Source organism: Rhizobium sp. Pop5 (genome assembly GCF_024721175.1).
Taxonomy (GTDB): Bacteria; Pseudomonadota; Alphaproteobacteria; order Rhizobiales; family Rhizobiaceae; genus Rhizobium.
Genome location: NZ_CP099399.1, coordinates 1,583,589 through 1,640,383, shown reverse-complemented (window position 1 = coordinate 1,640,383; position 56,795 = coordinate 1,583,589). Strand labels below are relative to the sequence as shown.

At 61.0% G+C, this 56,795-nt stretch carries 52 protein-coding genes; 14 read left to right on the top strand and 38 right to left on the bottom strand.

Annotation, left to right across the window (positions count from 1 at the left end; all coding sequences use genetic code 11):
• Window positions 1-51: 51 nt before the first annotated feature.
• From NE852_RS10305 to NE852_RS10285, 5 genes are all read left to right on the top strand, one after another.
• On the top strand, window positions 52-1,854 hold the full coding sequence (locus tag NE852_RS10305) for an extracellular solute-binding protein (protein WP_258156482.1): 1,803 nt from the start codon (window positions 52-54) through the stop codon (window positions 1,852-1,854).
• A gap of 63 nt (window positions 1,855-1,917) precedes the next feature.
• Window positions 1,918-2,589: a DsbA family oxidoreductase gene (locus NE852_RS10300; RefSeq protein ID WP_008526571.1), complete on the top strand. Its 672-nt coding sequence runs from the start codon at window positions 1,918-1,920 to the stop codon at window positions 2,587-2,589.
• Between the two features lie 7 nt (window positions 2,590-2,596).
• The gene (locus NE852_RS10295; protein ID WP_008526573.1) at window positions 2,597-3,013 is read left to right on the top strand and encodes a GrpB family protein; all 417 of its coding nucleotides are present in this window, start codon (window positions 2,597-2,599) and stop codon (window positions 3,011-3,013) included.
• A complete protein-coding gene (locus tag NE852_RS10290) occupies window positions 3,010-3,153 on the top strand; it encodes a hypothetical protein (RefSeq protein WP_008526576.1) in 144 nt (47 codons plus the stop codon). Before NE852_RS10295 ends, NE852_RS10290 begins: the two co-directional genes overlap by 4 nt.
• Window positions 3,154-3,340: 187 nt before the next feature.
• Window positions 3,341-4,141, top strand: a complete 801-nt coding sequence (locus NE852_RS10285) for a DUF4261 domain-containing protein (protein ID WP_008526578.1) — start codon at window positions 3,341-3,343, stop codon at window positions 4,139-4,141.
• Here NE852_RS10285 and NE852_RS10280 read toward each other — a convergent pair whose 3' ends face one another.
• The 3 genes from NE852_RS10280 to NE852_RS10270 are packed head-to-tail and all read right to left on the bottom strand — an operon-like array spanning window position 4,142 to window position 8,428.
• Entirely contained in the window at window positions 4,142-4,609 is a 468-nt protein-coding gene (locus tag NE852_RS10280; RefSeq protein ID WP_008526580.1) for an OsmC family protein, read from the bottom strand.
• A 16-nt stretch (window positions 4,610-4,625) separates the two neighbouring features.
• Window positions 4,626-8,126: a transcription-repair coupling factor gene (gene mfd, locus NE852_RS10275; RefSeq protein WP_008526582.1), complete on the bottom strand. Its 3,501-nt coding sequence runs from the start codon at window positions 8,124-8,126 to the stop codon at window positions 4,626-4,628.
• The gene (locus NE852_RS10270; protein ID WP_008526583.1) at window positions 8,123-8,428 is read right to left on the bottom strand and encodes a succinate dehydrogenase assembly factor 2; all 306 of its coding nucleotides are present in this window, start codon (window positions 8,426-8,428) and stop codon (window positions 8,123-8,125) included. Before NE852_RS10270 ends, mfd begins: the two co-directional genes overlap by 4 nt.
• A 92-nt stretch (window positions 8,429-8,520) precedes the next feature.
• Between NE852_RS10270 and recG the strand changes: the two genes are divergently transcribed.
• The gene (recG, locus tag NE852_RS10265; RefSeq protein ID WP_258156481.1) at window positions 8,521-10,626 is read left to right on the top strand and encodes an ATP-dependent DNA helicase RecG; all 2,106 of its coding nucleotides are present in this window, start codon (window positions 8,521-8,523) and stop codon (window positions 10,624-10,626) included.
• Window positions 10,627-10,706: 80 nt separating this feature from the next.
• On the opposite strand, the gene NE852_RS10260 is transcribed toward recG, so the two are convergent.
• The 14 genes from NE852_RS10260 to pcsA form a co-directional block, all read right to left on the bottom strand.
• A complete protein-coding gene (locus NE852_RS10260; protein WP_258156480.1) occupies window positions 10,707-11,414 on the bottom strand; it encodes a DUF502 domain-containing protein in 708 nt (235 codons plus the stop codon).
• A gap of 136 nt (window positions 11,415-11,550) precedes the next feature.
• A complete protein-coding gene (glmS, locus tag NE852_RS10255; protein ID WP_008526595.1) occupies window positions 11,551-13,377 on the bottom strand; it encodes a glutamine--fructose-6-phosphate transaminase (isomerizing) in 1,827 nt (608 codons plus the stop codon).
• Window positions 13,378-13,486: 109 nt separating this feature from the next.
• Window positions 13,487-14,848, bottom strand: a complete 1,362-nt coding sequence (glmU, locus tag NE852_RS10250) for a bifunctional UDP-N-acetylglucosamine diphosphorylase/glucosamine-1-phosphate N-acetyltransferase GlmU (protein ID WP_258156479.1) — start codon at window positions 14,846-14,848, stop codon at window positions 13,487-13,489.
• Window positions 14,849-14,975: 127 nt separating this feature from the next.
• Complete coding sequence (locus NE852_RS10245) at window positions 14,976-15,752, bottom strand: FadR/GntR family transcriptional regulator (RefSeq protein WP_008526612.1); 777 nt, start codon at window positions 15,750-15,752, stop codon at window positions 14,976-14,978.
• Window positions 15,753-15,765: 13 nt separating this feature from the next.
• Window positions 15,766-16,734, bottom strand: coding sequence for a galactofuranose ABC transporter, permease protein YjfF (yjfF, locus tag NE852_RS10240; protein WP_008526614.1), 969 nt, complete (start codon window positions 16,732-16,734; stop codon window positions 15,766-15,768).
• Window positions 16,735-16,739: 5 nt separating this feature from the next.
• Complete coding sequence (locus tag NE852_RS10235) at window positions 16,740-17,744, bottom strand: ABC transporter permease (protein WP_258156478.1); 1,005 nt, start codon at window positions 17,742-17,744, stop codon at window positions 16,740-16,742.
• Window positions 17,741-19,264 carry a galactofuranose ABC transporter, ATP-binding protein YtfR gene (gene ytfR, locus NE852_RS10230; protein WP_258156477.1) on the bottom strand — a complete coding sequence of 508 codons (1,524 nt, stop codon included), beginning with the start codon at window positions 19,262-19,264 and terminating at the stop codon, window positions 17,741-17,743. The genes NE852_RS10235 and ytfR overlap by 4 nt, the downstream gene beginning before the upstream one ends.
• A gap of 120 nt (window positions 19,265-19,384) precedes the next feature.
• On the bottom strand, window positions 19,385-20,347 hold the full coding sequence (gene ytfQ, locus NE852_RS10225; RefSeq protein WP_008526629.1) for a galactofuranose ABC transporter, galactofuranose-binding protein YtfQ: 963 nt from the start codon (window positions 20,345-20,347) through the stop codon (window positions 19,385-19,387).
• Between the two features lie 144 nt (window positions 20,348-20,491).
• Window positions 20,492-21,568 (bottom strand): BMP family ABC transporter substrate-binding protein, encoded by a 1,077-nt coding sequence (locus NE852_RS10220; protein WP_008526630.1) that lies wholly within the window; start codon window positions 21,566-21,568, stop codon window positions 20,492-20,494.
• Between the two features lie 53 nt (window positions 21,569-21,621).
• Window positions 21,622-22,542, bottom strand: coding sequence for an ABC transporter permease (locus tag NE852_RS10215; protein ID WP_008526631.1), 921 nt, complete (start codon window positions 22,540-22,542; stop codon window positions 21,622-21,624).
• On the bottom strand, window positions 22,539-23,624 hold the full coding sequence (locus NE852_RS10210; protein ID WP_258156476.1) for an ABC transporter permease: 1,086 nt from the start codon (window positions 23,622-23,624) through the stop codon (window positions 22,539-22,541). Before NE852_RS10210 ends, NE852_RS10215 begins: the two co-directional genes overlap by 4 nt.
• The gene (locus tag NE852_RS10205) at window positions 23,614-25,182 is read right to left on the bottom strand and encodes an ABC transporter ATP-binding protein (protein WP_008526636.1); all 1,569 of its coding nucleotides are present in this window, start codon (window positions 25,180-25,182) and stop codon (window positions 23,614-23,616) included. The genes NE852_RS10210 and NE852_RS10205 overlap by 11 nt, the downstream gene beginning before the upstream one ends.
• A 40-nt stretch (window positions 25,183-25,222) precedes the next feature.
• Window positions 25,223-26,203: a quinone oxidoreductase gene (locus NE852_RS10200; RefSeq protein WP_258156475.1), complete on the bottom strand. Its 981-nt coding sequence runs from the start codon at window positions 26,201-26,203 to the stop codon at window positions 25,223-25,225.
• Between the two features lie 10 nt (window positions 26,204-26,213).
• Entirely contained in the window at window positions 26,214-26,942 is a 729-nt protein-coding gene (gene pcsA / locus NE852_RS10195; RefSeq protein WP_008526642.1) for a phosphatidylcholine synthase, read from the bottom strand.
• Between the two features lie 348 nt (window positions 26,943-27,290).
• Here pcsA and NE852_RS10190 point away from each other — a divergent pair, with 348 nt between their 5' ends.
• Window positions 27,291-28,103 carry a ferredoxin--NADP reductase gene (locus NE852_RS10190; RefSeq protein ID WP_008526644.1) on the top strand — a complete coding sequence of 271 codons (813 nt, stop codon included), beginning with the start codon at window positions 27,291-27,293 and terminating at the stop codon, window positions 28,101-28,103.
• Window positions 28,104-28,155: 52 nt separating this feature from the next.
• Here NE852_RS10190 and NE852_RS10185 read toward each other — a convergent pair whose 3' ends face one another.
• The 7 genes from NE852_RS10185 to NE852_RS10155 all read right to left on the bottom strand — a co-directional run bounded on the left by NE852_RS10185 (window position 28,156) and on the right by NE852_RS10155 (window position 33,392).
• Window positions 28,156-28,770: a GntR family transcriptional regulator gene (locus NE852_RS10185; RefSeq protein ID WP_008526645.1), complete on the bottom strand. Its 615-nt coding sequence runs from the start codon at window positions 28,768-28,770 to the stop codon at window positions 28,156-28,158.
• 107 nt (window positions 28,771-28,877) lie between these two features.
• Window positions 28,878-29,246, bottom strand: a complete 369-nt coding sequence (locus NE852_RS10180; RefSeq protein WP_008526646.1) for a VOC family protein — start codon at window positions 29,244-29,246, stop codon at window positions 28,878-28,880.
• Between the two features lie 79 nt (window positions 29,247-29,325).
• On the bottom strand, window positions 29,326-30,528 hold the full coding sequence (locus tag NE852_RS10175) for an ABC transporter permease (protein WP_258156474.1): 1,203 nt from the start codon (window positions 30,526-30,528) through the stop codon (window positions 29,326-29,328).
• Complete coding sequence (locus NE852_RS10170; protein WP_008526649.1) at window positions 30,518-31,234, bottom strand: ABC transporter ATP-binding protein; 717 nt, start codon at window positions 31,232-31,234, stop codon at window positions 30,518-30,520. Before NE852_RS10170 ends, NE852_RS10175 begins: the two co-directional genes overlap by 11 nt.
• Window positions 31,235-31,246: 12 nt before the next feature.
• Entirely contained in the window at window positions 31,247-32,539 is a 1,293-nt protein-coding gene (locus tag NE852_RS10165) for an efflux RND transporter periplasmic adaptor subunit (protein WP_008526651.1), read from the bottom strand.
• A 259-nt stretch (window positions 32,540-32,798) separates the two neighbouring features.
• On the bottom strand, window positions 32,799-33,173 hold the full coding sequence (locus NE852_RS10160; RefSeq protein WP_008526688.1) for a GFA family protein: 375 nt from the start codon (window positions 33,171-33,173) through the stop codon (window positions 32,799-32,801).
• A gap of 9 nt (window positions 33,174-33,182) precedes the next feature.
• Entirely contained in the window at window positions 33,183-33,392 is a 210-nt protein-coding gene (locus tag NE852_RS10155) for a hypothetical protein (RefSeq protein WP_008526691.1), read from the bottom strand.
• A 380-nt stretch (window positions 33,393-33,772) separates the two neighbouring features.
• Here NE852_RS10155 and NE852_RS10150 point away from each other — a divergent pair, with 380 nt between their 5' ends.
• On the top strand, window positions 33,773-33,952 hold the full coding sequence (locus tag NE852_RS10150; RefSeq protein WP_008526692.1) for a hypothetical protein: 180 nt from the start codon (window positions 33,773-33,775) through the stop codon (window positions 33,950-33,952).
• 56 nt (window positions 33,953-34,008) lie between these two features.
• Here the strand turns inward: NE852_RS10150 and NE852_RS10145 are convergent, their stop codons facing one another.
• From NE852_RS10145 to NE852_RS10125, 5 genes are all read right to left on the bottom strand, one after another.
• Entirely contained in the window at window positions 34,009-35,088 is a 1,080-nt protein-coding gene (locus NE852_RS10145; RefSeq protein WP_258156473.1) for an ABC transporter ATP-binding protein, read from the bottom strand.
• Between the two features lie 18 nt (window positions 35,089-35,106).
• Window positions 35,107-36,156, bottom strand: coding sequence for a carbohydrate ABC transporter permease (locus tag NE852_RS10140; protein ID WP_008526695.1), 1,050 nt, complete (start codon window positions 36,154-36,156; stop codon window positions 35,107-35,109).
• Window positions 36,153-37,190, bottom strand: a complete 1,038-nt coding sequence (locus tag NE852_RS10135; RefSeq protein ID WP_008526697.1) for a carbohydrate ABC transporter permease — start codon at window positions 37,188-37,190, stop codon at window positions 36,153-36,155. The genes NE852_RS10140 and NE852_RS10135 overlap by 4 nt, the downstream gene beginning before the upstream one ends.
• An 11-nt stretch (window positions 37,191-37,201) precedes the next feature.
• Complete coding sequence (locus NE852_RS10130) at window positions 37,202-38,461, bottom strand: ABC transporter substrate-binding protein (RefSeq protein ID WP_008526699.1); 1,260 nt, start codon at window positions 38,459-38,461, stop codon at window positions 37,202-37,204.
• Window positions 38,462-38,526: 65 nt separating this feature from the next.
• A complete protein-coding gene (locus NE852_RS10125) occupies window positions 38,527-41,043 on the bottom strand; it encodes a hypothetical protein (RefSeq protein WP_258156472.1) in 2,517 nt (838 codons plus the stop codon).
• A gap of 238 nt (window positions 41,044-41,281) precedes the next feature.
• Here NE852_RS10125 and NE852_RS10120 point away from each other — a divergent pair, with 238 nt between their 5' ends.
• Together NE852_RS10120 and NE852_RS10115 are read left to right on the top strand one after the other, a co-directional pair.
• Window positions 41,282-42,340: a LacI family DNA-binding transcriptional regulator gene (locus tag NE852_RS10120; protein WP_258156471.1), complete on the top strand. Its 1,059-nt coding sequence runs from the start codon at window positions 41,282-41,284 to the stop codon at window positions 42,338-42,340.
• On the top strand, window positions 42,337-42,864 hold the full coding sequence (locus NE852_RS10115; RefSeq protein WP_037171449.1) for an NADPH-dependent FMN reductase: 528 nt from the start codon (window positions 42,337-42,339) through the stop codon (window positions 42,862-42,864). Before NE852_RS10120 ends, NE852_RS10115 begins: the two co-directional genes overlap by 4 nt.
• A gap of 17 nt (window positions 42,865-42,881) precedes the next feature.
• Here NE852_RS10115 and NE852_RS10110 read toward each other — a convergent pair whose 3' ends face one another.
• From NE852_RS10110 to NE852_RS10090, 5 genes are read right to left on the bottom strand one after another with little or no spacing between them, the layout of a single operon-like run.
• Window positions 42,882-43,625, bottom strand: a complete 744-nt coding sequence (locus tag NE852_RS10110; protein ID WP_008526716.1) for an ABC transporter ATP-binding protein — start codon at window positions 43,623-43,625, stop codon at window positions 42,882-42,884.
• Entirely contained in the window at window positions 43,622-44,467 is an 846-nt protein-coding gene (locus NE852_RS10105; protein ID WP_037171454.1) for an ABC transporter ATP-binding protein, read from the bottom strand. Before NE852_RS10105 ends, NE852_RS10110 begins: the two co-directional genes overlap by 4 nt.
• 1 nt (window position 44,468) lies before the next feature.
• Window positions 44,469-45,371, bottom strand: a complete 903-nt coding sequence (locus tag NE852_RS10100; protein ID WP_008526718.1) for an ABC transporter permease — start codon at window positions 45,369-45,371, stop codon at window positions 44,469-44,471.
• On the bottom strand, window positions 45,368-46,396 hold the full coding sequence (locus NE852_RS10095; protein WP_258156470.1) for an ABC transporter permease: 1,029 nt from the start codon (window positions 46,394-46,396) through the stop codon (window positions 45,368-45,370). The genes NE852_RS10100 and NE852_RS10095 overlap by 4 nt, the downstream gene beginning before the upstream one ends.
• 20 nt (window positions 46,397-46,416) lie before the next feature.
• Entirely contained in the window at window positions 46,417-48,012 is a 1,596-nt protein-coding gene (locus tag NE852_RS10090; protein ID WP_008526724.1) for an ABC transporter substrate-binding protein, read from the bottom strand.
• A 132-nt stretch (window positions 48,013-48,144) separates the two neighbouring features.
• Here NE852_RS10090 and NE852_RS10085 point away from each other — a divergent pair, with 132 nt between their 5' ends.
• The 3 genes from NE852_RS10085 (at window position 48,145) to kdgD (ending at window position 50,857) form a co-directional block, all read left to right on the top strand.
• The gene (locus tag NE852_RS10085; protein WP_008526725.1) at window positions 48,145-48,855 is read left to right on the top strand and encodes a FadR/GntR family transcriptional regulator; all 711 of its coding nucleotides are present in this window, start codon (window positions 48,145-48,147) and stop codon (window positions 48,853-48,855) included.
• A gap of 65 nt (window positions 48,856-48,920) precedes the next feature.
• Window positions 48,921-49,895, top strand: a complete 975-nt coding sequence (locus NE852_RS10080; protein ID WP_008526727.1) for a mannonate dehydratase — start codon at window positions 48,921-48,923, stop codon at window positions 49,893-49,895.
• A gap of 35 nt (window positions 49,896-49,930) precedes the next feature.
• Window positions 49,931-50,857: a 5-dehydro-4-deoxyglucarate dehydratase gene (gene kdgD, locus NE852_RS10075; RefSeq protein WP_008526729.1), complete on the top strand. Its 927-nt coding sequence runs from the start codon at window positions 49,931-49,933 to the stop codon at window positions 50,855-50,857.
• Window positions 50,858-51,103: 246 nt separating this feature from the next.
• Here the strand turns inward: kdgD and NE852_RS10070 are convergent, their stop codons facing one another.
• The 4 genes from NE852_RS10070 to NE852_RS10055 all read right to left on the bottom strand — a co-directional run bounded on the left by NE852_RS10070 (window position 51,104) and on the right by NE852_RS10055 (window position 55,369).
• Entirely contained in the window at window positions 51,104-52,177 is a 1,074-nt protein-coding gene (locus NE852_RS10070; protein ID WP_258156469.1) for an ABC transporter ATP-binding protein, read from the bottom strand.
• A 23-nt stretch (window positions 52,178-52,200) separates the two neighbouring features.
• Window positions 52,201-53,049 carry a carbohydrate ABC transporter permease gene (locus tag NE852_RS10065; RefSeq protein WP_008526732.1) on the bottom strand — a complete coding sequence of 283 codons (849 nt, stop codon included), beginning with the start codon at window positions 53,047-53,049 and terminating at the stop codon, window positions 52,201-52,203.
• Window positions 53,042-53,980 (bottom strand): carbohydrate ABC transporter permease, encoded by a 939-nt coding sequence (locus NE852_RS10060; protein ID WP_008526734.1) that lies wholly within the window; start codon window positions 53,978-53,980, stop codon window positions 53,042-53,044. The genes NE852_RS10065 and NE852_RS10060 overlap by 8 nt, the downstream gene beginning before the upstream one ends.
• A gap of 84 nt (window positions 53,981-54,064) precedes the next feature.
• Window positions 54,065-55,369: an ABC transporter substrate-binding protein gene (locus tag NE852_RS10055; RefSeq protein ID WP_008526735.1), complete on the bottom strand. Its 1,305-nt coding sequence runs from the start codon at window positions 55,367-55,369 to the stop codon at window positions 54,065-54,067.
• A gap of 200 nt (window positions 55,370-55,569) precedes the next feature.
• Between NE852_RS10055 and NE852_RS10050 the strand changes: the two genes are divergently transcribed.
• Complete coding sequence (locus tag NE852_RS10050) at window positions 55,570-56,769, top strand: ROK family transcriptional regulator (protein WP_258156468.1); 1,200 nt, start codon at window positions 55,570-55,572, stop codon at window positions 56,767-56,769.
• Window positions 56,770-56,795: the final 26 nt, after the last annotated feature.

Here is a 56,795-nt window from a genome sequence, read left to right as displayed (position 1 = left end):
TGATAATCTCGCCCGTGAATCATGCCCGTTTCGCGGATCAAGGATTGCCGAATGCTCCGGATCGTCGTCCCCCTCGTCCTCTCGCTGCTTTGCGGCACCGTTGCCGCCGAGCCGTTGCATGGCATTGCGATGCATGGCGAGCCGGCCTTGCCGCCGGATTACAAACACTTCCCTTACGTCAATCCCGACGTGAAGAAAGGCGGTAAGATCATCTATGGCGTCGTCGGCACCTTCGACAGCCTCAATCCATTCATCTTGAAGAGCATGCGCACGACGGCGCGCGGCATGTGGGATCCGGAATATGGCAATCTCGTCTACGAATCTCTGATGCAGCGCTCCCGGGACGAGCCCTTCACGCTCTACGGCCTGCTTGCCGAGACCGTGGAATGGGACGACGACAGGAGCTTCGTCCAGTTCAACCTCAATCCGAAGGCGAAATGGTCCGATGGGCAGCCGGTTACGCCTGAAGACGTGATGTTCACCTTCGAACTGATGCGCGACAAGGGCCGCGTACCCTTCTCCAACCGCCTAAATGTCGTCGCCAAGATGGAGAAGGTCGGCGAACACGGCGTGCGCTTCACCTTCAACGACAAGGCCGATCGCGAGACGCCGCTGATCTTCGGCCTTTTCCCAGTGCTGCCAAAACATGCGATCGACCCTGATAACTTTGACCGCACGTCGCTGACGCCTCCGGTCGGCTCCGGTCCCTACAAGGTGAAGACGGTGAAGCCCGGCGAGAGCATCACCTACGAGCGCGATCCGAATTACTGGGGCAAGGATATTCCCTCCAAGGTCGGCACCGACAACTACGACCAGATCACCGTGCAATATTTCCTGCAGGACACGACGCTGTTCGAGGCCTTCAAGAAGGGCGATGTCGATATCTACCCGGACGGCAATCCCGGCCATTGGGCCAATGCCTACGATTTTCCCGCCGTCGCCTCGGGCGCTGCGGTGAAGGACACGTTCACGCCGAAACTGCCGAGCGGCATGCTCGGCTTCGTCTTCAACACACGGCGGCCGATCTTTACCGATCCGAAAGTGCGTGAAGGCTTGTCGCTGGTGTTCGATTTCGAATGGGCGAACAAGAACCTCTATTCCGGCGCCTATAAGCGCACCCAGAGCTTCTGGCAGAATTCCGAGCTCTCGAGTTTCGGTGTTCCCGCCAATGCTGCCGAGCTTGCCCTGCTGGGGCCGATCAAGGATAAAATCGCGCCCGATATTCTCGACGGCACCTATAAACTGCCTGTTACCGACGGGTCCGGCCGCGACCGCAATGTGCTGAAGCAGGCGGTCGGGCTGCTAAAGCAGGGCGGCTATACGATACAAGGCGGAAAGATGGCAGATGCTTCCGGTCGCCAGCTCGGCTTCGAAATCATGACGCAGAATGCCGACCAGGAGAAGCTTGCCGTCGCCTACCAGCGTTCGCTGCAGGCGATCGGCATCGCCGCCTCGATTCGCACCGTCGATGATTCCCAATATCAGAGCCGGACGAACAGCTTCGACTACGATATGATCATGAAGTCCTACACGTCCTCGCTTTCTCCGGGGAATGAGCAGCTTGGCCGCTGGTCTTCGGCTGCGCGCACGCGCGAAGGGACTGACAGCTTTGCTGGCGCCAACGATCCCGACCTCGACACGCTGATCGATCACGTACTGCGGGCGCGTTCGGCGGACGATTTCACCGCGGCGGTGCGCTCCTACGACCGGCTGCTGCTTTCCAGCCACTACGTGCTGCCGCTCTATCATATGGACCAGCAATGGGTTGCCCGCAGCAAACGCATCGGCCATCCCGATACAGTGCCGCTTTACGGCTACCAGCTGCCGGTATGGTGGGATACGAGCGTGCAGTAGGAAGAAGCCGAACCACCACGGCACAATGTCTCTTCGGAGACGCGTAAAATAAGGAAGACCCTCATGGAGCGTATCACCATCGACGTCGTCTCGGATGTCGTCTGCCCCTGGTGCTATCTCGGCAAGGCGCGGCTGGAACTCGCCATTGCGGAAGTGCAGGACGAGATCGGCGTCGACATCAACTGGCGGCCTTATCGCCTCAATCCCGATTACCCCAAGGAAGGCGTCGACCAGAAGAAAGCGCTGGCGCAGAAGCTCGGCGGCGAGGAGCGCGTGGCGCAGGCGCACAAGATGCTTACCGACCTCGGCCGCGAGGTCGGCATCGCCTTCGATTTCGAGGCGATCAAGATCGGCCCGAACACGCTCGATGCTCATCGGTTGGTCCACTGGGCGATGATCGAGGGCCGCGAGAAGCAGGACAAGGTCGTCGCCGCCTTGTTCAAGGCGAATTTCGAAGAAGGCCGCAATGTCGGCGACCACGCGGTGCTGCTCGATATCGCCGAAAAGGCCGGCCTCGACCGCTCGGTCATCGCCTCGCTGCTGACCTCCGATGCCGATAGCAATCTCATCACCAGTGAAATCATGGCGGCACAGGAGATGGGCGTCAACGGCGTGCCCTTCTTCATCTTCGACCAGCAATATGCCGTCAGCGGCGCACAGACGCCCGACGTGCTGGCGAATGCCTTGCGCGATATCGCCAAGGCGAAGGCCGAGGCGCGGTCGGGGCTAAACTGAGAGGCCGATGCGAATCGAGATCGAAGAGCCGCGACAAAGTTGGGGCGAGGATTTCGCTGCGCTCAAGCGCGTCATCATGCGCGTGGCGCCTGCCGGAGCCTATCTGCATCACATCGGCTCGACGGCCATTCCCGGCCTTCCCGCCAAGGATATCATCGATCTTCAGCTGACAGTGAATGATCTGGTTGACGTCGATGCCGACGCGTTGGAACAGGCGGGCTTTGAGCGCAGGCCGATCGTCACCGATCATTGCCCTCCGGGCTTTGATCTGCCGGAAGGCGACCTGCGAAAGGCTTTCTATCGCAGCAAGGGGCGTCCGGCCAATCTTCACGTCCGCGAAAGAGGCCGTTTCAATCAGCGTTACTCTCTTTTTTGCCGCGATTTCCTGCGCGCCCACCCAACGCGGCAAGCGCCCATGCGATGATCAAGCAAAGGCTCGCTCAACGCTTTCCCGATGACGTCGATTTCTACTACGACATCAAGGATCCGGTGTTCGACATCATCATGGACGGCGCCAATGAATGGGTAAAGCTGATCGGCTGGTCGGAACCGCCGTGTGACTAAATCTTTCCTCTAAGATTGGATACTGGATAACGCATCAAGGAACTTCCACAGTTTCCATTATACGCGTGACAACCAATTTATTTCATCTATCCAATTACTTCCAGTATCAGATAGTGACAATTAGCAGGACCTTCGATTGAACTCTCCAGTGTTTTCTCCAAATGAACCTGCTCCTAATTCGGACTCGATGATCGCGATCATATTTATGGAAGACGGCGATCCAGATTGTCTGTCGTCCATTTCCCATGCGTTACCGCAAACCTGGCCCGACTCGAGCATAGATATATCTCACAACAGCGAGAGTAAGCCACTCTTCGTCTTTCACGACAGCACCTTGGGCGGCAGCGTGATGTTCATGGATGTCAAAGCTCCTTTGGCCGAAACCGACCCGGAAATAAGAAACGCATGGTTTTGGCCGACCGCTTGGAAAGAGATCAGCCGGCACCAGTCCCATATCATTGTAGCTATTTTCGGCGGGGATGGCGCAAAACAAAAAGCTTCAGCCCTTCAAAGGATGCTGCAGTTGATCCTGACAAGCATTCCCTCCGCAATCGGCGTCGGCTATCCGTCCTCAGGGACGTTGCTGCCGACGTCAATGGCCCTGTCGGTGCTTGAGAAGAATGACGAGGTCGCCGTTCCGCTTTTTGTTTCCTGCTTTTTTGCGAAAGAAAACGCATCGCGTTTTTCGGTGCCTTCAATCTTTTGCTCGACGGAAGGTTTGGGCAACTTCGGTTTAAAGGAGATCGAAGCACGAGGCTACCCTGACACGATTCAGAGCTTGCATGAATTCATGTTTGGCTTCGCAACGTATTTGATCGAGTGCCGACCAAATATCGCGGATGGTGATACAGTTGGATCAGATCAGCAGAAAATTCTTGTCAGAATTGAGAAATCTCTAATCCGCAAGAAACAGGTTTACAGTCTATATTTCCAAAGAATGACTCGGAGAGCGAAACTGTGGAGTCTCCTGTTCGGCAAGCGGCCTTAGTCAGCCTAGAACCGGAACGCAGCGCACTTCAGTCTTCACCGAATTGGCAATGAAGCATTCGTCGTGCGCGAGATGGTGCAGGGCTTCGATCTCGCTCAGCGAGGGCTGCTTTTCGCCAGTGAAAACGGCATGCGGACGAAGCGTCACGACAGTCATGGCGAGGCGGCCTTCGGCATTCTTTTCCATGACACCTTCGGCGGCATCGGTGTAGCTGTCGACGCAAAAGCCCTGTTTCGCGGCGATCGACAGGAACCAGAGCATGTGGCAGCTGGAGAGCGAGGCGACGAAGGCCTCTTCTGGATCGACGGCATCCTCCGCGGAATAGGGCAGCGGAACGACATGGGAGGATGAGGATGCCCTCACCTCGATGCCGCCGTCGAATGTCCAGCGGTGGACGCGGCTGTAGCGATTGTCGGTGAAGGTTTCGCCGTTTCGCTGCCAGGCGATCGTTGCGCCGTATGTCGCCATGCCCGTCTCCTCCGGTTTACTTCGCCATCTCGGCCAGTTGCGTCATGATCACGGCGGCACCCTGCAGGCGCTTTTCCGGCGTCGGCAGGTCGCGGGTCAGGAAGAGGCTGTGATCGGGGCGGATCTTTGCCATCGTGCCCTGCTTGCCGATATAGCCGACGAGATTTGCCGGGTTGGGGAATTCCTTGTTGCGGAACTGCACGACGACGCCCTTCGGGCCGGCGTCGAGCTTTTCGACATTGGCGGTACGGCAGAGCGACTTGATATAGACGATCTTTAAGAGATGCTGGACTTCGATCGGCATCGGGCCGAAGCGGTCGATCATCTCGGCGCCGAAGCCATCGATTTCCTTGAGTTCGGTAATTTCACCGAGGCGACGGTAGAGCGCCATGCGGAGATGCAGGTCCGGCACGTAACCGTCCGGGATCATCACCGTCGTGCCGACGGATATTTGCGGCGACCAGCCGGTGTCGTGGATCTCGTCGACGCCCTTCACCTCGGCGACGGCCTCTTCCAGCATCTGCTGGTAGAGTTCGAAGCCGACCTCCTTGATATGGCCGGACTGCTCCTCGCCGAGCAGATTGCCGGCGCCGCGGATGTCGAGGTCGTGGCTCGCCAGCTGGAAGCCGGCGCCGAGCGTATCGAGCGACTGCAGCACCTTGAGCCGGCGTTCGGCCGTCGCCGTCAGCACCTTGTTGACAGGCAGGGTGAAGAGCGCGAAGGCGCGCACCTTTGAGCGGCCGACGCGGCCGCGCAGCTGATAGAGCTGGGCAAGGCCGAACATATCGGCGCGGTGGACGATCAGCGTATTGGCTGTGGGCACATCGAGGCCGGATTCGACGATGGTGGTCGAGAGCAGCACGTCGTAGCGGCCCTCATAGAAGGCGTTCATGATGTCTTCGAGTTCGCCGGCCGGCATCTGGCCGTGAGCGACGGCAACCTTTAGCTCCGGCACATCCGATTGCAGGAAGGCGTGTACATCCTCGAGATCAGCAAGCCTGGGGCAGACATAGAAGCTCTGGCCGCCGCGATAGTGCTCGCGCATTAGCGTCTCGCGAATGACCAGGCTGTCGAACGGCGATATGAAGGTGCGGACCGCCATGCGATCGACCGGCGGGGTGGTGATCAGCGACAGTTCGCGCACCCCGGTCATCGCGAGCTGCAGTGTGCGCGGAATCGGCGTCGCCGACAGCGTCAGCACGTGCACGTCGCTCTTCAGCTCCTTCAGCCGCTCCTTATGCTTGACGCCGAAATGCTGTTCTTCGTCGATGATGAGCAGGCCGAGATTGGCGAAATTAATGCCAGCGCCGAGCAGCGCATGAGTGCCGACGACGATATCGGTCTTGCCTTCAGCCACTTCCTTTTTGGTCAGCGTCAGTTCCTTCGATCCGACAAGGCGCGAGGCCTGCTGGACGCGAACCGGCAGGCCGCGGAAACGCTCGGAGAAGGTTTTGAAATGCTGGCGGGCAAGCAATGTCGTCGGCACGACGACAGCGACCTGCACGCCATTCATCGCCGCGACAAAGGCGGCGCGCAGCGCCACTTCCGTTTTGCCGAAGCCGACATCGCCGCAGATGAGGCGGTCCATCGGCCGGCCGGCGCCGAGATCGGAACGCACCGCGTCTATGGCGTTGTCCTGATCTTCGGTCTCGTCATAGGGGAAGCGGGCGGCAAACTCGTCGTAAAGGCCGTCCGGTGCCGTCAGCATCGGCGCATGGCGCGTCAGGCGCTCGGCGGCGATGCGGATCAGCGCATCGGCCATGTCGAGCAGGCGCCGCTTGAGCTTGGCCTTGCGCATCTGCCAGGCACCGCCGCCGAGCTTGTCGAGCTGGGCATCAGTACCCTCGCCGCCGTAGCGCGAGAGAAGATCGATGTTTTCGACCGGCAGGAAAAGCTTGGCCTCGTCGGCATATTGCAGTTCGAGGCAGGCATGCGGGGCGCCCGCCGCTTCGATGGTCCTGAGCCCCACGAAGCGGCCGATGCCATGCTCGGCGTGAACGACGATCGAGCCCTCGTCGAGGCCGGCGACCTCCGAAATGAAATCAGCGGCGCGCTTGCGGCGCTTGGAGCGGCGCACCATGCGGTCGCCCAATATATCCTGCTCGCCGATGACGACGAGATCACCGGATTCGAAACCGGATTCGAGGTTGAGCACGGCCGCGGCCGCCTCGCCTCTTCCCAGGGAGCCAAGATCTTTCAGCGCCTCGACAGGCTTCACCTTTTCCAGGCCGTGTTCGTTCAGCACCTGCAGCAGACGCTCCAGCGAGCCTTCGGTCCAGGCGGTGACGAGCACCTTCGCCCCGCCGGCGCGGCGGTCGGCGATATGCTTGACGACGGCGTCGAAGACGTTGACACGCTCCGCGTCGCCGCCCTCGGCATTCGAGCGAGCCCAGCGCTGGCCCTGGTGGGCTTCGACATTGATCACCCGCCTCGCCTCGCCCTCATGCTCGTTGAAGGGACTGATGCGGATCGCACCGAGCGCATCCAGGGTCTTTGCGAACAGCTTGCTGTCGAGGTAGAGCTGGCCCGGCGTCACCGGCTTGTAGGGCGTGCCCTGCGCCATCTGCCCCTTGGCGGGTTGTCCTGAATTCAGGCGGGCATCGTAGTAATCGAGGACGAGTTTGGAGCGCTCCTCAGCCGCCTCGCGCACCGTATGATCGGTGACGATACGGAAGCCGCTCAAATAATCGAAGACAGTATCGAGCTTCTCGTAGAAGAGCGGCAGCCAGTGCTCCATGCCGGGATAACGGCGGCCCTCGGAGACAGCGAGATAGAGCGCGTCGTCGCGCGTCGTCGCACCGAAAGCGGAGAGGTAGTTCTTGCGGAAGCGGCTGATCGTATCGGGCGTCAGCGTCACCTCGCTCATCGGGTTGAGATCGAGGGAGCGCACCTGTCCTGTCGTGCGCTGGCTGGCGGGGTCGAAGCTGCGGATCGATTCCAGCGTATCGCCGAAGAAATCAAGGCGGACCGGTTCTTCCGAACCCGGCACGAAGACGTCGAGAATGCCGCCGCGCACAGCATATTCGCCGACTTCTCTGACGGTCGCGACACGCTCGAAGCCGTTGCGCTCGAGACGGCCGGCGAGATCATCCATGCGCAGCTGGTTGCCAGGACGGGCCGAAAAGCTCAGGCTTTCGATGACATCCTGCGGCGCCACCTTCTGCAGCATCGCATTGGCCGTGACGAGCACGATTGCGGCATGCGGTTTCTTGCGATGGGCGATGAGGCCGCCAAGTGCGGCCAGCCGGCGTGCCGAGGTATCGGCGCTCGGCGAGACGCGGTCATAGGGCAGGCAATCCCAGGCCGGTAGGGTCAGAACCGGAATGTCGGGCGCGACGAAGCCCAGCATCTGTTCGAGATCGGCCATGCGGTGGCCATCGGACATGACATAGGCGACCGGCTCTCCCGTCCGGGCGAGCTCTGCAAGCAGCAGAGGTTCCAGACCGGCAGGCGTATTGCCGATCGTTAGCGGCTCGGCAACGGCCGCAAGCTTCTTCGCATCGAAACCAGGGATCATTCCGGCGTCCTGAGGGGCTTGTCGAAATCGGGCTTGTAGGCGGCGATGCGGGCAAACATCGGTGTCTGGAAACGTTCGGGGACCGGCCAGGTTCCCATGATCCAGCGGACGAGATCATTGTCTTCTTCCGCCATGATCGTCTCGAACTCGTCGAGTTCGGCTTCCGACAGCGTCGCGATCTCGGCTTCGGCGAACTGGCCGAAAACCAGATCCATCTCGCGGATGCCGCGATGCCAGCAGCGGAAAAGGATCCGGCGGCGGCGCGGGTCGAGACCGGCACTCGTGAGCGTGACACCTGTCATGGCAGTACCTTCCTGTTGATGCGCCTCTATAGACCCTCGAAAGCGGCTTGTCAGCCTTGCCAAGGCCGCATTGTTCATCGCATTTTGGCCGCATGCGCCCCGCCATTCTCGATCCCCTGTTTTCTCCCGTTTCGGGCCTTCCGGGCGTCGGCCCGAAGATCGCCGAACTGCTCGTCAAGCTGCTCGGACGGGAGACGCCGGAGGATTGCCGGGTCATCGATCTCATCTTCCATGCGCCTTTTTCGCTGATCGACCGCCGCAACCAGCCGGGAATCGCCCGCGCGCCACAGGGCGCGATCGTGACCATCACTGCGCGTGTCGACCGGCATCAGGCGCCGCCGCGCGGCAAAAGCAACATCCCCTATAGGGTCTTCCTGCATGACGAGACCGGCGAGCTGACGCTGGTTTTCTTCCGCGGACAGGCGGCCTGGCTGGAAAAGCAATTGCCGATCGATGCAGAAGTGACGGTCAGCGGCAAGATCGACTGGTTCAACGGCCGCGCCTCGATGGTGCATCCCGACTATATCGTCAAAGCGGAGGAGGCTGAGAGCCTGCCGCTCGTCGAGCCGATCTACCCACTGACAGCAGGGCTTTCGCCGAAAACGTTGCGCAAGATCATCGACGCCGCCCTACCGCGATTTCCGGAAATGCCGGAATGGATCGATCTGGCGCTGACACAGAAGCAGGGCCTGCCGTCTATCCGCGACAGCTTCCATATGCTTCACGAGCCGCGCGATCCTTCAGATGTCGATCCGCAGGCCCCTGCCCGGCGGCGCCTCGCCTATGACGAGTTCCTCGCCGGCCAGCTGTCGCTGAGCCTCGTGCGCCAGAGGCTGCGCAAGGTGGCGGGCCAGCCGGTGCATGCAACCGGCGCCGTCAGCGGCACGATCCTGAAGACACTGCCCTTCTCGCTCACAGCAAGCCAGAACGAGGCGATCGCCGACGTTCTGAAGGACATGGCCGGCACCGACCGCATGTTACGGCTGCTGCAGGGCGATGTCGGCTCCGGCAAGACGCTGGTGGCGCTGATGGCGATGGCAGCAGTGATCGAAAGCGGCGGCCAAGCCGTGCTGATGGCGCCGACCGAAATCCTGGCGCGACAGCACCACGCGACGATCTCGAAATTCGCTGCCTCCGCCGGGCTCGGCATCGAGGTGCTGACCGGGCGCACTAAGGGACGCGAACGGGAGGACATCCTCGAGCGTATCGCCTCCGGCGCGGCACAGATCATCATAGGCACGCATGCGCTGTTCCAGGACAGTGTTGCCTACGCCAATCTGATGCTCGCCGTCGTTGACGAGCAGCACCGTTTCGGTGTGCATCAGCGCCTGAGGCTGACGGCCAAGGGCATCTCCCCGCATATGCTCGTCATGACGGCGACGCCGATCCCGCGCACGCTGGTACTTGCCGCCTTCGGCGATATGGACGTCTCCAAGCTCACCGAGAAACCGGCCGGCCGCAAACCGATCCAGACGATCACCATCCCGATGGAGCGGACAGGAGAGATCGTCGGGCGGCTACAGGGGGCGATCGCGGAGGGCAAGAAGGCCTACTGGATCTGTCCGCTGGTCGAGGAGTCTGAAGAGCTCGACCTGATGTCGGCCGAGGAGCGGCATGCAACGCTTGTCTCCGCACTCGGCCCCGATATCGGCCTCATCCATGGTCGCATGAGCGGGCCGGAGAAGGATGCGGCGATGATGGCGTTCAAGAATGGCGAGACGCGGCTTCTCGTCGCGACCACGGTCGTCGAGGTCGGCGTCGACGTGCCGGATGCGACGATCATGGTGATCGAACATGCCGAGCGCTTCGGCCTGGCGCAATTGCATCAGCTGCGCGGCCGCGTCGGGCGCGGCGACGAGGCGTCGACCTGCATCCTGCTTTACAAGGGACCGCTGGGCGAAACCGGCCACGCCAGGCTTTCGATCATGCGGGAGACGGAGGACGGTTTCCGTATTGCCGAAGAGGACCTGAAATTGCGCGGCGAAGGCGAATTGCTCGGCACAAGGCAATCCGGCACGCCGGGCTTCCGCATTGCCAGCCTCGAGGCCCATGCGGACTTGCTGGAGATCGCCCGCAAGGATGCGGCCTACCTCATTGAACGCGATCCGGAACTGACCAGTGAAAGGGGACAGGCGATCCGCACCCTGCTCTATCTCTTCCGCCGCGACGAGGCGATCCGGTTCTTAAGAGCGGGATAAAGCGCGCTGCGGCGCGCTTCAAGTCTTTGTTTCATGCATGTCGTTATCCCAAAACCGCTGACACTTTTGGGCGACATGCATCAATCCGCCTTTGAAACCGCAACCGGTTTCGGCCGTGGCAGGTGCTTCTGCTTCGGCTCGGACGGCTTATGTTCGGGGGCGACGAGGCCGCCCGAAATCAGGAATTTGGCGGCGTCTTCCGGGCTCATGTCGAGCAGGACGATCTTCTCGCGGGGGACGAAGACAAGGAAGCCAGCCGTCGGCACGGGCGTCGGCGGCAGGAAGACGGCGACCATGTCCTGGCCCATGGCATTGAACTTCGAGGCGATCTCGCCCTTGGCGTCGGTGGCGATAAAGACCAGCGCCCAGAGGCCGGGACCCGGATATTCGATGAGGCCGACCTTCTTGAAGGAATTCGCCTGCTCCTTCAGCACTGTTTCGAAAATCTGCTTCACGCTTCTGTAGATCGTACGCACCAGCGGCATGCGCTGGACGACCGATTCGCCGAAGCGGACGATGCTCTGGCCGATCAGGTTCTTGCCGAGGAAGCCGACGACGGTGATCAGCACCACGGCGATCAGCAGGCCGAAACCGGGAATGGCGAAATTGAGATAACTTTCCGGATTCCAGCGTGCCGGAATATAGGGCCTGACCCAGCTGTCCGACCAGTGGATGAAGGTCCAGGTCAGCCAGATCGTGATCGCGATCGGCGCACAGATGATCAGGCCTGCTAGAAAATTATTCCGCAGCCGGGTCGCGACCGGCATTCGGGGGGTATTGTCGGCCATCGCTTCCAGATGAACTCCATTTCCGTCCTGGACAGGCCGGTATACCGGCCTTTCCCCCTTTGTCCGCATGGTAAAATTGCCAGAATTCGCCACGCCGCACAATACGTTTCAGCGTGAAGTCCCAGCTAACAAAGGCTTACTCCACCGTCACGGATTTCGCCAGGTTGCGCGGCTGATCGACGTCGGTGCCCATGAAGACGGCCGTGTGATAGGCGAGCAACTGGATCGGCAGCGAGAAGATCATCGGCGCGATGATTTCGTCGACCACAGGTAGGGTGATCGTTGCCACGGTCGGCAGTTTCGTGGCCGCCGCTCCCGCTTCGTCGGTGATGAAGATGATGCGGCCGCCGCGGGCTGCGACCTCCTGCATGTTCGAGACGGTCTTTTCAAAGAAGCGGTCATAGGGGGCGATGACGATGACAGGCATGTTCTCGTCGATCAATGCGATCGGCCCGTGCTTCAATTCGCCGGCGGCATAACCTTCGGCATGGATATAGGAGATTTCCTTGAGCTTCAGCGCACCTTCCATCGCAAGTGGGAAGCTGGTGCCGCGGCCAAGATAAAGCACGTCCTTGCACTTGGAGAGTTCCCGCGACAGGCTTTCCATCTGCGGTTGGATGAGGTTCAGCACCCGGCTCATGATGCGCGGCATCTCGGCGAGATGGCGCACCAGCGCCTTCTCCTCATCCGCACTCACCGTGCCACGCGCCTTGCCGGCGCCGATCGCCAGAGACGCCAGCACGGCAAGCTGGCAGGTGAATGCCTTGGTCGAGGCGACGCCGATCTCGGGGCCGGCCATGATCGGGAAGATCGCGTCGGATTCGCGGGCGATCGTCGATTCGCGGACGTTAACGATCGCGCCGATCTTCAGGCCGTTCTCCCGGCAATAGCGCAGGGATGCCAGCGTATCGGCGGTTTCGCCTGATTGTGAGATGAAGAGTGCAGCCTGCGATGGCGACAGCGGCATTTCGCGGTAGCGGAATTCGGAGGCGACGTCGATTTCAACAGGCAGGCGGGCATAACGCTCGAACCAGTATTTGCCGACAAGGCCGGCGAGATAGGCGGTGCCGCAGGCCGAGATCGCAAGGCCGCTCGCCGCCTTGAAGTCGATCGCGGCGGCATTGATGCCGATCGTGTTCTGGGCGAAGTCCACGTAATGGCTGAGCGCATGGGAGATGACCTCCGGCTGCTCATAGATTTCCTTTTCCATGAAATGGCGGTGGTTGCCCTTGTCCACGACATAGGCGGTCGCCTGCGAAATCTGGCGCGCGCGCTTGACCGGCTTGCCGGAAAAATCGACCACCGAGACGCCGTCGCGGTCGATGACGGCGCAATCGCCGTCGACGAGATAGGTGATCTCGTTGGTGAAGGGCGAAAGTGCGATCGCATCCGAGCCCAGGAACATCTCGCCGCGGCCGTAGCCGACAGCGAGCGGCGGGCCGGAACGGGCGGCCATGATCGTGCCGGGCTCGGCCTTCAGCATAACGGCGAGCGCATAGGCGCCGGTCACCCGGTTCAGCATCTTCAGCATGGCGGCGCGCGACTCTAGGCCTTCGCGCAGGTATTTCGCCATCAGTTGGGCGACGACTTCGGTGTCGGTCTGGGTCTCGAAGACCGATCCCTCCTCGGTCAGTTCGTCGCGCAACTCGGAGAAGTTCTCGATGATGCCATTATGCACGACGGCGACACCCTCGACGAAATGCGGATGGGCGTTGGTCTCATTGGGAATACCGTGCGTCGCCCAGCGTGTATGGGCGATGCCGATCGTGCCGGGCAGCGGTTCGCTGTCGAGGCGTTTCTCCAGATTGAAGAGCTTGCCCTCGGCACGGCGGCGATCCATCACGCCCTGATGGATGGTGGCGACACCAGCGGAATCATATCCGCGATATTCGAGACGCTTCAGCGCATCGACCAGGCGCCCGGCCACCGGCTGAGTTCCGACGATCCCCACAATGCCGCACATGCAATATCCCCATAAGCCTCTAATAACGAGGCCAGTCCTAACGATTTTCGCTTATTTCTCAATCGCCTCGGCGGTCACTTTGAATTTCCGCCGGTTACGCAAAGCGGCCTCAAGCCTTGGCCTTCTTCGCCGCCTTGATGGCGAGCGCACGCTCGCGCAGCAGCGTCGCGCGGCCCGGCTTGATCTCCTGGCGGGCGCGGCCGAGCGCCAGCGCATCGGCCGGCACGTTGGCGGTAATGACACTGCCGGAAGCGATATAGGCGCCGTCGCCGATCGTCACCGGCGCGACCAGCGAAGAGTTGGAACCGATGAAGGCGTTTTCGCCGATCACCGTCTCGCTCTTGTTGACGCCGTCATAATTGCAGGTGATCGTGCCCGCGCCGATATTGCTGCCGGCGCCGATGACAGCATCGCCGATATAGGTGAGGTGGTTGACCTTGGCGCCCTCGCCGATCCGGCCGTTCTTGACCTCGCAGAAATTGCCGACCTTCGAACCGTTGGCGAGATCCGCGCCCGGCCGCAGCCGCGCGAAGGGGCCGACAGTCGCGCCCTCGCTGACATGGGCGCCCTCGATGTGCGAGAAGGCATGAATGACAGCGCCGCTGTCGATCACAGCACCAGGGCCGAAGACAACGTTCGGTTCGATCAGCGCATCCTGGCCGATGACGGTGTCGTAGGAGAGAAAGACCGTTTCCGGTGCGATCATCGTAACGCCCGCCAGCATCATCTCGTGACGACGGCGTTCCTGCCAGAAGCGCTCGATGACGGCGAGTTCGGCTCGGGTGTTGCAGCCGGTCATCTCGATCTCGGGAGCATCGACGGCGGTGACGCGCCCACCGAGCGAACGGGCGATCTCGACGAGATCGGTCAGATAGAATTCGCCCTTGGCATTGGCATTGCCGATGCGCGAGAGCATATCGAGCGCCTTGCGGCCGTTGATGGCCATTAGCCCGCTGTTGCACCAAGTGACGGTGCGCTCGGCATCAGTTGCGTCCTTCTCCTCGCGAATGGCAATGAGTTCGCCGTCCTTGACGAGCAGACGGCCATAGCCGGTGGGGCGGTCGGTGTGGAAGCCGATGACGACGACATCGCTGCCATCGGCAAGACCTTGGCGGGCGGCCTTCAGCGGTCCATCAGTCTGGAGCGGCACGTCGCCATAGGTAACGAGGATGTCGTCATAGCCCTTGGCGATCGCTTCGCGCGCCGCCAGCACCGCGTGGCCAGTGCCTAGACGCTCTTTCTGCAGATAGGATTCGACGCCGACGCCGTTTATGGTTGCGGCCTTAGCGACCTCCTCGGCGTCGCGACCGACGACGAGCGCGACGGACGAGATGCCGGCGGAGGCGACCGCCTCCACGACATGGGCAATCATCGGTCGTCCGGCGACCGGATGCAGCACCTTCGATTTCGAAGATTTCATCCGCGTGCTGTCACCGGCGGCAAGGATGACGGCAAGGCAAGTACGTTCCATGATCTGCTCCGCGAATCCGCGCCATAAGGCGGCTTTGTTGCCTCATACTGCATAATTCCTGAAATCGGAATCGATTTTCGGAAAGCATGATGCGCGGATTCAAGGTGCTGTCTCGCGCTTGCGAAGGTTAAATTGCGGGAGAAATCGGCTCCATGACTGCAGGAGATCCATGGGCTGCAAAGGCTTCGTGGACGTGATGGCGGCCATCCAGGATGACGAGTTCCATCGCGCGGCGCGCGGCCGCGCTATCGCCGGAAACGATGGCATCGACGATGCGCATGTGGGTGTCGGCGATGTTGGCGAATCCGTTTTCCGAGGGCGGCGTGCTTATGCGGAACATGCCGACGAGAGCCGCTTCGATCAGGCTGCCGAGGGTGCGCATGAAAGGATTGTGCGAGGCCTCGGCGAGCGCCAGGTGAAAGCGCAGGTCGGCAAGCGCCAGGCTGTCGGCGGTGTGGCCGCTTGCCGCCATGTCGAGCGCCAGTGCGCGGAGCGTCTCGATATCCTCGGCATTGGCCCGTTCGGCGACGAGACCGGCGGCGAAAGGTTCGACGGCGAGGCGGATATCATAGAGCTGCAGCAGAAACTCCTCCGTCACACCGTTGTCGAAGTGCCATGCGATGATCTCGCTGTCGAACATGTTCCAGAGGTTCTTTTCGGTCACGCGAGTGCCGACCCGCGCCTTGGCGACGACCATGCCCTTGGCGGCGAGTGTCTTCATCGTCTCGCGCAGCACGGTGCGGGACACCTTGAAGCGTTGCGCCAGCTCCGTATCGCCCGGCAGGATCGAGCCGACCGGATAGGTGCCGGCGACGATCGCCTTGCCGAGCTCGTCGACCACTTGCGCGTGGCTCGTCCGGGTTCTGCGCCCTGTCTTGCGTGCCTCGGTCAGTTTGTTGCGCAAGCGACCCTCCCCTTCAGGCATACCTCTTGTTCAGACTGGAAAGGAACAGGATGGCCTTCTGCATCAGGATGAATGCAAATAGCAGAAGCCCGATCAGGATCTTTGTCCACCAGCTCGACAGCGTGCCGTCGAATGTGATGTAGGTCTGAATGAGCCCCTGGATCAGGATACCGATCAAGGTTCCAGCCACGAATCCCGCTCCTCCCGTCAGCAACGTCCCTCCGATAACGACTGCAGCGATGGCGTCGAGTTCGACGCCGACTGCCGCAAGCGAATATCCGGCAGAGGTGTACAGCGAAAATACGATCCCGGATAGACCCGCCAGAAAACCACAGAGCGCATAGATCTGGATCGTCGTGCGACCGACCGGCACACCCATGAGCCGCGCCGTCTGCGGGCCACCACCGAGTGCATAGACATTTGTGCCGAAACGGGTGCGGTGTGCAATGAAGATGCCGGCGGCAAAGACCAGAAGCATGATGCCGCCGATCAGTGTCAGCCGCCCGCCGCCGGGCAGACGATAACTGAGGCTCGTCAGCGTCGCATAATATTCGTGATCGATCGGGATGCTGTCGATGGAGAGCACGAAAGCCATGCCGCGCGCCAGGAACATTCCGGCGAGCGTGACGATGAAGGCCGGCATTTCGAGATAGTGGATGATCGCGCCCATGATAGCGCCGAAGGTGGTGGTAATGACGAGAACGAGCGCGAAGGCCACCAGCGGATGGATCGAGGTCTTCTGAAGGATCACTGCCAGGAAGACACCGGTGAAGGCGATAACGGAGCCGATCGACAGATCGATGCCGCCGGAAATGATGACGAAGGTCATGCCGACGGCGGCGATCCCGAGAAAAGCGTTGTCGGTCAAAAGATTGCCGATGACCCGCGTCGACAGCATGTTCGGATATTGCAGCGTGCAGCCGGCATAGGCGAGCACGAAGATGACGATGGTCGCAAGCAGCGGCAGATATTTGGAGTTCATTTCGGCTACTCCCTTCCGCCCTGCCGACGGCTGGCGAAGATGGCGAGCGATTGCACCGCCGGCGACTGGATCACGAGGATCACAATGATGATGACGGCCTTGATGATCAGGTTGAATTCGGGCGGGAAGCCGGAGGACAGGATGCCGGTATTCACCGCCTGGATGATCATTGCGCCAATCAGCGATCCGAGAATGCTGAAGCGACCGCCGAGCAGCGAATTGCCGCCGACGACGACGGCAAGGATGGCGTCGAGTTCAAGCCAGAGGCCGGCATTGTTGGCGTCGGCGCCCTTGATATCGGCGGCGACGATGATGCCCGCGATCGAAGCACAGAGACCGCTCAGCATATAGACGGCCATCAGCAGCACCGGCGTTTGAATGCCTGACAGCGTGCTGGCGCGGCGATTGATGCCGACGGCCTCGATCAACATGCCGAGCGCCGTGCGGCGCACGAGCAGCATGACGAGCAGGCCGACGAGCAGCCAGATAACGACGGGCATCGGCAGGAGGGCCATGGAGCCGCTGCCGAAGAAAATCAGGCCGTCATCGTTGAAGGTCAGGATGGCGCCTTCGGTGATGAGCTGGGCGATGCCGCGGCCAGCGACCATCAGCACCAGCGTCGCGATGATCGGCTGGATGTTGAGGACAGCCACCAGGAAACCGTTCCAGACGCCACAGGCAAGCCCGACCGCCAACGTAAGGAAAATTGTGTAGGGGACTGAATTCCCTGCAACAATCGACGATGCGGCGACGGCGCCACAGATGGCGACGACCGCGCCGACGGAAAGGTCGATGCCCTTGGTGGCGATGACCAGCGTCATGCCAATCGCCAAGAGCGCCACCGGGGCGCCGCGATTCAGCACATCGATCAAGCTGCCATAGAGGCGCCCGTTTTGAACCATGACATTAAAAAACTGAGGCGACGTTATGAAATTCAACAAAAGAATGACAACTAGCGCGATCAATTGCGGCGCCAGGCGATAGGCCTGCGCATTCATCGAGGACTTCATGCATCCTCCTTCTTGTGTTCGGCGGCTGCAATGGCTTCGACGATGCCAGCCGCCGTGATGCGTTCGCCTGTAAGTTCGGCGACATGTTGCCTGTCGCGAAGTACGATGACACGTGAACTATAGGCGACAAGCTCTTCAAGCTCCGAGGAAATCACGATCAACGACATGCCATCGGCGCAGAGCTTTTCGATCAGTCGGATGATTTCGGCATGAGCGCCGACATCGATGCCGCGAGTCGGCTCGTCGAGGATCAGGAACTTCGGATTGGTCGCGAGCCAGCGGGCGAGGATCGCCTTCTGCTGGTTGCCGCCGGAGAGCAGCCTGATCGGCTTCTCGCGATCCGTCGTGCGGATATCGAGCGCCCTGATGTAACGATCGGCGAGCGCATTCTGCTCGGCGCGAGAAAGCGGCCGCGTCCAGCCACGGCGGGCCTGCAGGGCGAGCGCAATGTTTTCCCTGATCGACAGGTCGCCGATGATGCCATCGGTCTTCCGGTCCTCGGGGCAGAAACCAAAACCCTTTTCGATTGCCGCGCGCGGGCTCGAAAGCGTGGCAGGCTGACCATCAATCGTGGCGCTGCCACTATCGGCATGCTCGATACCAAAGAGGAGTTCGGCTGTTTCCGTACGACCGGAGCCGAGCAGCCCGGCGACGCCAACAACCTCACCAGCGCGCACCTCGAGATCGAAGGGTTTGACCTTGCCGCGTTTGCCGTAGCCTGCGAAACGGTATCTGACATCGCCCGCCGGGAGGCTGCGTTCCTTCGCCGCCTCCTCGACATGCGCCAGTTCGCGGCCGAGCATCATGGCGATCAGGCCCTGGCGCGGCAGATCGGCGGCGTCGCGGGTGCCCACAAGCTTGCCGTTGCGCAGCACGGTAATGCGATCGCTGATCGCATAGACCTGCTCGAGAAAATGGGTAATGAAGACGATGCCGAGCCCGCGTTTCTTCAGGTCCTCGATGATGCGGAAGAGCAGCTCCACTTCATGACTGTCGAGGCTTGCCGTGGGCTCATCGAGGATCAGCACCTTGCCGGAGAGATCGACGGCGCGGGCGATGGCAACCACCTGCTGCACGGCGACGGAGAACCGGCTGAGCTCAGCAGTGACGTCGATATCCACGCCGTAGCCGGCGAGCAGGTCGCGCGCCTTGCGGTTCATCGCGCGGACGTCTGTCATACCGAAACGCCTCGGCTGGCGTCCGAGAAAAAGATTTTCCGCCACACTCAGATTGGCGAGGAGGTTGACCTCCTGGTAGACCGTACCGATGCCGAGCTTCTGGGCGGCGAGCGTATTGGCTGGATTAATCTCCTGGCCGTCCAGCGTCAGGCTGCCGCCGTCACGATGGTAGGCGCCGGTAATGCATTTGATTAGTGTGGACTTGCCGGCGCCATTTTCGCCAAGCAGCGCATGAACCTCACCACGGCGCAGCGTGAAATCCACCTTGTCCAGGGCGACAGCGCCGGGGAAGAATTTCGATATGCCGGAGGCTGCGAGAATATTCTCGAAATTGTGAACCATGAGGGCTGCGGTTTCCTGATATTGCGCCTTACGCCCATGCCGAGTCCGGGCATCACGCCCGGCCCGACACCGGCAGTTCCGCACCGGTCCATAATGGGCCGGTGCGGTTCCAGGTTCAAATCAGTAGCCCTGACCCTTCTTTTCTTCGTAGACCTTCATCGGGTTGTCGGAAGGCGTGTAGAGCTTGGACTCGGTCTGGATCCACTTCGGCGGAGCCTTCTTGTCCTTCAGATAGGCGTCGAGCGCATCGAATGCCGGGCCTGCCATGTTCGGCGTCAGCTCGACCGTGGCATTGGACTCGCCTTCGGACATAGCCTTGAAGATATCAGGCACGGCGTCGATAGAGACGACGAGAATATCCTTGCCGGGCTTGAGGCCGGCTTCCTTGATCGCCTGGATGGCGCCGACGGCCATGTCGTCGTTATGGGCGTAGAGAGCGCAGATATCCTTGCCGCCATTCTCGGCCTTCAGGAAGCTTTCCATGACTTCTTTGCCCTTGGTGCGGGTGAAGTCACCGGTCTGGCTGCGAACGATCTTCAGGTTGTCGTGGCCGGCAAGAGCCTCTTCGAAGCCCTTCTTGCGGGCGATGGCCGGGGACGAACCGGTCGTGCCCTGCAGCTCGACGACATTGCACTTCTTGTCGCCGACGGTCTTGACGAGGAAGTCGCCTGCAACCTTGCCCTCATGAACCAGATCCGACGTAACCGCCGTCAAGTAGAGATCGTCGGGAGCCTTGATGGTGCGATCGAGAAGGATGACCGGAATCTTGGCTTCCTTGGCTTCCTTGAGAACATCGTCCCAGCCGGTTTCGACAACAGGAGCAATGAGGATGGCATCAACGCCCTGAGCAATGAAGGAGCGCAGCGCCTTGATCTGGTTTTCCTGCTTCTGCTGTGCATCGGCAAACTTCAGATCGATGCCACGCTTCTTGGCCTGCTCCTTGGTAACGGTCGTTTCAGCCGCACGCCAGCCCGATTCCGAGCCGATCTGCGAGAAGCCGACAGTCAAGCCGCCGGCCGAAGCCGAACCGAACATGCAGGCAGCAAGAATCGTGGCACTCAAAAGTGCAGTCTTCAATTTCATGATTTCCTCTCCCAATGCCGCATCTCGCGGCGCAGGGTCAAAAAATCATATAGTATTACTTTTGTAAATCGGAATCTTCGCATGCACCGCGAAAAAAAGAGCGCCCACAAGGGGCGCTCTTCGCAACTGCGAATTGAAAGTTGTTTATTGCGCCGGCAGCTTGTCGTCGACGCCTTCGACATAGAAATTCATGCCAAGAAGCGTGCCGTCATCGGCCTTCTCGCCGGCCTTCAGCCAGGGCGTTCCGTCCTGCTTGTTGATCGGGCCGGTGAAGGGATGCAACTCGCCTGACTTGATCTTGGCTTCGGTTTCCTCGGCCATTTTCTTCACGTCGTCAGGCATGTTGGTATAGGGCGCCATCTTCAGGATGCCGTCCTTCAGGCCATCCCAGCTCTGCTCGGACTTCCAGGTGCCGTCCAGAAGCGCGTGAACGCGCTTGGAGTAGTAAGCGCCCCAAGTGTCGACGATCGCCGTCAGCTGAGCCTTCGGGCCGGCTGCGATCATGTCGGAGGCCTGGCCAAAAGCATGAATGCCACGTTCTTCGGCAACCTGCATCGGCGCGGTCGTGTCGGTATGCTGCGTCAGCACGTCGACGCCCTGATCGACCATTGCCTTGGCGGCATCGGCTTCCTTGCCGGGATCAAACCAGGTGTTGACCCAGATGACCTTCAGCTTGAAGCTCGGGTCGACCGACTTTGCGCCCTGCTCGAAGGAGTTGATGCCCATCACGACTTCAGGAATCGGGAAGGAAGCGATGTAGGCAGCGCCATGATTCTTCGAGGTCTTGGCGGCGATCTGACCGAGGATGTAGCGGCCTTCATAGAAGCGCGAGTTGTAGGTCGCGAGGTTCGGGCCCGACTTGTAGCCGGTGCCGTGCTCGAACTTGACCTTCGGGAACTTGGCAGCCACCTTGACGGTCGCGTCCATGAAGCCGAAGGACGTCGTGAAGATCAGCTGGCAGCCGGAGCGGGCGAGACGCTCGATGGCGCGTTCGGCGTCCGGACCTTCCGGCACGTTTTCGAGGTAAGGCGTGTCGATCTTGTCGCCGAACTCTGCCTGGACCTGCTGGCGGCCGAGATCGTGCGCCTGCGAATAACCGCCGTCGGTGTGCGAACCGACATAGACGAAGCAGACCTTCGTCTTGTCCGCAGCCTGGGCGGCGGAGGAGATGCCGATCACGGCAGCAGCCGATGCGGCAAGTGCGATTGCGTATTTCTTCATGGTAACCCCTGTTGGTTTGAAGTTATTCCGGAAACCCGTCCTATATTCTTGTTCTATCGCTCCGGTACGAATGCTTTTCCGAGCGACGCGGGCGTATTGATCAACGTCGTGCGCCGATTATGGGAAATGATGATGAGAACCACAATAGTCGCGGCGTAGGGCAGCATCGAGAGGAACTGCGAGGGAATGCCGAGACCGAAGGCCTGAGCGTGAAGCTGGAGGATCGTGACGGCGCCGAAGAGATAACCGCCGGCGAAAACCCGCCACGGCCGCCAGGAGGCGAAAACCACCAATGCCAGCGTGATCCAGCCGCGGCCGGCCGACATGTTTTCCACCCACTGCGGGGTATAGACGAGCGAAAGCTGCGCGCCGGCAAGACCGGCACAGGCACCGCCGAACATAACAGCGAGATAGCGCGTGCGGATGACGTGAATGCCGAGCGCGTGGGCCGAAGCGTGACTGTCGCCGATCGCACGGAGCTTGAGCCCCACCCGGCTGCGGAACAGGAACCAGCTGACGCCGACCACCAACGCGATCGACAGATAGAAGATCAGGTCCTGTTTGAAGAGAACCGGGCCGATAACGGGAATATCGGACAGAACGGGAATAACGATCTCTCCCAGCCGGATACCTGGCACGCTGACGAAGGGCTCCCCCAGCTGGCCAGATACGCCAAGACCGAGAAGGGTCAGCGCCAGACCGGTGGCCACCTGGTTTGCCACCAGGGTCAGCGTCAGAAAGGCGAAGAGCAGCGAAAAAAGCGCCCCGGCGACGATGCCGCAAATGATTCCGACATAGGGGGAGCCCGACATCTGCGCGCCGGCGAAAGCGGCGACCGCCCCCATGATCATCATGCCCTCGACGCCGAGATTGAGGACGCCGGAGCGCTCCGTCACCAATTCGCCGAGTGCGGCGATGACGAGCGGCGTGGAGGCGGTGATGACGGTCAGGAGAATGGCTTCGAAGATGCTCATGCCGCGCCGCCCTTTACCCGCGACCAGATGATGCGGATTTTGTAGTAGATCAGCGTATCGCAGGAGAGCACGAAGAACAGCAGCAGCCCCTGGAAGACGCGGGTAACCTTGTCCGAAACGCCGATCGAAAGCTGCGCCGCCTCGCCGCCGAGATAAGTCAGCGCCAGCACCAGGCCAGAGGCGATGATGCCGAGCGGATTGAGGCGTCCGAGGAAGGCGACGATAATGGCGCTGAAACCATAGCCGGGCGAGATCGCCGGCTGCAGGTGGCCGATCGAGCCGGAGACCTCACAAATGCCGGCAAGGCCCGCGAGCGCGCCGGAGAAGAGGAAGCTGAACCAGATCATCTTCTTCGAAGAGAAGCCGGCGAAGCGCCCTGCCCGCTCCGACTGGCCGAGCACGACGACCTCGAAGCCCTTCAGCGTGTAGCGCAGCATGAACCAGACGCCGATCGCCGCAACGATGGCGAAGATGAAGGCCCAATGGGCCCGGCCCGATTCCTCCCAGATCGCGGGCAGCACCGCTTCCGGCGCGAAATCGCGAGAGACGGGAAAGTTGAAACCCTTCGGATCGCGCCAGGCGCCGCGAATCAGCCAATCGAGGAAGAGCTGGGCGATATAGACCAACATCAGCGATGTCAGGATCTCATTGGTGTTGAAATGCGCCTTCAAAAGAGCGGGAATGGCCGCAAAAAGCGCGCCGCCGAGCGCACCTGTCATCAGCATCAGCGGCAGTACCAGCGGCGAATGCCAGTCGTAGAAGACGATCGGGATATAAGAGCCGGTGATGGCGCCGATGGTGAACTGGCCTTCGGCGCCAATATTCCAGTTGTTCGAGCGGTAGCAGACGGCAAGGCCGACGGCGATCAGGATCAGGGGCGCGGCCTTGATCGCCAGCTCGTGCAGCGACCAGACCTCAAGGAGCGGCTCGACGAAGAAGGCATCCAGCGCCTCGACCGGATCCTTGCCAAGCATGGCGAACATGATGGCGCCGAAAATCAGCGTCAGGACAAGGGCAAGAAGCGGCGAGACGACGCCGAAGAGTTTCGAGACGTCGGGGCGTTTTTCAAGTTCAATGCGCATGGGCTGCCTCCGCCGCGGAACCGCTCTCGTGCAAGCCGCCCATCAGCAGGCCGATCTTTTCACGTGTCAGTTCGCTCGCCGGAAACGGCCTCGAAAGGCGGCCTTCGGAGATGACGGCGATATCGGTCGCCACTTCGAAGATCTCGTCGAGATCCTGGCTGATGACGACGACGGCCGAACCGCTTCTTGCGAGATCGACCAGGGCCTGGCGGATGCGGCTCGCGGCGCCTGCATCCACACCCCAGGTCGGCTGGTTGACGACGAGCACCGCCGGCTGGCGGTCGAGCTCGCGGCCGACGATGAATTTCTGCAAATTGCCGCCAGAGAGCGAACCGGCGGCCGGATCTTCGCCGCTCTTGCGGACATCCATGGCCTCGGAAATGCGCCTGGCGGCGGATTTCACCGCACCGGAGCGGATGATGCCGAATAGGCCGAGAAATGCCTTGCGATCCGATTGGCTGCGGGCAAGGACGAGATTATCCGACAGTTTCATAGCCGAGACGGCGGCATGGCCGTGGCGCTCCTCCGGCACGAAGCCGGCGCCGAGAAGGCGACGGGCATTAATGCCCTGATTGCCCACGTGTTTCCTGCGGATGACGATCGCCTCGGCCGAGGCGACCGGATATTCGCCGGAGAGCGCATCGAAGAGCTCGCTTTGCCCGTTGCCCGCCACACCGGCAATCGCAAGGATCTCGCCCGAGCGCACGGTCATCGACACATCCCGAAGCGGCATGGCGAAAGGCGTACGCGCGGCGACGGAAAGATTCGCGACCGCGAGCTGCACCTCGCCCTTGTCACTGCGCTCCGGATGGGTAACGGCCGCTACCTCGCTGCCGACCATCATGCGGGCGAGCGAGGCCGGCGTTTCCCGCTTCGGATCGCAGGCGCCGGTCACGCGGCCATGACGCAGAACGGTCGCCCGATCGCAGATGCGCTGAACCTCTTCCAGACGATGGCTGATATAGAGAACAGAACGGCGCTCGGCCCGCAGTTTGAAAAGAGTTTCGAACAGCCTGTCGGCCTCCTGCGGCGTCAGCACCGAGGTCGGCTCGTCGAGAATAATGAGCTTGGGGTTCTGCAGCAGCGCCCTGACGATCTCGATGCGCTGACGCTCGCCGACCGAGAGATCGGCGACATGGGCATGCGGATCGAGCGGCAGGCCGTAAGCGACCGACAGCGCCCTCGCCTCCTCGGCGATTCTGTCGATCGGGATGGCGTCATCGAGCGACAGCGCGATGTTTTCGGCAACCGTCAGCGCCTCGAACAGGGAGAAATGCTGGAAAACCATGCCGATGCCAAGCTTGCGGGCTTCGCCTGGCGAGGTAATCGAGACAGGCTTGCCCTGCCAGAGGATATGCCCATGCGTCGGCTCCAGAACACCGAACAGCATCTTCACCAGCGTGGATTTGCCTGCGCCGTTTTCGCCGAGAAGCGCATGAATTTCGCCCGGCGCAATATCGAGATCGATTTCATTGCAGGCGGCGAAGCTGCCGAAAAACTTGGTCAGCTTCTGGACCGATAATAACGCACCGGAATCCGGTACATTCAATGGCGACACGTTCCCCTCATTTTCTTCTGCCGATCGGTCCGTTCGGATCTCATGGGATCAGCAGCGTCGTTCCTGTTGTTTTTCTTGCTTCCAGATCCGCGTGAGCCCGCCCAACCTCACGCAACGGATAGGTTTGGCTGACATTGATACGCACTTTGTTGCTTTGCACAACATCAAATAGCGCGTTTGCACTGTCGATCAGGTCCTGGCGGGCGGCGATATAGGTGAAGAGGGTTGGCCGCGTCGCAAAGAGGGAGCCCTTCTGCGCCAGCATGGCGAGGGTAAAATTCTCGATCGGCCCGGAGGATTGGCCGAATGAGACAAAAAAGCCGCGCGGCTTCAGGCAATCGAGCGACTGTGGAAAAGTATCTCGGCCGATCGAATCGTAGACGACATTCACGCCCTTGCCGCCCGTGATATCACGGACGCGGTCGACGAAGTTTTCGCTCCTGTAGTTGATCACATGGTCGTAGCCGTGGGCGAGCGCGAGCTCGATCTTATCCTGCGAGCCCGCAGTGCCGATGACGGTCGCGCCAAGTGCCTTGGCCCACTGCCCGGCGATGAGCCCCACGCCGCCGGCGGCGGCATGGAACAGGAGCACCGTCTCAGAGCCAACCTTGAAGGTGCGATTGAGCAGATATTCGGCGGTCATGCCCTTCAGCATCATCGCCGCCGCCGTTTCAAGTTTAACGCCGTCCGGCACATGCACCAGGTGGCGCGTCTCGATGTTGCGCTCGACGCTATAGGCGCCGTCGGCGCCGGCATAGGCGACACGATCGCCAACTTTAAAATCCTCGACACCGGGCCCGACCGCCGTCACGGTGCCGGCGCCCTCCTTGCCGGTGACGAAAGGCAGGTGCGGCGCCTTATAGGAGCCGTTGCGGAAATAGACGTCGATGAAATTGAGGCCGACCGCCGCATGCCTGATCTGCACCTCACCGGCCGAAGGCTTGGGAAGATCGACGTCGACATATTCGAAGACCTCCGGCCCACCCGTCCTCGAGAATGAAACCACCTGCGTCTTGGTCATCGTGCCTCTCCTAAGCTTCACGTCCGAGGGCGGGGAAAAATTGCAGCACCGCGCCGATCACGTAAAGATAGATACCGCTCGCGATAAAGAGAATGAGCGCCCATTCGGGCGTGTCGAAATGCAGCAGCAGCGAATAGATGCCGAGCGCGGACCACAGCAAAAAGACGCCGAGATTGAGCGGGCGCAGCCGTTTCACGCGGACAGGATGCAGGAAATTGATCGGCAGGAAGGTCAGCACCACCGAAACGGTCACGACGGCAAGCGCCGTCGTCGCGCTCGCATCGATGACGAACAATGTGAAGACGATCATGTTCCAGACCACGGGGAAGCCGGAGAAGAAATACTCGTCCGTTTTCATGCCCATATCGGCATAATAGATGGCGCTGGAGACGACGATCATGCCGGCGGCGGCGAAGGACCAGGGTTCGCCGATCATGCCGCTCTGATAGAGCGCGAAAGCCGGCAGCAGCACGTAGGTGACATAATCGATGATATTGTCGAGCGTGTCGCCCGACCAGTTCGGCAGCACTTCCTTGACGCGCACCTTGCGGGCAATCGGACCGTCGATACCATCGACGAGGAGGGCGAGCCCCAGCCACCAGAACATGTCGATGAAGCGGTGCTCGGCAGCCGCGACGACACCGAGAAAGGCAAGAAAGGAGCCGGAAGCCGTCAGAATATGGACGGAAAAGGCGCGCATCTCCGCGTAAGGAACACGTTTGTAGTTGAAAATTTTCATATTCCCCCGACCGCCCTATCGCGCTTGCCCGGCAAGCGTCTCTTTTCGCCATCATCGCCGAACTCTGTGCAGGGGTCGGCGCCGTAGGTCCTTGTTGTCGCACCGTTTTCGCCGAAAACCGGCGTCCGCAACAGGCACGCCGCTCTAATATGCATCCTTTGCCCGCCTTCGCCAGCGGGAAATACGGCATTCCCCTCGTCGTCTGGCCTGCCATTGAATCCTGACAAGGACATGCATATTTCCCTTCATGAGCGTTGGATGGAATGGAATGCCTTTAATTTCGGCCGGATATGTAATATCTGCCTCGCATTCGACAGTGCATCCGACGAAACGGGATCCTCTACCGCAATGAACGCGCCTGCAAAGACCGAAGACTTCGCTCCGTCCATCCCCGCCGGCGTCTACGCTGAGACGGTGCTTGCCGTGACGCATTATACCGACCGGCTCTTTCGCTTCACGATGACCCGGCCGCAGGGCTTCCGTTTCCGTTCCGGCGAATTCGCAATGATCGGCCTGATGGTCGAGGGCAAGCCGGTCTTCCGCGCTTATTCGATCGCCAGCCCCGCCTGGGCCGAAGAACTTGAATTCTTCTCGATCAAGGTGCCGGACGGTCCGCTCACCTCGCACCTTCAGGCGATCAAGCCGGGCGATCAAGTGCTGATGCGCAAGAAGCCGACCGGCACGCTGGTGCTCGACGCGCTCACCCCCGGCCGCCGTCTCTACATGTTCTCGACGGGAACGGGTGTTGCGCCTTTCGCCAGCCTGATCCGCGATCCCGAGACCTATGAAAAGTTCGAGGAAGTCATCCTCACCCATACGACCCGTGATGTCGCCGAGCTGAAATACGGGTTCGACCTCGTGCACGAGATCCAGAATGACGAGTTGCTGAAGGAAGTCGTCGGCGACAAGCTGCGCCACTATGCGACTGTCACGCGCGAGGATTTCGAATATCGCGGCCGTATCACCGACCTGATCTCCTCCGGAAAGCTGTTCACCGATCTCGGCGTGCCGCCGCTCGATCCGGCGATCGACCGAGGCATGATCTGCGGTTCCTCGGCTATGCTCAAGGACACCAAGGAACTGCTCGAAAAGGCCGGCCTCAACGAAGGCGCCAACAGCAAGCCCGCCGAATTCGTCATCGAACGCGCTTTCGTCGGCTGACGTTTTATTGAGACAATCCGATCTGACAACGGCTCCGGAAACGGGGCCGTTTTTATATGTGTGCGAGACAGTCGATCAGCGCTATCATGGCGGCGCGCGCCTCAACCGGCTTGCCCTCATGGATGGCGCGGATAACCGCGACATGCAGCGCGATTGAACGATCCATGCCTTCCGGACTTGCGGTGGAATACCAGAGACGGCGCGAATGCGTCTGCACCGGGCCCAGCGCTGCCATGATGAAGCCGTTCGGACAGGCATCTTCGAGGATTTCGTCGAAGGCTTTGTCAGCGGCGAAGAAGCCGGCGAGGTCTCCCGTGACGGCGCATTCTTCCATCGCGCCTGCGCATTCGACGAGGCGCGCACGCTGTTCGTCGCTCGCATGCTCGGCGGCAAGGCCTGCTGCGATCGGCTCCAGCTCCCGGCGCACCTGCATGACGTTGCCATGATCCGCAGGCGCGATCTCCGCAACCTGCAGCCCGACGCGCGCTTTCACCAGGATCAACCCCTGCCAGGCGAGCTTCTGGATCGCCTCACGCACCGGCGTACGCCCATGGCCCGCCATATCGATCAGCTGCTTTTCAGTGACAAGCGCGCCGGGTTTCAGCGCCAGCGTCACGATCAGATGCTCCAGCGCAAGATAGGCGCGATGGCTCTGGGAAGTCTGCATGCCTGAAAATCCAAACCTGATATATTACATCCTGAAATGCCTGAAAATCCCAAGCAGGCCAAGCTGATATATCATCATGGAGACAGATAGATAACAGGCTTTCAGAATTAAACGCCTGTACCCTTTCGAAATGCTCGGCTGGAAACAGAGATCGAATTTTGACAGGGGTCCTTTGCATTGGCGAATATATAGCCGTCAGCTTGATGAAGAGCCCCGAACTCCAGACCGTTCTCCGCGCATCGCTTGCAAAAGGCTTCAACATCTTCCACGTCAAACACAAGCTTGATGAGGGATTGGCCGCTCCGCTGCCTCTTGGCGGCCTGATGGAGCATTATATTTGCGCCGCCATCCTGTGCGATGAGTTCAACGATCCTGTCGCGGGGTAGGCTCATCGCCTTGAAACCAAAGTGTTTCTGATAAAACTGCGCCGTTTCCTCGACGTTCTTGGCGTAGATCACCAGCCTGTTGAGCGGCATGATGGCGCCCTCCGAAGCCTTGCGTTCGGTTTAGAAGAGTAGAGAGGTATAAAGCGTTTTACCACGGCGGAGCGGCCTTTTATTCATGCCGCAGCGCCTCGATGGGATTGAGCTGCGCTGCCCTTCTTGCCGGGAAATAGCCGAAGATCATGCCGATCGCTGCGGAGAAGAGGAATGCGACGGCGATCATCGTTGGGCTGAAAACGAAGGGGACTTTCAGGAGGGTCACGGCGCCAAAGCCGAGGCTCAGGCCAAGCATGATGCCGGTGATGCCGCCGAACAGCGACAGCGCCACGGCTTCGACCAGGAACTGGGTGAGCACCTGGTTTTCGAGTGCGCCGATTGCCAGGCGGATGCCGATCTCGCGGGTGCGCTCGGTGACGGAGACCAGCATGATGTTCATGATACCGATGCCGCCGACGAGCAGGCTGATGGCCGCGACCGCGCCGAGCAGGCCGGTCAGCAGCGTCGTCGTTCCGGTCATTGCCTGGGCGATCTGGGTCATGTCGTTGACGTTGAAATCATCCTGCCGGCCGGGAATGATCTTGCGCCGCTCGCGCAGTAGATTTTCGACATCGGACTGCACTTTGGCGGTCGACACGCCGTCGCGCGCGGAAATGATGATGGTCGGGACATTGGAACTGCCGCTGATGCGGCGCTGGAATACCTTGACCGGCATGATGACGACATCGTCCTGATCATTACCCATCCCGGATTGGCCGCGCTTGGCGAGCACACCGATAACGGGACATGACACCTTGCCGACGCGAATCTGCTGGCCGATCGGATCGGCTCCGCCAAAGAGCTGGTCGCGGACCGTGCCTCCGATAATGCAGCGCGACTGGCCGCGTTCCTCGGACGGGGTGAAATCGCGCCCGAGCGTCAGATTCCAGTCCTGGGCGACGAGATATTCGTTGGTCGTACCGTAGACGGTGGTGGAATGGTTCTGCCCGCCGAAGATAACGGTCGCCGTCGACTGGTTCGACGGCGCGACCGCCCGCAGGCCGGAAACCTGATCGCGGATCGCCGCTACATCCTTCAGCGAGAAGCGCCGCGCCTCGGAACTCGCCCGGCCCGGGCCGAACTGGCCGGGGCGGACGAACAGCATGTTGGTGCCGAGCCGCGACAGCTCGGTCGAGACCTGCGCGGTCGTGCCGTTGCCGATCGTCACCAGCGCGATGACGGCGGCCACGCCGATGACGACGCCGAGCACGGTCAGGAATGAGCGCAGCATGTTGCGGCTGATGGCGCGCAGCGCGAGCTTCAGCGTCTCAAAGAACATGATCCGCCCTCCTCCGGTGCTCGACCTCCGTCTCGAGCTTGCCGTCGACGAAACGCAGCAGGCGCTGCGCATAGGCAGCGATATCGGGTTCGTGCGTGACCATGACAATGGTGATGCCCTGCTCGCGGTTCAGCCGCGTCATCAGGTCCATGATTTCGACGCTGGTCTTCGTGTCGAGATTGCCTGTGGGTTCATCGGCCAGAAGCAGCGCCGGTTCGGTGACGATTGCCCGCGCGATGGCGACGCGCTGCTGCTGGCCACCTGACAGTTCCTGCGTCTTATGATGCTCGCGGCCGGTGAGGCCGACGAGCGCCAAGGCCTCGCGCGCCCGCTCTCGCCGCTCGCGCACGGCCATGCCGCGATAGATCAGCGGCAGCTCGACATTTTCGACGGCCGAGGTGCGTGACAGGAGATTGAAGCCCTGGAAAACGAAGCCAAGCATATGGCGACGCAGCAGCGTCAGCTGGCTGCGGTCGAAGCCGCTGGTCGGGATACCCTGGAAGATGTAGTCGCCGCCACTCGGTACATCGAGGCAGCCGAGGATGTTCATCGCCGTGGATTTGCCCGAACCTGACGGCCCCATGATTGCGACAAACTCATGGGCATTAATCGCAAGGTCGACATGATCGAGCGCACGGATCGCCGCCTCGCCTTCGCCGTAAACTTTCGAGACCTGCCTGAATTCGATGAGCGGCTGGCTTGCCATCCGTCTCTCCGCCTAATTCGTCCGCACCGAGGCGTCGGTCACCAGCGCGTCGTTTTCCTTGATTTCGCCGGAGACGACCTCGGTAAATTGGCCATCGGACGAACCGACCTGTATGACCGTTGGTGCCGGGCGACCGTCGCGCAAAACCCAGACACGGCGCTGGGTGCCCGTCAGCGCTGGGCCGGACTCTCTGTTGCGCTGGCGCGGTGGGCCGAAGATGCCTAGGATGCCGCGGCCGCGCCGTTCGGCCTGTGGTGGGGCGTAACGCAGCGCGGCATTCGGCACCATCAGCGTATTCTTGATGGCCTCGACCGTGATGTCGGCCGTCGCCGTCATGCCGGGACGCAGCAGAAGGTCGGCATTGTCGACGGAGAGTACCGCTTTGTAGGTCACGACGTTGTTGACCACTTCGGAGGCAAAGCGGATCTGCTCGATTTCGGCGGGAAAGGTCCGGTCGGGATAGGCGTCCACGGTAAACTTCGCCTTCTGGCCGACGGCGATATGGCCGACATCGGCCTCGTCGACATCGACCTGCAACTCCATCTTTTTCAAGTCGCCGGCAATGGTGAAAAGGATCGGCGCCGACAGCGAGGCTGCTACCGTGGCGCCCGGATTGACGGAACGGGTGAGGATCACGCCGTCGATCGGCGAGACGATCTTCGCCTTGGCGAGATTGACCTCGGCAAGCTGCAGATCGGCCTCCGAGGCCAGCACCTCGGCCTCGTTGATCTGTTTGGCGGCGACGGCCGAATCATACTTGTAGGTGGCGTCGTCGAGGCTCTGCTGGGTGGAGACATTGCTCCTGACCAGGCTCTTCAGTCGCTCCAGCGAAGTGCTTGCCGATTCCAGATCGGCATTGGCCTTGGCAACGTTCGCCTTCGCCGAATTGAGCTTGGCGCGCGAGCTCTTCACGTCCGCCTCGAGCTTGTTCGTATCGAGGAGCGCAAGCACATCTCCCGCTTTGATCGCGCTGTTGTAATCGACGTTGACGTCGCGGACCGTGCCGGAAAGTTCGCTCGATATATCCACCTGCTCGGTCGGCTGCACGGAGCCGGTGGCGGTCACGAGAACCGTCAGATCGCCGTGCTTTGCCGGCAGGGTGGTGTAGCTGACCTCACTGCGCTCCCTGCCCAGGTAGACATAGGCAGCGACCGCGGCAGCAGCGAGAACGAAGAGAAGAACGAGCAGGCGTCCGCGCCAGCGGCGGCGTTTGCCCTGCTTTCCCGAGGCGGCAAGAACCGCCGCGAGGTCAGGCGTTGCGCCAGCCTTTGCTCCGGTTTCGTTGCCGCTTACGATCTTGTTCATGTCGTCCTCGATCAGTCAGTGGCCATCCCGGCCCCGCAGCGAAATAATCACAGCGCAGATGAACCGGCGATTAGCGTTGCCGCCGAACTGGCACGGAATTGCGGATGGGTGAAATGAAATATTGGTAAGAAAAGTCAAGTTTCGATGCACCGGAGCATCTTGCACAAAAAAGTGCGGCGCTTTTGCAATTACCACCTGCGGCAAATCAAAGACCGAGAGCGTGGCAAGCCATCCCGATCGCGACGGCGCTTTTGCGCCCTCAATCCGCATCCTCGGCAAATTGGCTGGCGCCGGGCAAAGGATACAGCCAAAGTTCGCGCCGCTTGATCCAGACCTCGTAGCTGGGCGTAAGGTCGGTCGGCGGAGTGTCGAGGGAGCCCAGACGGACTTCGGCTTCATCATCCCTGAGGCAGAAAAGCCTGCCGCCGCAGGACGGGCAAAAGCTGCGGCCTGCGAAAGTGGCGATCTCGCCGCTGTGGGAAAAAGCCGCGCGCGGCCAAACTGCGAAGAAGACGAAGGCGGAGCCGCTCGTTTTGCGGCAATCGGCACAATGGCAGAGGCCGACACGAAGCGGCTCGCCTTCCACCCTGTAGGCGACCGCCCCGCAAAGGCAGCTTCCGGTTCGGATCTTCATGATGGGCCGTCAGGCGTCGAGACTGGTCGGCAGGCCCGGCGGACGCCGCTTTGCCGCCATCAGCAGGTCGAGTTCGGTAGCAGAAGGGCCGAACTTCTCATAGAGCCGTTTCGCCTCCTTGTCGTCGAGCCGGTATTTCCTGGCAAATTCGCTGATGCTGTAGGGGCGGCCGCGCAACACTCTTCGCGCCGGGGTCGCCGTATTCGGTGCGTCGGTCATGGTTTTCTCCTTTCATCAGGTGCATCTTAAGCTAGAGCGGCATGTCCATTTGGAAAGAGCCGGCGAACCGCAGCAAGACTTGCGGCTCTGGGGATGCATTTGATTTTCCTGGAACCTTTCGCCAGCCGGCACATTTTCAAAATGAGGTTGCGGACCGCGCCAAGCGGACGTGGCGGGGCTGGAGAACATCAGGATTTTTCCGCTTTCTCCCGATGGCCAACGAAATGGCAGGCGAGCTCCCTACCCACCCGGCCCGCTTCCTCGTCCCGTATCCGGCCCACGGATCACGAAATATTAAAACACGGAACGCATGCGCTGGAGCGGGATTGTTTTCATGAGGTCGACGTGGCCTCGAATTGAAGAAACCAAGGAGAAACCAAATGGCAAACCAAGGTGGAACCCACGAACAGCACGTCAAGGCCGGGCAGCAGAGTCACAAGAACGACTCCAACACCCGCAGCGCCTCAAGCGACCGCGACGCGCAGTCCAGCGGAACCCGCGGCGGCAGCCATGAACAGCATGTAAAGGCTGGTCAACAAAGCCACAAGAACAGCCACTAAAGCTGTCCTGATCGTGAAATTCGGCCCGCGCTTCGGCGCGGGCCTTTTTTGTGTCCTCAAGAAAGACGGCGGCCATCCTCGCTGAAGAGATGCAGCATCTCAGGGCCGAGACTGAGCGGGAGGCTGTCGCCCGATTTCATCCGTTGCTGGCCGGCAAAGACCGCGATCAGCTTCTTACCGGCGGCGTCGGCATGAACAACCGTCTCGGAACCCAACTCCTCGACAAGGGTAATGCGGGTGTCCAGCCTGCTCGCGGCACCCGCATCGGCAAGGGTGATGTGCTGCGGCCGAATGCCGATGCTGACCCTCCCGCCCGCGGGGGGCGCCTCCCGCGCAACGACGGAAAGACGATGGCCGCCGACGGTTTCGACCTGCACGAGATCCCCCTCATGACCGACGATCGCTCCTTCCAGAAAATTCATGTGCGGGGCGCCGATAAAGCCGGCGACGAAGCGATTCGCCGGCTTGTTGTAAAGTTCGAGCGGCGTTCCAATCTGTTCGATCCTGCCGCCTCTCAGGACGACGATACGGTTGGCCAGCGTCATCGCCTCGACCTGATCATGGGTGACATAGATCATCGTCGCCTTCAGACGGGCGTGGAGGGCGGCGAGTTCGGCGCGCATGCTCACCCGAAGCTCGGCGTCGAGGTTGGAAAGCGGCTCATCGAGCAGGAAGGCGTCCGGCCTGCGGACGATGGCGCGGCCGATCGCTACGCGCTGGCGCTGGCCGCCGGAGAGCTGTCCTGGACGGCGCTGCAGGAATGGCTCGATCTCGAGCATGCGTGCAGCATCGGCGATCCGCGCTTCGATCTCGGCCTTCGCCACCTTGGTGTTTTCGAGGCCGAAGGCCAGATTCTCCCGCACGCTCATATGCGGGTAAAGCGCATAGGACTGAAAGACCATGGCAAGGCCGCGGTCAGCGGCGGTGATAGCGGTAACATCCTTGCCATCGATGAAAATGCTGCCGCCTGTGGGCTTGTCGAGACCAGCGATAAGACGCAGCAGCGTCGATTTCCCGCAACCGGACGGGCCGACAAAGGCGACGAACTCGCCGTCGTTGACCGCAAGCGAGACATCGCGAATGACCTCGACGGCGCCGAAATTCTTGACGATGTTCCTGAGCTCAAGTCCGCTCATGCACTCTCCTGTTTCATATTATTTCAGTCCGGAGCCGGCGATACCCGTCGTGATGAAGCGCTGCAGGAAAACGAAGATCAGCACGACAGGGATCATCGACACGACGGTCATGGCGAGGATGTAGTGCCATTGGACATTGAGCTCGCCGGCATAAACGTTGAGGCCGACCTGTAGCGTGTAGAGTTCCTTGCGCGAGAGCACGATCAGCGGCCAGAGGAAATCATTCCATCGCCAGACGACCGAGAAGATCGCCAGGACCGCAAGTGCAGGCGCCGACAGCGGCAGGATGATGCGCCAGTAGATCTGCCATTCGCTGGCCTTATCCATGCGCGCGGCGTCGATCAGTTCGTCGGGGATCGTCAGCATGTATTGCCTGAGCAGGAAGACCCCTGTCGGCGTTGCGACCGTCGGCATGATGACGCCCCACAGGCTGTCGAAAAGATCCAGCGTGCCGATCACGGAATAGAGCGGAACGACGATGACCGAAAGCGGCACCATCAGCGTCGCAAGGATCATCAGCATGACGGCGGCACGACCGGGAAACTGGTATTTCGACAGCGCGAAGGCTGCCATTGAATTGACGAGCAAGGTGATGATCGTCGCCACTACGGTCACGAAGACGGAGTTGCGGAGGTACAGGAAGAAATCGAAGCGCTGGAAGGGTTCAGTATAATTGCCGCTGGCGAATTCGACCTTGCGCACCGGCGTGCGGTCCTTGATGTTCGCCTTGACGATTTCACCGGGCTGCTTGGGATCGACCATCTGGCCGATGATGCCAATGCGGCGGACTTCGGCAAGCACGCGGCTGCTGCCATCCGGCATGGCGACGGTGTAAAGCGGCAGCGGCTTGTCATAGCCCGGCACAACAGCCTGTTCGGTAACATAGGGCAGGAAGGACGGCGGGAATTCGGCAAGGGCGGCCGGTGTCTTGAAGGAGGAAAAGACCAACCAGACGGCCGGACCGAACATCAGAAAGACGCCCGATATCAGCCAGATCCAGGTGACCACATCCGTCCAGTGCCAGCCGCGGCCCCGTCGACGGAGTAGAAATGCACCGACAGCACTCATCGTCGCATTCCCTTCTTCTCGTTGCGGGCGCTCACGCCAAGCTGGATCAGCGTCAGAACGACGAGCACGATGCCCATCAGGATTGAGGCGGCCGATGCAAGCCCAGGATTGCGCAATGAACTCGCAAAGCCGGTCTCATAGATATATTGGGTCATGTACATGGTGCTGGTGCCCGGCCCGCCGCCGGTCAGCACGAAGACCTCGTCGAAGATCTGCACGGCGCGGATCAGCGCCAGCACCAGAACGACAATGAGGTTCGGCATCAGCAGCGGCAGCGTGATACGCCGGAAAATGCGGGTCGGGCTCGCCTTGTCCATCGCCGCCGCCTCGTAGAGGTCTTTCGGGATCGCCTGCAGACCTGCGAGCAGGATAAGCGCGTAGAAGCCCATATGCGCCCAAACGGAAACGAAAACGGCGAAGAAGAAGGCCCAAAAACGATCGCTAAGCCAGGAGAACGGTTCGAAGCCGAAGGGGCTCAACGCATAATTCAAAAGCCCCTCGCGCTGCAGGATCCATTTCCAGATCAGCCCGACGACAACGGGAGACAACAGCACCGGAAAGAAGAATACGGCGCGCCAGAAGCCGCGATGGGAAAGCTCGCGATTGAGGATCAACGCCGTTGTCAGCGCTGTGATCAGCATCGCGGAGACCTGGAAGACGACGAAGACGGCTGTGTTGCGCACCGCCGCCCAGAATGTGTCGGCCGCGCAGGTCGAGGGGTCGAGGTAACTGCGGCAATCGAAGAGGATGCGGTACTGGTCGGCGCCGACATAGGTTCTGTTCGGAAGAAAAATGGCGCTGCCGCTTGTCGTCGAATAGATGAAGTTGATGACCAGCGGCAGAAGCACGAAGACGGTAAAGATCAGCATGTTGGGCGCCAGGAAGATGCCCGCCATGCCGTTCAGCCCCGTCAGCTTCTGCCAGGCCCGCATGGGAATATCGACGATCCCCATGAGGAGCCGGACAGGCGCGTGGAGCGCCTGCCGCAGACCGGCTTTCGCCGGCGGTTCGGAAGAAACCGTCTTCGGAGCCATCTGTTCTTCCGTCAGTTGCCGGCGACCTTCGCCTTGATGTCCTCGTCGATGCGGGCATAGGCGTCGTCGAGCTTCATTTCGCCGGCGACCACCTGGCTGATGCGGGCGACGATAGCGCTGTAATAGGCGTCCGACCACTTCCAGCCCGGCAGCTTCATGGCGGGTGCGGCCGTCTGACCGGCCGCTTCGACGAAGGCCTTCAGCGCCGCCTTTACATGCGGATTGTCGGTCTTGAAATCCAGCTGGCCGGCTGCGACGCCCTTATGCGCCGGAATGAACAGGCTGCGCTCGGCGAACTCTTTCTGCACGTCGGCGCCGGCCAGGTAATCCATCACCTTGGCGACATCCTTCGGATTCTTGGTGTATTTGACGGCCACCAGGCCCGCACCGCCCTGCATGCCGGAGCATGCAACCGGTCCGCAGGGGCTTCCCGTTACGACCCAGTCGAAATTATCGCCAATCTTCTGGGCGAAGCCCGAAACCTGCCAGCTGCCGGAATAGAGATAGGCGAGCCCACCATTGATGAAGTCCTCGGCGCCCGAGCGGTAGGTAGAGCCGGCGGCGCTGACCCAGACGTCCTTATTGATGGTGCCGTCCTCGTTCCACTTGACGAAGCGGCTGAGGAAGTCCTTCGCACCCTGGTCGATCGGCGCAGGCTTACCATCGGCGGCGATATAGTTGGCGCCATAGGAGATGTTCGGGCCGGAGACGCGGTGGCCGGAGCGGTCGATCGCCATGGCGAAGACCTTCTGGCTGTCCGCCACCTTCCTGGCCGCCGCCGCCCAATCGTCCCAGGTGGCTTTCGGGCCGGGGATTTCGACGCCCGCCTGTTCGAAGAGCGTTTTGTTGGCAAAACCGCCGGTCAGGGTCAGCTGCGTCATGAAGCCGGTGATGGCGTTCGAGCCATCGGGACGCATCCAGTCAGCCTGGGCGCCGAAATTATCGTCCCAGTATTTCGCGTCGGCGAGGTAGGGACGAAGGTCGAGCCAATGTTGCGCCGGCGCCTTCAGATTGGTGACACGGGCGATATCTGGCCCCTGCCCGGCTTCAAGCTGCACCGGCAGCTGTTCCTTGACGACATTGTAGGAGACCTCGTCGAGGATGACGTTGACGTCGGGATTGGCTTTGGAGAAGCGCGACAGCAGGTCCTTGATCACCTCGCCTTCGCCGCCGTCGGAATACCACATGATGCGCACGTCGCCGGCGTGAGCCGCAACGGAACTCAATAGAACCGCAGCGAAAGCCGCGCCGATCGATTTCATTCTGGTCATTTTCTCCTCCTCCTGACCGATGAATTCCTGCGCCCGGCCGGTCCTCCACCTGCCGGACACCACATTTATGAGGCCGCGCGCCGAGACAGCCTGCCCGGTATCTTGAGATGTACCGCGTCCCCCTGCACCGACCAGTCCGAGGGACGAAGAATACGGCCTTCCGCGCGCACCGTGCCGTCCTCTTCGAAGACGACCTGGCCATAATCGGGATCGACGACGAGCAACGCGCCCTCGCTGTCCCGGCGAGCCGAGAGCCTGCCGAAACGCGACTGCATGCCGTCAAGACCGCCCTCGCGCTTGAGATCCGAGAGACGGACGATCCAGCGGCTTTTTCGACCGGCCAGCTGTAGTTCCATACCGGCGGTCGGACCATTCTTCACCGGCGTCAATTCTCCGCTGCCGATCAGCATCGCCAGACCGCTGCCCGAGCGGGCAAGCGCCAAGTTGTCGTCAACTGCGGTTTCATCGAAGGCCTCGACCGGAAACCATGCATGGGTGAAATCCGGCTGGCCCTCATGGATATCAAAATCGAGGATCGCCAGATCCCGATATTGGTGCACGCGCGGCAACGTTCCACAGCCGCCCCAAAGGCTCGGCCGGCCGTAGCCGAACTGAATGGTTTCCCCAGGATGGTTGATCCAGATCTGCGCTTCCGGCTGGTCGCCGAGGCGCAGGTGCAGTACCGTTTCCTGATAACCCCAGGCGCCGGGGCGATAATGCGCAATCGTGCCGAGCGCGGTATCGCGCGTCTTGTAATGATAGAGGGCGGCGAAGCGGTTCTCGCCTTGGGAAAAGGCCCATTCCTGCGCATCATCGGATTGGTGCATGGCGATGTCGGCAAGCGCCTCGGGGAAACGCAGGCCGTGGTCGCGGATGCAGACAGCAAGCTGCGGCAGAGCGTGGACGCGCCTGCCGTACCAGCCGCGGCCCCAGAGCAGCCGGGCAATTGCAGACAGCTCGACCGAGCGGCCGGGGCGCAGCGTATGTTCGTAGGAGCGGCCCTGGCTGCCGGTCAGCATGCCGTGATGGGCCGAGCGTGCGACGATCTCCATCAGGCGGACGATGCTGGCGCTCGCGCGAGCGCGGATCGTCTCATCCGGCGCGCAGGCGGCAAGCGTCGTCAGGCCTTTGAGGTCGATCGGGAAATAGGGAACGGAATTCCACTCGGCCATTTCCCAGTGCTCGAAATGATCAAGCCAGGCGCGGACACGCGCCTCGCCGACCTGCATCTGTTCGGCGCCGCTGCGGCCGGAACGAACGAAGACGGCATCGGGGAAAAGCCTTCCGCCGAGATAGGCGGCCGTATGGAAAAGAAGCGCGTGGTTCTCCGAGAAATACCACTGGACGTCGTTGCCGGGCTCATCCATCCAGTAGCGGTAGTTGAGAACGGCGTGCTCGATCCTTCCCCGCAGCGCCGGCGACAGTAGATCGCTCCAGCGCGTATAGGCAAAGAGCAGCGGCACCAGCACGAAATCAGCGCAGTCGTGGCAATCCTCGATAACGGGCAGCATGGCCGAGATCATTGCCTCGGTTTCCTCGCCGCCCTGCCCCAGCGCCAGGCGCGCAAATGCGCAGACCGTGTCGGGCTCGGAATGTGCTGCGACCTCGGCAAGCGCCTCGGCGACGCGGTCATCCAGCGCGGCAGGCGCTTCTCCCTGGGGATGACAAACTTCGACGCCGAGCGTGCGGCCGACAGAAAACTCGCCGGCCCTTAATGCGATCCGGAAATGACGGAAATCTGCCGGCATCCGCTCCGAGGTGCCAAGATCAAGCTTCGTCGCCCCTTTCTCCAGCTCGAAATCAAAATCGAAACGTTCGGTCGACATGAAGTCCCCTTCGATCTCGACATGGCAGGTCAGCGATACCGGCAGCGGCTTGGGAAAAAGGATCGTGACATCCTCGCCGAAATAAGCGGTACGGTCGAACCTCATCCCTTCGAGGATCGTCTCCAGCGCGTCCGTATCACCGGCCGCCACGGGAACGGGAACTGATGTTTCGACTTCAGGCCCTTCGAGATAATCCAGCTGCAAATAGAAACGCGCGTCGCGCTCGGCGAGATCGTCGAAATAGACGCGGATTTCGTTGAGGCCCGCAGACAGCTCGACCTCGAAGACTTGCTGGGCTTCGAGATTGCGCTCGTATGGCGCCACGAAGCCCTGCTCGCGGCCGTTAACAAAGAGGATCGCGCCGCCGCAAGTCGACAGCCGGAGCGTCGCACGTCCCGCCGAGCGGGCATCGAGGAAGGTGCGCGCCCAGCAGCCGATGCGCGTCGGGCGAAACCAGAAGCCGGACAGATCGACCCGCGGTGACCCGAACGGAAGCCACCAGCGGGTGGCTTCGAACCCGGCAGCCGGCTTCGGCCGGCGGCCGGAGAAGGATCTCTTGAACTCGGTGCGGCAGGGATATTCATGCGGAATGAAATTCTTCGTCTTGGTGACGAAGAAGAAGGGATCCATTCTGCCTTCCATCGGACGGTCGGCGACGTCATAGCGTTCCTGCCACAGGCTGGAGAGCTGCCAGTAGACGATCGGGCTGTTCTTCGCAGTTGCGCGACGGATATAGGATTGCTGCTCGGCTGCCATGCTTCAGCCCGCGTTGGAACAGTGGGAGCATAATGTCGTCCGAAGATCGCTGACACGTTTCGGCATCATGCGCAAACCTTCAGAATCCGGGCGAAACGCCGGCGTTTTGACTGCCCGTCAAGCCGCATCTTCAGCCTCCCTGCTTTGTTGCGGACTCCTCGCGGCAATTGTGCATAGGCATTCCATTTGCGCAATCTGAAAGATTTTTGCATAAAGGAAGAGGGAGCGAGGAGACGCGATGGCAGCGGAGCAGAAAAAAGGCAGGCGCACGCGCCTCGATGACATCGCCGCCAGATGCGGCGTTTCGATCAGCACCGTGTCGCGGGCGCTCGCCGGCGAAAAGGGTGTGAGGCCCGAAATCCGCAAGCTGGTGCTGGAAACGGCAAGCGCTGTCAGTTACGCCCTGCCGGCAAGCGTTGCGGGCAAGAAGGTCATGCTGGTCGCCTCTGGCGCGGCAATGATCGATTATGTCCGCAATCAGTTCACGCTCTACGTTCTCGAAGGATTGAATGCGCGGGCGGCCGCTCTCGGCATCGAGGTGGCGATGCGCCCCGTCGCCGATCGGGCGGATGAAGCGCGTGTCGTTGCCGAGATGCGTGATGATGCAAGCTTCGGCGGCATGCTGATCCTGACTGTCGACGAGGAGGATATGCTTGCCGCAGCCGCCGATCTCGGAAAGCCCGTAGTGCTCGTCAACAGCGACGATCCCTATATGCGGCTTTCAAGCGTGACGCCTTGCAACCGTTCGGCCGCCTTCATCGCCGCGGAGCGGCTGATCGAAGCCGGTCACGAACGCATCCTGTTCATGCTGCGCCCGGGGCGACGGACGATCGAGCGGCGTCTGGAGGGATGGCGCGACGCGCTGCAGCATCACCGGCTGAAAGCCGATGCCGATCTGGTGCTCGAGGTCGACGACTGGCTGCCGGATCTCGGCGCCGAGGCGATTATCCGGCTCGTTCGCCAGAAGGGGCTGTTTTTCACCGCCATCCTGACGGCCGGCGATAGCCTTGCCGACGGCGCCGTGCGCGGATTGCAGGCGATGGGTTACGCTGTGCCGCATGATATCTCCGTCATGGGCATAGACGACCTGCCGCAATCGGCCTTTCTCAATCCGCCGCTGTCGACGGTGCATATTCCAATGCGAGAACTCGGCGCCACCGCGCTCGATCTGCTGCGCGACATGATGCTCGGCCTTGCGATGCCGCGGCGGCGGGTCGAGCTCTCCTGCCATCTGGTCGAAAGGGGCAGCGTTGCCGCCATCAGCCGCCTAAAGCCGGAGGTTAGGCCAACACCATGAAATTCCTGGCAATATCCGGAAGTGCTCGCAGAGCCTCTACCAACACGGCCATGCTATATGCTCTTCAGTCGGTTGCCGGCCCGACACATATGGTCTCGGTCTACGATCGCATCGGTGAACTTCCGGTCTTTTCTCCCGATCTGGAGTCGGAGCCGCCGCTCGAAGTGGCGGCGCTTGCAGAAGCCATTGCGGATGCGGATGGACTGATCCTGGCTAGTCCCGAATATATCAGGTCAATCCCCGGCGGGCTGAAGAACGCCATCGACTGGCTCGTCTCGCGTCACGAGGTGATCGGCAAACCGATCGTGCTTGCGCACGCCTCCCATAGAGGAGATGACATGCTGCGCCAGCTTCGCGTCGTTCTCGCGACACTCAGCGATCGGTTCAACGAAGATCTCTTCCTTCGGATTCCTTTGATGAAGCTTTCGCCGAACGAGATCTCCGAGCAGCTTTCGGAGCCTCGGCACCAGAATGAGATGCGCCAGTTCCTCGACGCTTTCGCAAGCTATTGCGAAGCGGCCTGATGTAGCAGCTCGATCCGTCAAGCTTCCATGAAACTCGCCTCGAACAGCTCCCGCGCATAAGCGTCATGCGTCGTGCCGGTCTGCAGATCCTCTTTGGAGAGTTCGTCCACGAAACCGCCGTTCTTCATGATCAGCACCCGGTCGCACATATGGGCGATCACCGCGAGGTCGTGACTGACGAGCAGATAGGTCAGTCCTTTCTCCTCTCGTTGGTCGGCAAGCAGGTTCAGGATTTCAGCCTGGACCGAGACATCGAGCGCCGATGTCGGCTCGTCGAGCAACAGGATCGGCGGTGACAGGATGAGCGCGCGGGCGATCGCTACACGCTGCCTCTGACCGCCGGAAAGCTCGTGCGGAAAGCGAGTTGCAAAACTCGCCGGCAAGCCCACCTGGATCAAGGCTCTTTCAACCTTCGACCAGATATCGGAATGGCGCATGGCGCGCAGGGGCTCGGCCAATGCGGTGCCGATACGATGACGAGGATGCAGAGATCCGTAAGGGTCTTGAAACACCATCTGGGCGATGGTCAGTTCCTCGCGGGAACGCTTCTTTCCGATCGGCTTTCCGCCGAGCTCGATCTGGCCCGTCCAGCCACTCTCCATCCCGGCGAGGCAGCGCAGCACCGTCGATTTGCCGCATCCGGACTCACCGACGATGCCGAGTGTTTCGCCAGGGTTGACCTGAAAGCTGATGCCCCTGACGACATGGTTCCTGTTCTTGCCTGAGGCGAAGGCGACATCGAGGTCACGCACATCGATCATTGCGCCGTCTCCAGATCGAGTTTCGTCCTGTCTAGAACCGCAAGCCGGCGAACCGGATTCTTCGGATCGGGCAGCGCTGATATCAGCCCGCGGGTATAGGGATGGCGGGCCTCTTCAAGACTGGTCAGGGTTTCGACGATCCGACCGGCATACATCACAATGATGCGCTCGCAGAATGCCGCGACCATGCGAATGTCGTGGCTGATCAGGAGCAGGCCCGAATTGTGCTCACGCACCAACTCATCGAGCAGCAGGAGCACGTCCTTTCGGACGCTGACATCGAGCGCGGAGGTCGGCTCGTCGGCGATGACAAGCTTCGGCCGCGCCAGCAGCATCATCGCGATCATCACACGCTGGCCCATGCCGCCTGAAATCTGGTGAGGATAAAGCGCCGTGACCCGCTCCGGATCGCTGATGCGCACGCGCTCCAGCATGGCCCGGACAGCTTCCTGCGCCTGAGCGCCGCGAAGGCCGAGGTGAAGGCGCGCGGCTTCCGCGATCTGCTTGCCGATCGAGAGCACCGGGTTCAGGGAATAGCGCGGATCCTGCATGATCAGCGCGATGTCCTTGCCGCGAAGTGCGCCCATCTGACGCTCTGTCTTCGAGAGAAGCGAACTGCCTGTCAGATCCAGGCACTCGGCAGAAACCACGGCGGCCGGCGGCAGAAGGCGCATGACGGCGCGGCCGGTCGTGGACTTACCGGAACCCGATTCGCCGACGATGCCGACACGTTCGCGCCCGACGTCGAAACTGACGTTGGAGACGGCGGGAACCGCCCCTCGCCCGAAACGGACGCTCAAGTCCTTGACTGAAAGCACAGGCCGGAGATCACGGTCTTGCATGTCATGACCTTGCATGGCGGGGATCCAGAATGTCGCGCAGAGCATCTCCGGCGATGTTGAAGGCAAGGCTCGTCAGCAGGATTGCGATACCCGGCATGACGGCGACCCACCAATAATCGAGCATGAACTTGCGGCCGTTGGAGATCATCGCGCCCCATTCCGGTGCCGGCGGCTGGGCGCCGAGCCCGAGAAAGCCGAGCGAGGCTGCCGTCAGGATGATGCCCGCCATGTTGAGCGTCAGGCGAACGATGACCGACGGAATACACATCGGCGCGATATAGAGAAGAAGAATGCGTATCGGTGACGCCCCGTAAAGACGGGCGGCAACCACGTAATCCGCATTTCGCACGACAAGCGCCTCGGCGCGGGCAAGTCTTGCAATCGGCGGCCATGCTGTGAGCGAGATGGCGATGATGGCTGTTCCGAGCCCCGCGCCGAGGGCGGCGGCAAAGGCGAGCGCCAGGATCAGCGACGGGAAGGAAAGAACGATATCGGTGGCGCGCATCAGCAAGGCGTCGGTATTGCCGCCGAAAAAACCGGCGACGACGCCGATCAGGAGCCCGATCGGTCCGACGATCAGGGAGACCGCAAGCACGGTCTGGATGGTGATGCGCGTGCCGAATATGAGGCGGCTGAGGATATCCCGGCCGAATTCGTCGGTGCCCGCCGGATGAGCGAGGCTCGGAGGCTGCAGGGCATCACCAAGCGCCTGAATGGTCGGATCGTAGGGCGCCAGAAGCGACGCGAAGATCGCGACCACGCAGAGGATGCCGAGGACGGCGAAGCCGGCAAGACCGAGCGGCTCGTCGGCCAGTTTCCGGCCGGCTCGCGCAAAAGAGGTAGCGACGCGGCTCGGTACGCTTGGCGGTCGGATGCGGATTTCACTGTGGATGGCATCACTCATCGGGCTGCCTCCCTCATGCGCGGATCAAGGACTGCGTAGGCGACGTCCGCCAGGAAGTTGAGGAACATGAAGATGAATCCCACGATGATGGTGGCTGCGACAATGGCGTTCATATCGCCGATCATCAGCGCGTTGGTCATATACTGGCCGATGCCCGGCCAAGAAAAGACGATCTCGGTGACGACAGCGCCTTCGAGAAGCCCGCCATAGGAAATGGCAAGGATGGTGATCAGCTGAACCGCGATGTTCGGCAGGACGTGGCGCAAAATCGTGCCGGTCGGGCTGACACCCTTGGCGCGGGCGGCAATCACGTAGTCCTGGCTCAGCTGCTCCAGCGTGAAGCTGCGGGTCATGCGGGTGATATAGGCCATGGCGGCGTAGGCCAGGATGAAGGCAGGCAGGATGATGTGGCCGAGCGCATTCCAGAAGATTTCGGTCTCGCCCTGCAGCAGGCTGTCGATCAGCAACAGCCCGGTCTGCGGCGTGACGAGACCTTCGTAGAACACGTCGACCCTGCCCGGCCCGCCGACCCAGTTCAGGCCCGCATAGAAGATGACGAGCCCGACGATGCCGAACCAGAAGACCGGCACCGAATGCCCGACAAGGGCGATGATTCGGGCAAACTTGTCGATCAGGCTGTCGCGAAAAAGGGCTGCAGCAAGCCCCAGCGGAACACCGACGAATGTCGAGATGATCACTGCCAGCGTTGCAAGTTCGAACGTCGCCGGAAAGGCCTGGGCGAGGTCGGTAGACACCGGGTTGCCGGTCAGGGCGGCCGTTCCGAAATCACCGTGAGCAAGCCCAACGATGTAAAGATAGAACTGGTGGTAGATCGGAAGATCGAGGCCGAGGCGCGCCCGCATCGCCGTATAGGCGGCCGGATCGGCAAGCTCGCCGACGATCGCGCCGACGGGATCCGTGGGCAGGACGCGGCCGATCACGAAGGTCACACACAAGAGGATGAACAGGCTGACGAGCAAATGCGCCAGACGTCGGCCAAATTCGGCTACAGAGAGTTCCTTCATGATCGGCTGCCTCGGGAGTATTACTGGGTTTCAGACTTCGTGACGTCCTCGAGGCGCGTCAGCTGTGTCGGATGTCCCACATATCCCTCAACCTTGCTTGACAGGACGATCGGCTCGAAACGCTCGAACATCGGAAGCACCGCCGGCTTCTGCTCAACGAACATCTTCTGCATTTCGACGTAGAGCTCGCCGCGCTTCTTCGGGTCCGGCTCCATCGATGCCTTTGCCGTCAGGGCCGTGAGTTCGGGAATGTCCCAGGCCGAGCGCCAGACGAAGTTGCCGGCATTGTTGGCTTCCTTCGAGTTGTCCGGATTGGAGGAGAACTGCTCCATCGAGCCGAGGACATTCGGCATATAGGCGCTGGTCTGCGGGATCAGCAGATCGAAATCGCGGGCGCGGTGGGCGGCGATGATTTCCGAGCCATTACCCTGCTGAATATCGATCTTGATGCCGACCTGGGCGAGTGATGCCTGGATCGCCGTGGCAAGATCGATGCGCGGCGTCTGGGCGATGGTCTTCAGCGACAGCGAGAAGCCGTCCTTGAACCCTGCCTCGGCCAACAGCTGCTTGGACTTTTCGACGTCGAGATGCCAATCGGGATTGGCGATCGAATATTCGAAATTCTCCGGAACGGGAACGTTTCTCGCCCGCCCGTAAGGTCCCATGATCGTCTTCTCGATGCCCTTGTAGTCGATACCGTAGGCAATTGCCTCGCGAACCTTCGGGTTGGAGAGGTACTGGTTGCCGGCATTCATCGACAGCACGTAGAAGCCGCCTGTGGGAATGCGCTGGATCGTAAAGCCCTGCTTGTCCTTGAAGGTCGCAAGATCGGATGCGGTCAGCGCGCTGGCGATATCGATATCGCCGCGTTCGAGCATCAGCCGCTCGACCTGGCTCTCCGGAACATGCCGGACGATGACGCGCTTCATCTTCGGAGCGCCGGCCACATAATCCTTGTTGGCGTCGAGAATGACCAGTTCGTTCGGCGACCAGCGGTTGAGGGTGAAGGGACCGGAGCCGGCCGAATGCGTGCGCATCCAGGCATTTCCCCAGTCATTGTCGGCGACATGCTTCTGCACTTCGACACTGTCGATCACGCTGGTGGTCGAGGTCGTGAGCCGGTAGAGCAGCATTTCGGCCGTCACTTGGCCGGAGAAATCGATGCGCACCGTCTTGTCGTCGATCGCCGCCACAAGCTTGTCGACATTGGTCTTGTCGTACCCGATGCGCTTGAGGTTGGCGGCAGCGGCTTGGTCGAGCTTCAGGAGTCGCCCCAGCGAATAGACGACATCCTTTGATGTCACCGGATTGCCGGAGGCGAAATTGGCCTGGCGCAGCGTAAAAGTAATGCCCTTGTCGTCGACCTTCCAGCTTTCAGCCAACTGCGGCACGATTTTGCCATCAGGTGTGCTGTTGACCAGCCGGTCGTAGAGGTTCGACATGATCTCGACCGCTTTCCCCTCGGTCGCCTGATGTGGATCGAGGGACAGGACCTGCGCCAGCGAAGTTCCGATCACCAACTGATCTTTCGGCGTGGCGGCCTGCAACTGCGGCGCGGCGATCGTCAGTGTGCCGATGACGGCGCCGACGAACAAGCCTTTAGAAAAATGCTTCATTGTAGCTCCTCCCTGGACTACTATTAAGAGACATATTATGTCGTCCGTATGTCATATTATGATTTAGCGAAGTCCGATACGATTTGCAAGGCCCGAGCGGACGACTTGAGGTAGGCGGATTGGGGAATGGAAATGACAACACTCAGCCGGGGTCGGCAAAGACTGGCGCAGCAGGTTATCGATCAGTTGCGGGCGCAAATTGAAACGGGAAAGCTGCGCGTCGGCGATCAGCTGCCGACCGAGCCGCAGCTCGAAGCGACATTCGGGGTCAGCCGCACGGTGGTGCGCGAAGCCATTGCCGATCTGAGAGCGGCGGGCTTCGTCAAGCCGATCCAAGGCAAAGGCGTTTTCGTCGCCGATCCGAAGGCCCATTCGGTCCTGTCGCTGACGCCGGTGGAAATCAAGAGCATTCCGGAAACCCTGGAATTGCTGGAGTTTCGCATGGCAGCCGAGGGCGAAGCGGCGGCCATCGCCGCCTATCGCCGCACGGCCGAGCAGGAAGCGGCTATCCGTGAGGCCAACCGCAGAATGGCGCAACTCATCGAATCGGGACAGCAGACCGTGGAGGCTGATTACGCCTTCCACATGGCGATTGCGGCAGCTACGAACAACCGGTTCTACGTCGATGTTCTGCGCCATTTCGGCCCGAGAGCCATCCCGCGAGGCCAGTTTCCGACACTTCCGGAAGCCAATGACCGTGACTATCTTCAAAAGGTTTATGCCGAACACGTGGAAATCCTGTCTGCCATCGCGGACCAGGATCCGGAACGCGCTCGCCAGGCCATGCGCGCTCATATGATGGCAAGCCAGCGTCGCTATCGCATGCTCGCCGAGCAGCAATAGGGCTCGACACTCTACAAAATTCATATTATGTCATATGACATCGCTGAATTTTGAGAGGGACTGGAATGTATCTGGGAACACAGGTCGCGGCGCGGGATGACGACGATTATCGCATCTTTGCGCAACTGGGCGTGAAGCACATCAGCGCCGACCCGCCGGGAAAGCCGAGCAGTTGGACGCTCGACGATATCGAGCGCCATCGCGACAAAGTCGAGAGCTTCGGCCTGATCCTCGACATGGTCCAGCTACCCCTGCCCTCGCAGCCGATCGAGAAGGCCTCCTATCCCGACATCCTGCTTGCCGGCCCCGAACGCGACCGGCAGATCGACGCCGTCTGCAAGATGATCGAGAATGTTGCGAAGGCCGGCATCCCCGCCGTGAAATATAACCTCAACCTGATCGGCATTCCCCGCACGCCTGACGAACCCGGCCGCGGCGGATCGATGAATGCCAGCTTCCGCTGGGAGAAGACCGACCAGCAGGCGGCACCCGGTCTTGCCGGCGTTCTCTCTGAGGATGAAAACTGGGAACGGATTGACTATTTCCTCGAGCGGGTCGTCCCTGTCGCCGAGAGCAATCGCGTCCGGCTCGCCTGCCATCCACACGATCCCTATACTCCACCCGGCTATCGCGGTGTCACGCGCGTGCTCGGCACGGTCGAAGGCCTGAAGAAGTTCGTGCTGATGCGCGAAAACCCTTATCACGGCCTCAATTTCTGCCAGGGCTCGATCGGCGAAATGCTGGAAAATCCCGGCGAAGAGATTGACGACGTCATTCGCTGGTTCGGTCAACGCGACAAGATCTTCAACGTTCACTTCCGCAATATTCGCGGCGGCAAGCTTTCCTTCATGGAAACCTTCCCGGACGAAGGCGACATGGACATGGTCCGCTCGGCCAGGATCTACAAGGAAGTCGGCTTCAAATACATGCTGATGCCCGACCATGTGCCGACCGTCAGCGGCAAGGACCCTTCTGCCACCGCATTCGCCTTTTGCTACGGCTATATCGCGGCACTTCTGCAGGTGCTCGAGAGCGCCTGAACGATCGATTTTCAACACCTAAGGAATAGGACGTCATGATGAACCCGACTGAATTGAAGAAGGCCGTCGGCAGCGGTCTGCTCTCGTTTCCGGTGACGCATTTCAATGATGAGCTCAAGTTCGACGAAGCGAAATACCGCCGTCATGTCGAATGGCTCGCCGGTTACGACGCCGCTGCCCTCTTTGCCGCCGGCGGCACCGGCGAATTCTTCTCTCTCAATCCCTCCGAGATTCCCCAAGTCGTCCGGGCCGCCAAGGCGTCGGCTGGCGATACGCCGATCATCTCCGGAACCGGCTACGGCACGTCGCTTGCGATCGAAATCGCCAAGGGGGCGGAGAAGGCCGGTGCGGACGGTTTGCTGCTGCTGCCGCCCTACCTGATGTTTGCCGAACAGGCGGGCCTCCTTGCCCACGTGAAGGCGGTCTGCCAATCGGTCGGCATCGGCGTCATCGTCTATAACCGCGACAACGCCATCCTGACGGCCGACAGCATCGCGCGGCTCGCCGAGGAATGCCCGAACCTGATCGGTTTCAAGGACGGCGTCGGCGATGTCGACAAGGTCATAGAGATCACGACGCTGCTCGGCGACCGTCTCGTCTATGTCGGCGGCATGCCGACCCACGAGGTCTATGCTCAAGCCTATTTCGCAGCGGGCGTGACGACCTATTCGTCGGCCGTTTTCAACTTCGTCCCCGCGCTTGCCCAGCGCTTCTACAGCGCCCTGCGCGACGGCGATCAGGCGACCGTCAACGAGATCCTGAAGAACTTCTTCTTCCCCTTCGTCGCCTTACGCAACCGCAAGAGAGGATACGCCGTCTCCATCATCAAGGCTGGCCTTCGTGTCCTCGGCCACAACCCCGGCCCCGTCCGCCCACCGCTGACGGATCTCACCCCGGAAGAGCTGGCGCTGCTGGAGAAGATCGTCCAGGCCAACGGCGTCGAACGGATCGCGGCGGAGTAACACGTCGGAGATCAGAGGCGGGGGCGCCGCCACGGATTGCAGCGCGCCCCCGCGTCCCTTCAGATGTGCGAAGAACGCTTGAACCCTTTGAATCAATGAGAATCTCGCGCTTTTCTCGGCATCATCCTCGACCTTGTCGCGAGGATCTGCACCGGGTGCAGCAGATGCTCGGGACGAGCCCGAGCATGACGAAAGGGAAGTTTGCCGGCTTCTCGGCGCCCTCGGCTACCGGCGGTTTGATTACGCCTATAGCGCCACGCCGGTCCCGCGGTCGAAGACATGCACCTGCTCGCTCGTGATACTTGCCTCGAACACCGCGCCGTAACGGGCGGGGTATTCGCCATCGACAACAGCGGTAATCTGCTGCCCCGCGAGGTCGAATACGACATGTGTCTGAGCGCCTGTCGGTTCCACCAGCATCGTCCGGCCGGCAAGTGGCGTATCGCCTGATAGGCCGGGAATGAGATGTTCGGGACGCAGACCGATGGTGACGGCCTGGCCTGATTTGACCTTGCGGTCGGGCGCGATGCGGATCGCCGTGCCGTCGCTGAGGCGGGCGGCGGGATGACCGTTTTCACCTTGCACCATGCCCTCGAGCATGTTCATGGCCGGCGACCCGATGAAGGCGGCGACAAAGAGATTGGCCGGCTTCTTATAGAGTTCGAGCGGCGTACCCGCCTGCTCCACCCTGCCATGATTGAGTACGATGACGCGATCGGCGAGCGTCATTGCCTCGATCTGATCGTGAGTGACATAGATCGAGGTCGTTCTGACCTTCTGGTGCAGCGTCTTGATCTCCGAGCGCATCTGTACACGCAATTTGGCATCGAGGTTGGAGAGCGGTTCGTCGAACAGGAAGACGGCCGGGTTGCGCACGATGGCGCGGCCCATGGCGATACGCTGGCGCTGGCCGCCGGAAAGCTGGGCAGGCTTGCGGTCGAGGAGTTGGGCGAGATCGAGCATGCGAGCGGCCTCGGCGACGCGGGACTCGATCTGAGGTTTCGCAATACCGGCAAGCTTCAGGTTGAAGCCCATGTTTTCAGCCACGTTCATATGCGGATAGAGCGCATAGGACTGAAAGACCATGGCGATGTTGCGTTCGCGCGGCGTCATGCCGTTGACGACCTTGCCGCCGATCGCGATCTCGCCATCGGTGATTTCCTCAAGGCCGGCGATCATCCGCAGCAGCGTCGATTTCCCGCAACCGGACGGGCCGACGAGTGCGACGAATTCCCCATCCTCGATATCAAGCGAAATGCCGTGGATGACGTCGACGGCGCCATAGGTCTTGCGGATATCGTTCAGTTCAACGGATGCCATGATCGCACCTCCAATGTTTCGGCTCAGGACTTCACGGCGCCGGCGGTCAGTCCGGCGATGATGTGTCTCTGGGCGATGAAAAAGACGATGATTGTGGGAAGGATGGTGAGCGTGATGAAGGCGAGCACCAACTGCCACTCCGTGCCGTATTCGCCGCGATAGATCATGATGCCGAGCGGCCAGGGATATTTGGATTCCGAGTTCAGCATGATCAGCGGCAGGATGTAGCTGTTCCAGCTGCCGACGAAGGAGATGATGCTGACCGTGGCGACGATCGGGCGCGAAAGCGGCAGCGAGACGTGCCAGAAGAACCTGAGATAGCCGCAGCCATCGACAAAGGCCGCCTGGAACAATTCTTCCGGAAGGTTGCGGAAATAGTTTCGAAACAGCAGGATGCTCATGCCGAGGCCGAAGGCCACCTGCGGCAACACCACGCCCCAATAGGTATCCAGCAGGCCGAGATCGCGGATACGGATGAAGAGCGGCAGGATCGCAGTCGCCGCCGGAAACATCAGGCCGAGCAGGAAGTAATTCAGCAGGAAGGATGAGCCGAAGAAGCGCACATGGGCAAAGGCGAAAGCCGCCATCGACGATACGATCAGCGTCAAAAGGACTGTGAGTGCGGCGATCACGAGCGAATTGCCGATCTGCAGCCAATAGCGCTCACCGAAAAGAATGTCGGTGTAGTTCGCCCATTGCCACTCTGTCGGCAGGCCGAACGGATTGGTGCGCAGGTCCCCCAGCGTCTTGAAGCCGCCGAGCGCCGTCGTCAGCAGCGGGATAAGCACGATGGCGGCAATCAGGCTCAGCGACACGTAGAGATAGATACGCGTCGCGGCCCGCATGCGGATGGAAGAGCTCATATCAGTCATGGCGCATGAATATCCTTTTGTAACCGAAGGCGAGCGTCACGCAGATGATGAAGAGCATCACGCCGACGGCGCTGCCCAAGCCCACCTGCATGCGCATGACACCGTAGGTAAAGAGGAAGGTAACCATCGTCTGGGTGGAGTTGGACGGCCCGCCACCGGTCAGCGGCATGATCATATCGAAGAGCTGCAGCGAGCCGACGACGGCAAAGAAGATCGAAAGACGCAAGGTCGAGCCGAGCAGCGGCAGCGTGACGTAGCGAAATTTCTGCCAGCCGGTGGCGCCGTCGATCTCTGCCGCCTCCAGCACGCTCTTGTCGACCGATTGCAGGCCGGCGATAAACAGCATCATGTGAAAGCCGAAATATTTCCAGACGATGACGCCGAGCACGGCATAGATCGCCACATCCTTGTCGGCGAGCACATAAGGATTGGCGAAGCCGAAGAAGTTGGAAATGGCGGCAAACAGACCGTAATCGCCGTCGTAGACGAAACGCCAGATCAGGCCTGCGGCGACGTCTGCCAGCACGTAGGGCAGGAAGAAGATCAGACGGTAGCCGACCACGCCTGGAATGCGGTGGGCGAGCATGGTGGCAAGCCAGATGGCGAGCGGCACCTGGATGCAGATCGAGATGACGATGATCAGGCCGTTATTGACGAGCGCCTGGGTGAAGGCCGCATTGCGGAACAGCACCTGGAAATTGCGCAGGCCGATGAACTCGGTTGGCGTGCCGTAACCATTCCACTTGTACAGGCTGTACCAGGCCGCCTCGCCCATCGGCATGATGACGAAGAGCGTGAACAGCAGCAGCGCCGGCGGCAGAAAGAGCAAGAGCACCGTCAACCGATCATGGGCGACCGAACTTTTCCTGTTTGCCGCTCGCCTTGCCGGCCTTGCAGCTGCTGTCATCGAGGGAACTGAGATATTGGCCATGGGTCCTGCTTTCGTTCGTCGGCAGCGATGCCGGCGCTCGGCTTGATTGGGAGCGCCGGGAAGGCTCTGCGGGCGGCGCGCTGGTTATTGTTCCAGTTCGAAAGCGTCCTGGATCATCTTGGCGCCGTCCTTGGAATTCATCTGGCCGGAGACGATTTCCACCGAGACGTCGTTGACGACACGGCCGACGGCCGCGCCGAGATCCTGGTCGAAGAAGTTCTGATGCCAGGTCGAACCGGCAAGCTGCCTGCCCGATTCGGCAAGCAGCGGATTGACGACGCCGTCATCGGCGCCGACGGCAACGGGAAGCAACATGCCGGCCTTGGCCATCGCCCGCTCATTCTCGGCATTCGTCAGGAAAGCGAGGAAATCGATCGCCTCCTTGGAGGCCTTCTTGGTGACGGCCCAGCCGTTCAGGCCGCCGAGCGTATCCGTCGGCTTGCCGGCGCCGCCCTCGACCGTCGGGAAGACGAAACGGCCGATATTATCGGACGAAAGCCCCTTGCCGTCGCCGGCATTCTTGCGCTGGTTCGCTTCGGTGCCTTCAAAGCCGAGGATCATCGCCGCCTTGCCGTCACCGAAGACACCGAGCGTCTGGGGCCAGGTGGCGCCGAGATAGCCGGGCTGGAACGGCTCGAGCTTGCCGAGTTCCGCGAGGTCGTCGCCGGCCTTGATGATGGCGGGATCCAGAAAACCTTCGCCTTCGCCCTTCTTTGCTGCTTCGAAGACCTTCTGCCCGCCCTCGCGCATAACGAGATAGCTCCAGTAGAAGTGGATCGGCCACTTCTCGCCGCCGCCACCGGCAATCGGCACGATGCCGGCCGCCTTGATCTTCGTCACCGCAGCAAGGAAATCGGCCCAGCTCTTGATGTCTTCGGCCTTGACGCCAGCCTTGGCAAACAGCGCCTTGTTGTAGAAAAAGCTGACCAGACCGACCTTGTAGGGAATGGCCCAGGTCTTACCCTCGAAGGTCAGGCCATCGACGGATGCGGGTGTGTAAGCCTTGCGCAATTTGCCGCCATCGGCATCAAGCGCCGCCGTCACATCCTGGAGCGCGCCGGTCTCGGATTGCTGCTTCAACACGCCGCCGCCCCAGCTGAAAAAGAAATCCGGCACGTCGTCGGACTGCAGCAAGGTCGGAAGCTTGGCCTTGAAGGCCTCGTTTTCGAGAAACTGCATCTGGATGTCGACGTCGGGATGCTGGGCTTCGTATTTCTTGGCGATGTCCTCCCAGACGGCGACGTTTTTCGGGTCGAGTTCGAGATGCAGCCATTTCACCACTGTCGTCGCGGAGGCCGCACCTGCTCCTGCCAGCAACATGCCGGCTGCCGCGGCCAAGGATACGATGCGCCTGCCACCGAAAGCGGCGTTCTTCAGCATAAAATTCATGATTTTCCTCCCAGGGGACCTATCCTCACAATTTTTCCCCTATGCGGATTAATTCAACGGAGCTTTGGCTCAATGTCAACCCGACTGCCTGTATTTTTATCAAATGCGCTTGACAGAGCCCCGCAATTGCCTGCTATTTATTTCGTAACCCGTTAAAAATATTGAGTTCCGCCCAACGAAACGACCGCCGGCTAATTTTCATGAAGACTGCAGATCCAGAATTGATGCGCGCGATCAATCGCTTGACCGTGCTTGACACCATCCGGCGCCATGGTCCGATCTCACGGATCGAGATCAGCGAGCGGACCGAACTTTCCACCACGACCGTTTCCGCCATCACCGCCTCGCTGCTCGACGACGGGCTGATCCTGCCGCGTCACGAAGGCGATATCCGCAACGAGGCGGTTCGCGGGAGACCACGCGTGGCGCTGGAGCTCAATCCCGATGCCGCCCGGGTGGTCGGCGGCAAGATCGCCGCCAACAGGATGGTCTTCGTCGTCACCAATTTCCGCGGCGACGTGCTGTCGAAGCTCGCCTTGCCGATCCGCATCGACCGGCAGCCGATCGGCGTCATCGCCGATCTCGTCGAGGATGGCGTCAGGCGTTGTGTCGTCGATGCCGGGCTTTCGCTGGAGGATGTCGACAGCATCTGCCTCGGCTTTCCCGGCGTCATAGAGCACCGCACCGGCTATATCAGAAGCAGCCCGATCTTCCGCGACACCAATGTCGATTTCGCCGCCGAGATGTCGACGCGGCTATCGACGCCGACCATCGTTGAAAGCGACGCGCATGCCATCACGCTCGGCCATCACTGGTTCGGCAAGGCCCGCGATCTCGAGGATATGGTACTGATTTCCCTGGAACAAACGCTGGGTCTCGGCGTCCTGCACGGCAACAGCCTCTTCCGCGGCGCCGGCGGCCTCAGCCACAATCTCGGTGACCTCGTGCTCGGCATGGGACCGCAGGGCGTAGTGCGGCTTTTCAGCCAGGCCGGTGAAAGCGCGATCCTCGGCGAACAGCAGGCGGACGGGCGTTTTGCCGAAGCGATCCGGCTCGGGCGAGGCATGACTCATGCCCAGGCGCTGATCAAGGCTGATGACGACCGGCTGATCGCCGCCGCCATCCGCGCCGGCGAAGCTGTGGGATTGACCATTGCCAATATCGTCACGCTGTTTGCGCCGCCGCGCGTCATCCTGGTCGGCTCCAGCCTGGCGCTCGGCGAGCCCTTTTTGAACAGCCTGCGCGATGCCTACGCGCTCGCTATCCCCCCTTCCCTGCGCGGCGTGAGCGAACTCGTCTTCGACGATTCGAGCGATGATTTCTGGGCGCAGGGTGCCGCTGCGGTGGCGCTCTACGAACTCTACGAATCGCCCTGGAGCACGACGGGGCCGGCGCTCTGACGAGCGACACATCAATCAACGGAGGA

Excerpts from the sequence above, each read along its gene's own strand:
- NE852_RS10090 (WP_008526724.1), bottom strand. The coding sequence starts at position 48,012 with ATGAAGCATTTTTCTAAAGGCTTGTTCGTCGGCGCCGTCATCGGCACA.
- NE852_RS10080 (WP_008526727.1), top strand. The coding sequence starts at position 48,921 with ATGTATCTGGGAACACAGGTCGCGGCGCGGGATGACGACGATTATCGC.
- pcsA (WP_008526642.1), bottom strand. The coding sequence starts at position 26,942 with ATGAAAATTTTCAACTACAAACGTGTTCCTTACGCGGAGATGCGCGCC.
- NE852_RS10280 (WP_008526580.1), bottom strand. The coding sequence starts at position 4,609 with ATGGCGACATACGGCGCAACGATCGCCTGGCAGCGAAACGGCGAAACC.
- NE852_RS10160 (WP_008526688.1), bottom strand. The coding sequence starts at position 33,173 with ATGAAGATCCGAACCGGAAGCTGCCTTTGCGGGGCGGTCGCCTACAGG.
- NE852_RS10175 (WP_258156474.1), bottom strand. The coding sequence starts at position 30,528 with ATGTTCTTTGAGACGCTGAAGCTCGCGCTGCGCGCCATCAGCCGCAAC.
- NE852_RS10050 (WP_258156468.1), top strand. The coding sequence starts at position 55,570 with ATGAAGACTGCAGATCCAGAATTGATGCGCGCGATCAATCGCTTGACC.
- NE852_RS10135 (WP_008526697.1), bottom strand. The coding sequence starts at position 37,190 with ATGGCTCCGAAGACGGTTTCTTCCGAACCGCCGGCGAAAGCCGGTCTG.
- glmU (WP_258156479.1), bottom strand. The coding sequence starts at position 14,848 with ATGGAACGTACTTGCCTTGCCGTCATCCTTGCCGCCGGTGACAGCACG.
- NE852_RS10305 (WP_258156482.1), top strand. The coding sequence starts at position 52 with ATGCTCCGGATCGTCGTCCCCCTCGTCCTCTCGCTGCTTTGCGGCACC.
- NE852_RS10210 (WP_258156476.1), bottom strand. The coding sequence starts at position 23,624 with ATGCGCATTGAACTTGAAAAACGCCCCGACGTCTCGAAACTCTTCGGC.
- NE852_RS10065 (WP_008526732.1), bottom strand. The coding sequence starts at position 53,049 with ATGACTGATATGAGCTCTTCCATCCGCATGCGGGCCGCGACGCGTATC.
- NE852_RS10140 (WP_008526695.1), bottom strand. The coding sequence starts at position 36,156 with ATGAGTGCTGTCGGTGCATTTCTACTCCGTCGACGGGGCCGCGGCTGG.
- NE852_RS10060 (WP_008526734.1), bottom strand. The coding sequence starts at position 53,980 with ATGGCCAATATCTCAGTTCCCTCGATGACAGCAGCTGCAAGGCCGGCA.
- NE852_RS10220 (WP_008526630.1), bottom strand. The coding sequence starts at position 21,568 with ATGAAGAAATACGCAATCGCACTTGCCGCATCGGCTGCTGCCGTGATC.
- ytfR (WP_258156477.1), bottom strand. The coding sequence starts at position 19,264 with ATGGTTCACAATTTCGAGAATATTCTCGCAGCCTCCGGCATATCGAAA.
- NE852_RS10200 (WP_258156475.1), bottom strand. The coding sequence starts at position 26,203 with ATGACCAAGACGCAGGTGGTTTCATTCTCGAGGACGGGTGGGCCGGAG.
- NE852_RS10105 (WP_037171454.1), bottom strand. The coding sequence starts at position 44,467 with ATGCAAGACCGTGATCTCCGGCCTGTGCTTTCAGTCAAGGACTTGAGC.
- NE852_RS10110 (WP_008526716.1), bottom strand. The coding sequence starts at position 43,625 with ATGATCGATGTGCGTGACCTCGATGTCGCCTTCGCCTCAGGCAAGAAC.
- NE852_RS10260 (WP_258156480.1), bottom strand. The coding sequence starts at position 11,414 with ATGGCCGACAATACCCCCCGAATGCCGGTCGCGACCCGGCTGCGGAAT.
- NE852_RS10165 (WP_008526651.1), bottom strand. The coding sequence starts at position 32,539 with ATGAACAAGATCGTAAGCGGCAACGAAACCGGAGCAAAGGCTGGCGCA.
- NE852_RS10235 (WP_258156478.1), bottom strand. The coding sequence starts at position 17,744 with ATGAAGTCCTCGATGAATGCGCAGGCCTATCGCCTGGCGCCGCAATTG.
- glmS (WP_008526595.1), bottom strand. The coding sequence starts at position 13,377 with ATGTGCGGCATTGTGGGGATCGTCGGAACTCAGCCGGTGGCCGGGCGC.
- NE852_RS10130 (WP_008526699.1), bottom strand. The coding sequence starts at position 38,461 with ATGACCAGAATGAAATCGATCGGCGCGGCTTTCGCTGCGGTTCTATTG.
- NE852_RS10155 (WP_008526691.1), bottom strand. The coding sequence starts at position 33,392 with ATGACCGACGCACCGAATACGGCGACCCCGGCGCGAAGAGTGTTGCGC.
- NE852_RS10180 (WP_008526646.1), bottom strand. The coding sequence starts at position 29,246 with ATGCCGCTCAACAGGCTGGTGATCTACGCCAAGAACGTCGAGGAAACG.
- NE852_RS10185 (WP_008526645.1), bottom strand. The coding sequence starts at position 28,770 with ATGCAGACTTCCCAGAGCCATCGCGCCTATCTTGCGCTGGAGCATCTG.
- mfd (WP_008526582.1), bottom strand. The coding sequence starts at position 8,126 with ATGATCCCTGGTTTCGATGCGAAGAAGCTTGCGGCCGTTGCCGAGCCG.
- kdgD (WP_008526729.1), top strand. The coding sequence starts at position 49,931 with ATGATGAACCCGACTGAATTGAAGAAGGCCGTCGGCAGCGGTCTGCTC.
- NE852_RS10215 (WP_008526631.1), bottom strand. The coding sequence starts at position 22,542 with ATGAGCATCTTCGAAGCCATTCTCCTGACCGTCATCACCGCCTCCACG.
- NE852_RS10150 (WP_008526692.1), top strand. The coding sequence starts at position 33,773 with ATGGCAAACCAAGGTGGAACCCACGAACAGCACGTCAAGGCCGGGCAG.
- NE852_RS10145 (WP_258156473.1), bottom strand. The coding sequence starts at position 35,088 with ATGAGCGGACTTGAGCTCAGGAACATCGTCAAGAATTTCGGCGCCGTC.
- NE852_RS10300 (WP_008526571.1), top strand. The coding sequence starts at position 1,918 with ATGGAGCGTATCACCATCGACGTCGTCTCGGATGTCGTCTGCCCCTGG.
- NE852_RS10170 (WP_008526649.1), bottom strand. The coding sequence starts at position 31,234 with ATGGCAAGCCAGCCGCTCATCGAATTCAGGCAGGTCTCGAAAGTTTAC.
- recG (WP_258156481.1), top strand. The coding sequence starts at position 8,521 with ATGCGCCCCGCCATTCTCGATCCCCTGTTTTCTCCCGTTTCGGGCCTT.
- NE852_RS10085 (WP_008526725.1), top strand. The coding sequence starts at position 48,145 with ATGACAACACTCAGCCGGGGTCGGCAAAGACTGGCGCAGCAGGTTATC.
- NE852_RS10190 (WP_008526644.1), top strand. The coding sequence starts at position 27,291 with ATGAACGCGCCTGCAAAGACCGAAGACTTCGCTCCGTCCATCCCCGCC.
- NE852_RS10055 (WP_008526735.1), bottom strand. The coding sequence starts at position 55,369 with ATGAATTTTATGCTGAAGAACGCCGCTTTCGGTGGCAGGCGCATCGTA.
- NE852_RS10290 (WP_008526576.1), top strand. The coding sequence starts at position 3,010 with ATGATCAAGCAAAGGCTCGCTCAACGCTTTCCCGATGACGTCGATTTC.
- NE852_RS10100 (WP_008526718.1), bottom strand. The coding sequence starts at position 45,371 with ATGAGTGATGCCATCCACAGTGAAATCCGCATCCGACCGCCAAGCGTA.
- NE852_RS10070 (WP_258156469.1), bottom strand. The coding sequence starts at position 52,177 with ATGGCATCCGTTGAACTGAACGATATCCGCAAGACCTATGGCGCCGTC.
- NE852_RS10295 (WP_008526573.1), top strand. The coding sequence starts at position 2,597 with ATGCGAATCGAGATCGAAGAGCCGCGACAAAGTTGGGGCGAGGATTTC.
- ytfQ (WP_008526629.1), bottom strand. The coding sequence starts at position 20,347 with ATGAAATTGAAGACTGCACTTTTGAGTGCCACGATTCTTGCTGCCTGC.
- NE852_RS10285 (WP_008526578.1), top strand. The coding sequence starts at position 3,341 with ATGATCGCGATCATATTTATGGAAGACGGCGATCCAGATTGTCTGTCG.
- NE852_RS10120 (WP_258156471.1), top strand. The coding sequence starts at position 41,282 with ATGGCAGCGGAGCAGAAAAAAGGCAGGCGCACGCGCCTCGATGACATC.
- NE852_RS10095 (WP_258156470.1), bottom strand. The coding sequence starts at position 46,396 with ATGAAGGAACTCTCTGTAGCCGAATTTGGCCGACGTCTGGCGCATTTG.
- yjfF (WP_008526614.1), bottom strand. The coding sequence starts at position 16,734 with ATGAACTCCAAATATCTGCCGCTGCTTGCGACCATCGTCATCTTCGTG.
- NE852_RS10125 (WP_258156472.1), bottom strand. The coding sequence starts at position 41,043 with ATGGCAGCCGAGCAGCAATCCTATATCCGTCGCGCAACTGCGAAGAAC.
- NE852_RS10270 (WP_008526583.1), bottom strand. The coding sequence starts at position 8,428 with ATGACAGGTGTCACGCTCACGAGTGCCGGTCTCGACCCGCGCCGCCGC.
- NE852_RS10115 (WP_037171449.1), top strand. The coding sequence starts at position 42,337 with ATGAAATTCCTGGCAATATCCGGAAGTGCTCGCAGAGCCTCTACCAAC.